Here is a 57251-nt window from a genome sequence, read left to right on the forward strand (position 1 = left end):
TGGACTACATGAACTCCCGCTACGGCAGCCCCGTGGGCGCCTGGAACTTCTGGCAGTCGCACCACTGGTACTAAGCCGCCAGTGGCAGCAGACGCAGGAACACGCTCGGCCGGACTCTCCGGCCGAGCGTCTTCGCGTTTGCGGCCGCCGAGCGGGCCCGGCTCCCGCGTTCCGCGGACCCGCACGCGGCCGGCTTCTGCATTGCAACGCTGCATTGCATTAACCTCCAGTGCCATTGCATCAATTTACCGCTCCTCACCTGCGCAAACGACTCTCATTTGATTGACGAGTCTATGAACGCAACGTAGCTTTCGACGTGAGTCAAACACGTGATGTCGCGAGATGAGGAATGGCCATGAGTGAATCCCTCCACACCGTCACGACGCTGCCGAGCGAGCGTCGGCCCGGCTGCCCCTTCGACCCGCCGGCAGAGCTGACCGACGCCCGCCGGCACGGCCCCATCAGCCGCTACACCCACCCCGGTGGAAAGCCCGGCTGGCTGATCACCGGGTACGACCTGGTCAGGTCGGTCCTGGCCGACCCGCGGTTCAGCTCGCGCAAAGAGCTCCTGAACGTGGTCGACTTCGAGATCCCTCCCGCGCCGCCCGGCGAGTTCCTCCTCATGGACGAACCCCAGCACGGGCGTTACCGGAAACCACTGGTGGGCAAGTTCACCGCACGCCGGATGAGACTGCTCACCGAGCGCATCGAGCAGATCACCGCCGACTGCCTCGACGCCATGGAGGCGGCCGGCCCGTCGGCGGACCTGGTGTCCGCGTTCGCCAAGCCGATCCCCACCATCGTCATCTGCGAGCTGCTGGGCGTGCCGTACGAGGACCGGGACTCCTTCCAGGAACAGATCGACAAGTTCATGAACGGGGAGACGAACGACGAGGACCTGATCGCCGCCTACACGGCGACCCAGGACTACCTCGCCCGGCTCGTCGCCGCCAAACGCGCGAACCCCACCGACGACGTGCTCAGTGAACTCACCGACAGCGATCTGACCGATGAGGAGTTGCAGGGGATCAGCCTGATCCTGTTGGCGGCCGGCTTCGACACCACCGCGAACATGCTGGCCCTCGGAACCTTCGCCCTGCTGCAGAACCCGGCGCAACTGGCCGCGCTGCGTGCCGATCCCGCCCTCATCGACCAGGCCGTGGAAGAGCTGCTGCGCTACCTGAGCGTCGCCAAGTCGTTCATGCGGACGGCGCTGGTGGATGTCGAGGTGGGCGGCGAGGTGATCGAAGCCGGCACGACGGTCGTCCTGTCGTACAACACCGCCAACCGCGACCCGGAGCGCTTCGCGGATCCCCACGTGCTCGACCTCCGCAGGGAGTCCGGTGGGCACCTGGCCTTCGGCCACGGCATCCACCTGTGCCTGGGGCAGCAGCTGGCCCGGGTCGAGATGCGGGTCGCGTTCTCCGCGCTGCTCGAGCGCTTCCCCACGCTGCGCCTGGCCGTACCGGCCGAAGAGGTTGCGCTGCGCCCGGAGGCCGCGGACATCCACGGAGTGAAGAACCTCCCGGTAACCTGGGACGTGTGACCGTACGGCAGGTCGCACGAGCCCTTGCGGGCTCGCTCGTACGACGGACTCGGCGGCCCCGCCGTGGCGTTGGCGGGGGCGGTCGGCAGAAGGCCTTTCATTGGGATTCGTCCGACCTCGTCTCCCCGGCGGTCTACCGTACGGTCATGCCGTGCCGCCCGCCGCGGTCTCATGAGGAGGATCCGTGTCGTCGTATGACCCCCAGTACGCTCCCGCCGGTGATGTGGGTGCGGCGCTCATGGTGATCGACTCCCGGCTCAAAGCCATTTACGACGGCAAGTCCGGTACCGACCCCCAACAGCAGCTGCTGATGGACCAGTTCATGACGTCGTTGACGCCCGTGGGTGCCCGCGACCTGCTGGACGGCGCCTGCACGCTCATCTACATGTTCATGACCTGGCTGCGGAAGGCGTACGAAGGCCACGACAAGGACGTCATCGAGTACGTGGTGCCCGACCTCGTGGCCACGATGCGTACGATGCGCAAGAGCGTCCGCCCCGAATTCATTCCCACCATGGCCGGCATGGTCATCGCGGCCGGCACCGGCTTGAGCCCCAGCCTGTGGCGCAAGCAGTACGGCGACTGGACCACGGACGAGATGAACCCGCTGGAAGCGACCGCCTTCCTGCTCGCGGAGCACATCAACCGGCTCACCGGCGACCGCGATTACGCCGCCCGCCTGATCGGCAACGCCCTGTCCGGCGCGGACCAGGACTGAAACGTGCGGCGGTCCGCGTGACACGTTCGGACCCGCGCCGGTTGCCCGGCGCGCGGGCCGCCGATGTCATGGAGGCGGGGTGCGCCGTCACACGGGCCATCCCCGTGCAGGCGGAAGGGGCCGACCGTGGGAAGCACCGGCACATCGACGTCGCTGCGAGGCCTCGCGGGTGTGGCGGCCGGCGTCCTCCTGACGCTGGTGCCGGCGGCCGCTCCCGCGTCGGCAGAGGGCCCGGCCGGTGGTGACGACGCCGTCGTGCTGCGCTGGCATCCGTGCCCGCAGGCGGCGCAGGCGGGCTTCGAGTGCGCGGTGGCGAAGGTACCGCTGGACCACGCACATCCCTCGGGCCGCACCATCGACCTCGCTGTGATCCGCCACCGGGCGGCCACCCCGGCCCGGCGCGCCGGCTCCTTCTTCTTCAACCCGGGCGGACCCGGCGGCCCGGGAACCGTCGGGCTGCCCGAGTTGTACGACCTGCGAGGCGTCGGCGAGAGCACGGCGGTGCGCTGCTTCGACACTGCCGGGCAGGCCGCGGCCTGGCACGAAGACGTCCCGCAGTTCCCGGTGGGGCCGCAGGAACGGCAGGCGTACGTCGCCGCGTACGCCGACCTGGCGAAGCGGTGCGAACGCCGCGATCCAGAGCTGCTGCGCCACATCTCGACCGCCGCCACCGCGCGCGACCTGGACCTGCTGCGCCGGGCGGCGGGGGAGGACCGGCTGCGCTACTGGGGCGTCTCGTACGGCACGTTGCTCGGCGCGACGTACGCGAGCCTGTTCCCCGACCGGGTCGGGCGGCTCGTGGTCGACGGGAACGTCGACCCGCGGGCGTGGGTGAACCGCGGCGCGGGCGGCCAGCCCGGGCTGAACACCTTCCTGCGCCTCGGCTCGCACCTCGGCTCCGCCGACACCCTGGGCCGGTTCCTCGACCAATGCGGTCGCGCGGCCGTGTCCCGATGTGCCTTCTCCGCAGGCAGCCCGGCGGCCACGCGGGCCAAGTACGGCACTCTGCTGGCACGCCTCGCCGCACGCCCGGTCGGCGGCTGGACGTACGCCCGTGCGGTCAGTGAGGTCCGCAGCGGCCTCTACACCGTGCACCCGGGCTGGACGGGGACGGCCGGAACACTGCAGTCGCTGTGGCAGGGACAGGTGCCGGCGGAGCCTGCCGCACCGGGCGGGCCCGCGCGCTATCCGGGGTTCGAGCAGCCGCTCGCCGTGCTGTGCGCCGAAAGCCCAACCCCGCCTCGGCCGGGGGTTACCCGGCGCTGGAGGAACGGGCCGTGCGGCAGGCCGGGCCGCTCGCGCGGTGGTGGGTGTGGGCCAACGAGCCCTGCTCCGCGTGGCCGGCCCGGGCGGCAGCCCCGTACACGGGCCCGTGGAACCGGGCCACCGGGCACCCGGCGCTGGTGCTCAACACGGTGTACGACCCGTCCACGCCGTACCGGGCGGGCCAGGCGATGGCGGCGGAGCTCGCCGGGGCCCGGCTGCTGACGCTCGACGGGTACGGGCACACCGCGCTGGACAATCCGAGCGCCTGTGTGCAGCGGCACGTGGTCCGGTACGTCCTGACCGGCGCACTCCCGCCGGTGGGCGCCCGGTGCGCCCAGGACACACCGCCGTTCGGGGCCGCGCCGGCGCGACCGTCGGGCGCCGCGCCGATCCGCCCGGCCGAGCCCGTCACGCTCCGGCAGCAGCGCCCGGTGCGGCTCCTTCCGACCCACCCCGGCTGGGCGGGGGCCTTCGGTACCGGCTGGGCGGCCGGGCAGGGGCTGCTGACCGGCGAGTACGGCTACAGCCAGCCGTTGCGGCGGAAGGCCCGGTAGAGGAGGCCGGAGGCCAGGGCCATGACGCCGAGGGCGAGCGGATAGCCGTAGCTCCAGCCCAGCTCGGGCATGTGCTCGAAGTTCATCCCGTAGACGCCCGCGACCATGGTGGGGACCGCGAAGATCGCCGCCCAGGCCGAGATGCGGCGCATGTCGTCGTTCTGCCAGGTCCCCACCCGAGCCTGCTGCGCGTCCAGGACCGAGGTCAGCAGCTCGTCCAGGGACCGGACCTCGGTGTCGGTCCGGCTCAGGTGGTCGGCCACATCGCGGAAGTAGGGCAGCACCTTCGGCGGATGACCCTGGCCGCCCTGACCCGGGCCGGCCAGGAGCCCCTGTAGGACGGGGACGAGGGGCGCTACCGCGTCCCGGAACTCCCGGACCTCCCGTTTGAGGGAGTAGATCGCCTCGGTGTGGTCGACGCGGGAGGTGGAGAAGACGCAGTCCTCCAGCGCCGTGAGCGCGGCCCGCACCTTGTCCGCGGCATTGCCGTACGCGTCCACGGCCACGTCGAGCACGGCGTGCAGAACGGACAGCGGGCCGAACCGCAGCATGCCGGGGTCGACTTCGAGCCGCCGGGCCGCTTCGGCGGCCGGATCGACCGGACCGTGCCGCACGGTGAGTACGTACCTGGGCCCGACGAAGAGCATCAGCTGCCCGGTCTCCACCGCGGCCTGCGCGTCCACGTACCAGAGCGTCTTCAACGCGACGGCCAGCACGTCACCGAAGCGCTCGCGCTTCGGGCGCTGCCGTGCCTGGACCGCGTCCTCGACCGCCAGCGGATGCAGCCCCAGCTCCCCGGCCAGCCGCAGCAGCTCGGACTCGGCCGGGTCGACCAGCCGCACCCAGCCGAACTCGCCCTCGCCCAACCCGCGCAGCCGCTTCAGCACCAGCTGGCAGGCCTCGTCCTCCAGGCCGCACTCCACCGTCTCCGACCGGCCGGAGCGTTCTTCGTACACGACGCATTCCATGCCACCCGCATGCTTCGACGCGCCGATTTCATGCGCCACCCGTCCCGGTACCGGGATTGGCGCCCGGGCATGCGGACACAAGCGGGGCGTGCTCAAGATACTTCTGGTGGTCCTCCTCGGCTCGACGGCGGCGCTGGCGTCGCTCGCCGCCCTCCTCGCCTCGCCCCTGTGGTGGGCCGCGGCCGTGCCCCTGCTGCTGCTCCTGCTGACCGCCGTCCACGACCTCCTGCAACGGCGGCATTCCGTCCTGCGGAACTACCCCGTCCTCGGGCACCTGCGGTTCGCCCTCGAGGCCCTGCGGCCCGAGATCCAGCAGTACTTCATCGAGCGCAACGTCGACGGCAGCCCCTTCGACCGCGATGTCCGCAGCATCGTCTACGAGCGGGCCAAGGGCACCGACGCCGAGGAACCGTTCGGCACCGAGCTCGACCTCTACCGGCCCGGCAGCGAATACCTCACCCCCTCCATGGCCCCGCTCCCGGTACGCACCGATCCGCCCCGGGTCCGGATCGGCGGACCCGACTGCACCCAGCCGTACGACATGGCCCTGCTCAACGTGTCGGCGATGAGCTTCGGTTCCCTGTCGGGCAACGCGGTCCTGGCCCTCAACACCGGGGCGCGACTCGGGGGCTTCGCCCACGACACCGGCGAGGGCGGTCTGTCCGAGTACCACCTGCGACCCGGCGGTGACCTGGTGTGGGAGGTCGGCACCGGATACTTCGGCTGCCGAACCGAGGAAGGGGACTTCGACGAGCGGCAGTTCGCGGAGAAGGCCGCGCACCCCCAGGTCAAGTGCGTGTCGTTGAAGATCAGCCAGGGTGCCAAGCCCGGGATCGGCGGCGTCCTGCCCGGGGCCAAGGTCAACGCGGAGATCGCGAAGGTGCGCGGGGTGCCGCAGGGGCAGACCGTGATCTCGCCGCCCTACCACCGCGTGTACTCCACCCCGCGGGAGCTGGTGCGCTTCCTGGCCCGGATGCGCCGGCTCGCCGACGGCAAGCCCGTCGGGTTCAAGCTGTGCGTCGGGTCGCGCCGCGAGTTCCTCGCCGTGTGCAAGGCCATGCTCGAAGAGGACACCACGCCCGACTTCATCGTCGTCGACGGGGCGGAGGGCGGAACCGGTGCGGCGCCCCTGGAGTTCGCCGACAACGTCGGCCTGCCGCTCGACGAAGGGCTGATGACCGTGCACAACGCGCTCGTGGGCGCCGGCCTGCGCGACCGCATCCGGATCGGGGCCTCGGGCAAGGTCGCCACCGGCAGCGACCTCGTCAAACGCCTTCTCCAGGGCGCTGACTACACCAACGCCGCCCGCGCCATGATGTTCGCGATCGGGTGCATCCAGGCGCAGCGCTGCCACACCAACACCTGCCCCGTCGGCGTCGCGACCCAGGACGAGCGGCGCGCCCGCGCCGTGGACGTGGGCGACAAGTCGCAGCGGGTACGGCGCTACCAGGAGGCGACCGTCAAGAGCGCCCTCCAGATCATGGCGTCGATGGGCGTCGAGGACCCGCGCGGGCTGCGGCCCCACATGTTGCTGCACCGGGTCGACCCGCACACCGTCCGTTCGTACGCCGAACTCCACGCCTGGCTCTCCCCCGGAGAGCTGCTCGCATCTCCGCCCGAAGGCTGGGCAGGCGACTGGAAGGCGGCCGATCCGGACCGCTTCACCAGCTGATTCCCCGGCACCGCACCGAGGGGTCGCGACCGGACCGAAGGGCACTTCCGTGGCACGTACCGTCGCCAGCGTGATCGTCAGCGCACTCGGGGAGCTGGGCGTCCAGCACGTCTTCGGCGTCGTCGGAGACGCCCTGAACCCGCTGACCGACGCCATCCGTACCACCGACGGCCTGGAGTGGGTCGGCTGCCGGCACGAAGAAGCCGCGGCCTTCGCCGCGGGGGCGCAGTCCCAGCTCTCCGGAACCCTCGGGGTCTGCATGGGCACGGTGGGACCCGGCTCCGTCCACCTGCTGAACGGTCTGTACGACGCCGCCAAGAGCCACGCCCCCGTCCTCGCGATCTGCGGCCAGGTCCCCCTGGCCGAGATCGGCAGCGACTACTTCCAGGAAGTCGACAACGACCTCCTCTTCCGTGACGTGGCCGTCTACCGGGCCACCGTCACCTCCCCGGACCAGATGCCGCGCCTGCTCGAATCCGCAGTACGCGCCGCGGTGACGCAGGGCGGTGTGGCCGTCCTGACCGTTCCCGGTGACCTCGGCGACCGGGAGCTGACCGACGACCGGCCCACCCGCTTCGCCCTCGACCGCGCCGTCACCCGCCCCGACGACCCGACGCTCGCCCGGGCCGCCGCACTGCTGAACGAGGCGTCCCGCGTCACGCTGCTCGTCGGCCAGGGCGCCCGCGAAGCCCGCGCCGAGGTCATGGAGGCCGCCGGGCTGCTGGCCGCGCCCATGGTGCTCACTCTGAAGGCGAAGGAGGGGTTCGAGGACGCCAATCCCTTCCAGGTGGGGCAGACCGGCCTCATCGGCAACCCCGCCGCGGCCCATGCGCTCGACAGCGGGGACGCGCTGCTCATGCTGGGGACCGACTTCCCCTACCGGGAGTGGTACCCGCAGGACGTCAAGGTGGTGCAGGTCGACGCACGCGAGGACCACTTGGGGCGCCGGACCCCCGTCGACGTGGGCCTGGCCGGCGATGTGGGCGCCACGCTGCGGGCCCTGCTGCCACTGCTGAAGGGAGCCCGCGAGCGCGCCCACCTGGACGATGCCAGGGAACGGTTCGTCAAGTGGCAGGAAGGGCAGCAGCGGCTGGCCGACCCCGCGCACGAGCACCGCTGGACCGGGAAGCTGCGGGCGGCGCTGGACAACCGAGATCACGAGATCCGCCCCGAGGCACTGGCCGCGGCGGTGGACGCGTACGCGGCCGAGGACGCCGTCTTCACCTCCGACACCGGTATGGCCACGGTCTGGCTCTCCCGCTTCGTCACCATGCGCGGCAGCCGGCGCCTGATCGGCTCGTACAACCTCGGCTCGATGGCCAATGCCATGCCCCAGGCGCTGGGAGCCCAGCTCTGGGCGCCCGACCGGCAGATCGTCGCCTTCTGCGGGGACGGCGGCCTGAGCATGCTGCTGGGCGACCTCATGACGATCAAGACGTACCGGCTGCCGGTGAAGCTGGTCGTCTTCGACAACCGCCGACTGGGCATGGTCAAGCTGGAGCAGGAGCAGACGGGCCTGCCCGAATTCGGTACGGAGCTCGACAACCCCGACTTCGCCGCCGTCGCCTCGGCCCTCGGCCTGACGGGTATGCGGGTCACCGACCCGGCGGGGCTGAAGGACGCGGTACGCCGGGCCTTCGATACCCCGGGCCCGGTCGTGCTGGACGTCCTCACCAACCCGGAGGAAGTGGCCGTGCCGGGCAAACCGACCGTGTCGCAAGGCTGGGGCTTTGCCATGGCCAAGGTCAAGGAGATCCTGCCGGGCCACGAGGGCTGACCGGCCCCGGACCGGATCACGACACACCGGATTACGAGCCCGCGCCCTTCGCGACCGGCCCGGGCAGCGCCCGTCGGCGCTACGGCAGCGGTGCTCCGCGGGCGGCGAGCCAGAGGGCGTACCACTCCTCGTGCGTGAGGTCGGGCTCGCGCACCGCCGCGTCGCGGCAGGCGCGGATGCGGTCCGGGCGCCCGCTGCCGACGACGGGGGCGATCCGGGCCGGATGCCGCTGCAGCCACCACAGCAGGACCGCCTCCGGTGTCGTGCCCTTGGCGTCGGCCAGCGTACGCAGGAGCAGGGCGGTCGCGCGCTGCTCCGGACTCTCCTGCCGCCCGGTATAACGGCCTTGGGCCAGGGCGCCCCAGGCCTGGAGGCCGACGCCGTTCGCGAGACAGTACTCGATCGTGCCGGAGGGGAAGCCGCCCGCCGCCGCAGCGGGAGTGTTGACGAGCACGCCGTCCTCGAGCCAGTCGCGGCGGTCCAGGCTCATCTCCAACTGGTTCGCGACCAGCGGGAAGTCGAGGTGCGCCTGGAGCCGGGCGATCTGGGCCGCATTCATGTTGGACACGCCGAACGCGCGTACCAGCCCCTGCCGTCGCAGTGAGGTGAGCGCCGCCGCGGTGTCCTCCGGGGCGGCCAGTGGGTCGGGCCGGTGCAGGAGCAGGACGTCGATGACGTCGGTCCTCAGGCGGCCGAGGCTCTCCTCGACCCGGCGGGTGATGCTGACGCCCCGCAGGTCGTAGCTGCCGGGCCGCTCCCCGTCGGCGAGCCGGATCCCGCACTTGGTCTGCAGCGTGATCCGCTCGCGCAGGTCCGGGGAGCGGGCGAGGACCTCACCGAAGACGGCTTCCGCCTTCCCGTGCCGATAGATGTCGGCGTGGTCGAACACGCGTATTCCGCTGTCGAGCGCTGCCTCGATCGCCGCCTCCGCAGCGTCGATGTCGGCGGCCCGGTACGGGCTGGTGTCCCAACTGCCGCCGAGTGCCATGCATCCGTAGAGCAGCCTGGGGCCGTTGCCTGTCGCTGGTGCCTCGATCGCCATGACCTCACCCTACGAGCGGTCGGAGGCAGTCCGCAGGGTGAGGTCGTGGACGGGCACGCGCGCTGCCGCCCCCGGAGGAGCGGCCCGGGTGCGCGGCTCCCACGGGCGGCTTGCGACGGAGCTCAAGCGCCCCCGCGTGCCACGGCCTTGACCCGGGCGGCGGAACGCGCCGCGGCCGCCCCGACGGGGCGCTGGACGGCCCGCACCGGATGCCGGTGGTCGAGTACGTGCCGGGACCGGTAGACGAGGGACGGCTTGCCGTGGGTGTCAGCGGCGGCGATGAGCAGCCCGCCCAGTGCGGAGAGGTCCGTCAGGAAGCGGGCGCGCCGGCGCGCCCGCTCCTCCGCGTCCTCGACCGTCCAGAAGGCGTGCTCGACGAAGGCGGTCGGCACCAGGGTGGCGGCGAGGGTGAGCGCGGCGAGGCGCGGGGCGCGCCCCGCGGCGAACAGCAGACCCGCTCCCGCCTGGAGCGCGCTGTTGACGCGCACCAGCCTCAGCGGGTCGCCGGCCGGCGCCGGGATGCGTTCCCCCACGGCCCGGACGACGGGTCGGGCGAGTTCCGCCGCGGCCTCCGGGTGGCGCAGGGTGCGCAGTCCGCCGACGACGAACGGGGCGGTGAGCAGGGGGCGGGCGAGCTTTCGAAGGACGGCCATGCCCCGCTGGTGCCCCGGCTCCGGCTGTCCATCCGCCGCCCGGCCCGTCAGGCCGTCGGCCGTGGCGAGTCCTGTACGGCGCGGGCGTGCACGCACATGGCGTCGGCCGATGCCGCGGGGATCCTCATGCGGCGCAGCAGGTCGCGGGTCGTACGCAGGGTCAGGGTGCTGCGCCAGGTGGTGCCCGGGTAGCGGGACCGCAGGTGCGACAGGGCGCGGGTGCCGATTCCGGTGGAGCGGAGGTGACCGTCCAGGTCCACGCCGGTGATCACGCCCTCGGCGCAGGCGGTGCAGATCCGGTGGTGGATCTGGCCGACGACCTTGCGGCCGTGCACCAGGAGGAGGCACTCCTCGCCGGGCCCGGCGCCCTCGCCGGGGATGTGGGTGGTGAGGAACGCGATGTCGCGGTACGCGAGGATCCTGCGGCGCAGCCGCCTGCCGAACCCGCTGCGGCGCCGGCGCCGTGCGCCATGTGCGGGCGCCTCGTGATCGGCGACGGAACGGAAAAGTGTGCGCGTGGGACGTGCATGCTCTCCGGACATGAACCGCGTCTGCCCAGCGGACCGGCCTTGACGCTCCCCCGCCCCACGAGGCCGGGTCGAGGCCGCTGGCCGGGTCAGGCGGCGGCTTCCGGTGCGAGGGCTTCGCTGAGAGTGGGGTAGGAGGACAGGACGCTGTCGAGGCCGACGACGCGCAGCAGATCAGCCAGTGCTCCCGGGGTGTGGGCCAGGCGCAGCCAACCGCCGCGGGTCCGGGCCGCGTTGTTGGCGGCGACCAGGACGTTGATGCCGCTGGAGTCCATGAACGTGACGTCGTGGAAGTCGATGACGGTGTGCCGGGCACCACTGCCGTCTGCGGTGAGGGCCCGGCGGAAGGCGTCTGCCGTCGTGTGGTCGATCTCCCCGGCCGGGGCGAGGACGCGCACGCCGGAGGCGGTCGTGTGCTGAGAGACGGTCATGCGGGCCTGAGTCATCCCGGCTCCTGCTCTCATAGTGTCGCTGCCGAGCAGCTCCTGCCCTCCACGCAAGCGCACGCGGCGGAGCGGTGTCAACCGCTTGCGTCGGGCTGAACCCCATTTGCGGGGCGAGCGGGGGCAACCGCCGGGCAGTCGTGGGATGCTTCGCGGGCGCAGCGTGACTTTCGTGTGACGATCATGTGAGACGGGGCGGGATGCATGGAGCGGGCCGCGGGAGGCGAAGGCCGAGAGGCGGAGCACGGGCAGACGCTGTCGACGTCGGCCGCCTATGACGGCGGCTCCGCCTGCATCGGCGACGCCCGGCACCTTGCCGTGCGCTTCCTCCTCGACGTGCGGACCGCGCACGGGCTGGCGGTGTCGGAGCGGGCCGTGGACATGACGGAGCTGGTGGTCAGCGAGCTGGTGACGAACGCGGTGAAGTACGCGCCCGGCCCGATCGTGCTCGATCTGCGGATCAGCGACGGCGCGGTGCGGGTATCGGTGTGGGACGGCGATTCGTCCCTGCCGGACGTCGCCGCCCATGACCCGCAGCGAGTCGGCCGGCACGGACTGGAGATCACCCACGCCGTGAGCCAGGCCTTCGAAGTGCGGCGCGAGCCGGTCGGCAAAAGCGTCACGGCACTGATCGCACTGACCGGCGACCCGAACGGGAACGCTGCCGACCGCGGCGCACGGTGACCCCCCGGCCCGTGGCGGCCGCAGGGGCTCAGCCTGTCGGCGGCGCGCTCGGTGAAGACGGCCGTCACACACCGATGTTGGCCAGCGCCACGCCGATGCCGCGCAGCGTCCCGGCGACCTTGGGATGGCCGGCCTCGAAGCGTTCCACCGCCAGGTTCACCCCGCCGGCCAGGCCGGAGCGGGAAGCGGCGTCGCCGCTCCGCAGCCGCTCTTCGATCGCGTCGATCAGCGCGTGTACGTCCGCCCGCTCCCGCGCGGAGAGCGCCGGCTGCTCATCGAGCTGGTCGCGGAGCGCCTGAAGCTGGTGCTGCACGCCGGGCATGGACATGGGGTTCTCCTCTACTGGGCACACGGGACATCAGGCGCTCGGCCCCGGGAACAAGGCCCCCGCGGGCCGAGGCCGACAGCCCTTCCTCTGCCCCGTCAAGCGCCCTTGATCCTTCCGCGGCGGGGCACTCGACGGGCGAAACGATCGGCGGACGAGGCGTTTGAAACCGCCTTCACGGCGCAGACGATCGTTGACAACGGCTTTATCCATCGAGGTAGGAGGCGCATCATGGGCATTCTGGCCTGGATTCTCATAGGGCTGCTCGCGGGTCTCATCGCCAAGGCACTGATGCCGGGCAAGGACCCGGGCGGCATCATCGTCACCACGCTCATCGGTATCGCGGGCGGCCTGCTCGGCGGCTGGCTCGGCAAGGTCATCTTCGGCGTCGACTCCATCGACGGCTTCTTCGATCTCTCCACCTGGATCGCGGCCATCGTCGGCTCCGTCATCCTGCTCGCCGTCTACCGCCTGGTCACCGGCAACAGGCGCCACCACAGCCACGCCTGAACGACGCACCCCGCCTCATGCCGGAAAGGCTCCGCCCCTGCCTCGGGGTGCGGAGCCTTTTCGCCGCCCGGGCAAGACCGCGCAGGATCGGAGAAGCCGCGGGCACCGGGCGGCGCCTAGCGTGATGGACATGGCAACCACCACATCCACCACGTCCCTCGCGTCCGTCATCCTCGAAGTGGCCGACCCCGAGGCAGCCCACCGCTTCCACACCGCCTTCGGCGTGGATGCCCACGTCGGCCTGCGGGCGTCCCAGGCGCACTCGGCCGGGTTCCGCGGCTTCGCCCTGGCGCTGACGGTGTCCCGGCCCGCCACCGTCGACGGCTTCCTCGACGACGCCGTGAACGCCGGCGCCACCGTACTCAAGCCCGCCGCGAAGTCGCTGTGGGGGTACGGCGGCGTCGTCCAGGCGCCGGACGGGACGATCTGGAAGGTCGCGACCTCGGCGAAGAAGGACACCGGCCCGGCCACCCGCGAGATCGACGAGATGGTTCTGCTGCTCGGCGTCGAGGACGTGAAGGCCAGCAAGCAGTTCTACGTCGCCCAGGGCCTGACCGTGGGCAAGAGCTTCGGCGGCAAGTACACCGAGTTCACCGCCGCCGAGGCCGACCCCGTCAAGCTGGCCCTGTACAAGCGCGGCGCCTTGGCCAAGGATCTCGGCGTCCCGGCCGACGGCGCCGGATCGCACCGCATCGCCCTCGGCAGCAATGCCGGCTCCTTCGCCGACCCGGACGGATTCACCTGGGAGGCCGCGTAACGGCGGCCGCGCCGTCCACCGGGACCGGCGGGGCCGGCCCCGGAGCGGGGCTCCCCGGAAAAGGCTGATGAGCCCTGGCCCGCCCCCGGTTATCCTGCCTCGTCCCGACCGTGCCGGAGAGGTGCCCCCCATGATCAGTACAACGTCGTCCTTTCCCGAGCGGATCGAGCTCTCGGGGGAGGGCCTCGTCCTGCGCGACTGGACGGAGGCGGACCTGCCCGCGCTGCCGAAGCTGTTCGACCACCCCGACATCGCGTACTGGACACCGATCGTGTCGCCCTTCGACGAAGCGGCCGCCCGCGCCCGGCTGGACCGGGACCGGCAGCTGCGGGCGGAGGGCGCGGCCATCCTGCTCGCCATCACCGTCGACGGCGGCGAGCCGCTCGGCGAGGTGATGCTGCGGCGGGCCCCCGAGGGCACGGAACTCGGCTACGCGGTCGGCCCGGCCCACCGCGGCCAAGGGCTGGCGGCGCGGGCGGTACGGGTACTGGCGGCGTACGCCTTCGAACAACTGGGCGCGGGGCAGGTGATCCTGGAACTGGAGGCCGAGAACGCCGCAAGCGTCACGGTGGCCACAAGGGCCGGTTTCGCACTCCTGGACGTGCCGCTCATCACCGGCGAGGAGAAGGGGCGGCCGTACGCCCTGCAGACGTGGGGTCTGAACGCGCCCGGTGCATGAGTCCGACTCGGCGGTCCTGAGGGGGCTTCAGCACGTCGCAACGGGCTGGACCAGGGGTCGAGCCGGCGGACAACCGGCTTGATCCCGTCAGGAGGGGGTAAAAGCACCGCGATCCTCAACAGCTACGGTGTGCCAGGAGAGACCCACGATGACGGATGACGCCTACCTGTTCCTCGCGGACACCGGTTCCGGTTGGCAGGGAACGCCGCTGGCCCTCGCCGGAGAGCTGGAGTGCCTGGACACCCCCGCCGTGCAGGCATGGTTCGCCGCACAGGGGGTCAGCCCCGCATCCCCGAACGTCCGGGTGGTTCCCCCGGAGCAGAGCGGCCTGATCCCCGAGGCCGCCGAGCGGCTCCCGGTCCCGCTGGGGGCGGCGGAACTGGAGCGCGTCCGCCGCGCCGCAGCCACGGACCCCGTGGCGAACTCGGAGGAGGAGCTGCTCGCGTTCCGGGAGAGCAAGGAGAACCGCGACACCATACTGCGCCGGGCCCTTGCCGCCGGTGTGCCGGCGCATCGGATCGTCGAACTCTCCGGCGTCGACCCCGCCACCCTGTCCTCCGCCTCCCAGGCCTGAGCCCCTGTGAATCGGCGGCGTGCCGCTCCAGGCCTTCGAACGGCCCTGGGAGACCGCTGTGCACGTCGTGCCGGGACAGGCGCGCGCGGATGGTCTTCCCGCCGCCGCCGTCAGGGGCGACCGTGACCGCGGTGGAGAGCGATGGACCATCGGGCGGCCGAAGCCTCCCGCGCCTCCGTTCACCTCGTCCGTGTGTGGTCACTCCTCCTCCGAACCGGGTGCCCTGAGTCACAGGCGCGTAACGACAGTGTGGACCGCGCCGGCCGCTGGGCGGATGATTCGCATCCGCGGGTGGAAAGGTCCTGTCAGGATGGTGCGAAGCCGTCGGCACCCTGCTGCGAGGAGGACCAGTTGACCAGTCCGGAGGCCAAGAGGCCCGAGTCGCAGCCGACTTGCCCGCCGAAGACGGAGGCCGCCGTACGACGGCCCCGCATGACCGTGCGAAACCGGCGCACGGCCGCGCTCACGTTCCGAGCCGACGAGTGGGCGGCGAAGAAGGCCGCCCGGCACGCCGTGGGGACCGTACGCGGCTGGGGGTACCCGGCCTTGGACGAGCGGGACCTAGAGGCGGCCGTGGAGCAGCTCGTCACGGCCGCCGTGGCAGACGGCGGGAAGCGGGTCAGCGTGCACCTCGGTGATCAGGACCGGAAGGTCCTCGTGGCCGTCCTGAGCCATGTGTGCGGGGCGCCGGACGATTCCGTGCTCGGCGGGGTGGCGGCGCTGGCCACGGTGGAGTCCGCCGGTACGGACAGCGCGGACGACGGCCGGCGGATGTGGGTCGTCCTGGACGCCGCCCCCCGGCGTCAGCGCGCCAGGCACACGGCGGCGTGACCCCGGCCGCGCCCAGTCCTACGGTTCGCCGGCCTTCGACGGGCGATCCGCGCTCTGCCGGGGCCGGCTGACGCGCCACAGGCGGCGGGGGCAGCTCACTGCACCGATCTCGGCCGACGTTCTGGACGCGGGCGGCCTCCTCGGGCCGCCGCAGGCCGGCGGCGGAGAAGTCGGTGGCCTGGACGGTGAGCCCTTCGCGGGCGAAGTACAGCGTGCCGCGGCCGGGTCCGGCGCCGAGTCCCAGTACGCGTGGCGCCCCGGCGGCACGGAAGACCGCCGCCGCTTCGACGGCCGGCGCGGAGTGCTGCTCGCCGTACATGCCCGGGTGCTGGTCAGCCGGACCCGGCCGGCCGCCCGGGACGGGGCACGTCACGGCTCCGGTTCCGGCGTCCCTGCCGGCCCGCCGCAGGGGCTCGTGGCCGATACGATGCCGGGGGTTCGACCGGGCAGGACAGCGGGGGTGCATGGCATGAGCGGTCATGGCGGGAGCGGGTACGGGTACCCGGTCGACGGCGCGGGCAGCCGGCCGCCCACGGGACGGGCCGGCCACGGCTACCCGGTCCCGCCGCAGGGGTCTCCGTACGCGGGGCCGGTCCCGCCGCAGGGGTCTCCGTACGCGGGGCCGGTCCCGCCGCCGGGGTACCCGTACCCGCCATATCCGCCGGTTCCGCCGCCTGTCGAGCCGTCGCGGGGCCGGAAGATCGTGCGCGGCATCTTCAACCCGTTGTACGCCGCCCAGCGGGCGTTCCGTCCTTCGCGGCCCGGAATCGTGGAGGATCCGGACGTCCGCAAGCTCCAGCTGTGGCGGACCGTGCTGGGGCTCGCCGCCTGGGTGGGCTTGATGGTCGCTTACAAAGCCGTCGTCAGCGCCGACGACGTCAAGGCCGTGGCGGACGAACGCCTCGACCAGAGCTGGTCGAGCGTCCTGGCGCTGGTCTGCACCTTCCCCGTGGTCGTCGGCGCCTTCGTAGCCGCCGCGCGGGCCCGCCTGCGGCGCGTCTACCTGCGCCGGGCCGCGCGCTCACTCGGCGCGGTGGTGGCCATCATGGCGTCGATGGGAACCTCGGCCCTCGCGATGGCACCGGAGTTGGCGGGGTTCCGGGACGCCGTCGGGCTGCCGGGAAGGGTCGCCATCTGGGTGGTGTGCCTGTGGGCGATCGGGTTCGCCCTGTACGGCATCGGCCTGTCGCTCGTGCACGTCTTCCGCACCGCCGACATCCACGAGGTGGTGCCGCCGGTCCTCGCCGGTGTGCTGGTGTGGGAAATGGCACTGCTGGACGTGATCACGGGGGCCTATCCCCAGGTTCCGGCGGGTGCCAGGGCGGTCTTCATCCTGGGCGCCCCCGTCACGGTCACGGCGCTGTCCTGGTGGGAGTTGCGCCGGCTGCGCCGTCACCACGGCCTGACGATCCGCAGCGCGTTGGGGCGCTGACCGCGCCGTGGCCCGGCGGGGGGCTCGGGTTCCCTGACGGCGGCACCGGCGCCCCGCAGGACGGATCGTCGAGCCGGTAGCGGGGCTGCGGCGCTCAGGATCCCGGCAGGTCGTAGGGCATCCTCGTCCGCCCCCCACCGGGCGGACACCGCCCGGTTGCCGCCGGGTCCGTGGCCGTCGGGGGTGAACCGCTGCAACAAGACCGTCACGCAAGGACGTTGACAGTCGGCCGGAGTCCCCGGGATCATCCGGGAGAGCGCTCTCCCGCCCGCTTCCGTGAGAGACCGGCAGTCGAGGTGCCGCCTGTGTGCCGTACTTGTCCGTGCTCGCCGCGCTCCGGCGCCCTGCGACGAAGGGTCCCCCGTATGGACGACGGCGCCGAGGACCGGCTCGCGGACGGCCTCGGCCTGCGGCAGGGCGTCCACGTACTGACCGGCGCCGATTCCTGGCGGACCCGCTCCGAACCGGCCGCCGGTCTCGGCGAGATGGTGTTCTCCGACGGCCCGGCCGGGGTGCGCGGTCCCGGCTGGGACGAGCGCTCGACCGCGGCGCTGCTGCCCTGCCCCAGCGCGCTGGGGGCGCTCTGGGACGAGGACCGGGTACGGCGCCTCGGTGCGCTGCTCGGTGAGGAGGCCCGCGCCAAGGGGGTCCACGTCCTCCTCGCCCCCACCCTCAACCTGCACCGCAGCCCCCTCGCCGGCCGGCACTTCGAGTGCTTCGCCGAGGACCCCCTGCTCGCCGCCCGGGCCGGGGCGGCCCTCATCCGCGGCATCCAGTCCCGCGGAGTGGCCGCGACGGCGAAGCACTACGTCGCCAACGACTCCGAGACCCAACGGCTGACCCTCGACGTCCGGATCGGCGAACGGGTCCTGCGCGAGCTGTACCTCGCGCCCTTCGAGGCCGCCGTCCGTGCGGGCGTCTGGGTGGTGATGTCGGCGTACAACAAGGTCAACGGGACCGCCATGAGCGAGAATCCGCTCCTCGCGGATCCATTGAAGGGGGAGTGGGGCTTCGACGGGGTGGTCGTCACCGACTGGGGCGCCGGCCGGTCCACCGTCGCCGCCGCCCTCGCCGCACAGGACCTGCTGATGCCGGGCCCCGACGGGCCCTGGGGCCGGGCGTTGACCGACGCCGTCGAACGCGGACTGGTCCCGGCCGATGCGGTGCGGGCCAAGGTCCGCCGCGTGCTGAGGCTGGCGTCCCGCGTCGGTGCCCTCGTAACCCCACTGCCGGCCGAAGCCCCGCCGCTCGAAGGCCCCGGCCCCGGCCCCGGCCCCGGCGCTGCGCCATCCGCACCGGCGACGGGAGCGGACCCCGCTGCCCGGAGGCTGTTGCGCGAGACGGCCGCGGCGAGCTTCGTACTGCTGGAGAACCGGGGAGCGCTGCCCCTGGACGCCGGGGCGCTGGCCGCGGTCGCCGTCATCGGGACGCTCGCCGCCGAACCCCGCGTCCAAGGCGGCGGCAGCTCCGAGGTGTTCCCGCCCGGTGTCGTCACCCCGCTGGCCGGGCTGCGGGCCGCCCTGCCCGCGCACGTACGGGTGCGCCACGAGCCGGGCCCGCCACCGGACGGCGCCGGCGGCGGTCCGGCGCCGCTGGGTGGCCGATACGCCCGCGACCCGGAGACCGGCGCCCCCGGCGTACGGCTGCGCGTCCTCGACGCCGCCGGGGCCGTGTTGTACTCCGCGCACCGGCCCTCGGGCCGGGTCCTGGAGCCCGAGCTGCCCCCGGGTGCCCGGACCGTCGAGCTGGCCGCCGTGCTCCACCCCGATACGACCGGCCCCTGGACCCTCGGCCTCGGCGGCTTCGGCGCGCTCGGCCTCGCCGTGGCCGGTACGCCGCTGCTGGAAGGCGAGTTCCCGCCCGAGACGGACGATCCGGCCGTCATCCACGTACGGCCTCCCCAGCGGACCGTGCGCGTCCGCCTCACCGCCGGCCGCCCCGTCGAGGTCCGGGGCCGCCGGGAACTGGTCCCCGGAACCGGCCGGGCCACCGTCCTCGGCGCCGCGCCGCCCGCGCCCGATCCCGTGGACGCCCTCGCGGCCGCGGTGGCGGCCGCCCGCGAAGCCGACGTGGCCGTCGTCTGCGTGGGTACCACCGACGAGGGCGAGTCCGAGGGCCACGACCGCACCACCCTCCAACTGCCCGGACCGCAAGACCGTTTGGTGGCGGAGATCACCCGCGCCAACCCCCGCACGCTGGTCGTCGTCAACAGCGGCGGCCCCGTCGAGCTCCCCTGGCGCGCGGCGGCCGGCGCCGTCCTCCTCACCTGGTTCCCCGGCCAGGAAGCCGGGCACGCGCTCGCCGACGTGCTCCTCGGCCGCGCCGAACCCGGCGGCCGGCTCCCCACCACCTGGCCCGGGACCCTCACCGACGCCCCCGTCCACGCCACCCTCCCCGCGGACGGGGTCCTCCCGTACGAGGAGGGCCTGCACATCGGGCACCGCGGCTGGCTGCGCGCGGGCCGGACCCCGGCGTACTGGTTCGGCCACGGACTCGGCTACACCACCTGGCGTTACGAGCGCATCGGTCCGCCCGAACCGGCCCCGGGCGGCGACTACGAAGTCCCGGTGGCGCTGCGCAATACGGGCCCCCGCGCGGGCCGCGAGGTCGTGCAGCTGTACCTGGCCCGGCCCGGCTCGGCGGTCGACCGGCCCGTGCGCTGGCTCGCGGGCTGGGCGGCCGTCGAGGCCGGGCCGGGGGACCGGGTGGCGGCGCGCGTACGGATCCCCGCGCAGGCGCTGCGGCACTGGTGCCCGGCGGCCGGCGCCTGGGTGGGGGAGCCGGGCCGGTTCACCGTCCTCGCGGGCCCCAGCGCCGGCCGACTGCCCCTGCGTACGCACCTCGACGTCCCGTAGCGGGGCCCGGCGGCTACAGTGCGGCCATGAATACGGGGCGGCGCACGGGAACGGGCTCGGCGGACGCGGGAGCGCGGTCGACGCCGACGCTGGAGGACGTGGCCCGCGCCGCCGGGGTGTCCAGGGCGACGGTGTCCCGTGTGGTCAACGGCGTGCGGAACGTGGACCCGGCCATCGTGCTCGCGGTGCGGCGGGCCGTCGCCGCCACCGGCTACGTACCCAACCGGGCGGCCCGTTCCCTGGTCACCCGCCGCTCCGGGACCGTCGCCCTGGTCGTGTCCGGCGCGGCACCGGGCGCCACGGGCGCGCGGGACGAGTTCGCGGCCGGAGTCCTCCAAGACCCCTTCTTCGGGCGCGCGGTCGGCGGGGTGGTGCGTGCGCTGCGGCCGAGGGGGGTGCATCCGGTGCTCATGTTCGCCGACACCGACCAGGACCGGGCCGAGGTACTCGCGTACTTGACGCAGGGCAGTGCGGACGGGGCGCTGCTCGTCACCACCCACCCCCGTGATCCGCTGCCGGGGGTGCTCGCGGCGGCAGGGCTGCCCGCGGCGTCGTTCGCGCGGCCGCCGGCCGGGGTGCCGCTCGACCACGTGGACCTGCGGCACCACGAAGGCGGGGCGCTGGCGGCCCGGCACCTGCTGGAGCTGGGGCGCGGCCGGCTGGCGGTGATCGGGGGCCCGGCGGACGTGCCGGCGAGCCGGGAGCGGGTGGCGGGCTTCCGGGAGGCGGCGCAGGGCCGGCGGGTGCGGGTGGCCGAGGGGGACTTCACCCTGGAGGGGGGCGAGCGGGCGATGCGGTGCCTGCTGGGCGAACAGCCGGGGCTCGACGGGGTGTTCGCGGCCAACGACCTGATGGCACAGGGGGCGTGCCTGGTGCTGCGCGAGCACGGCCGCCGGGTCCCGCAGGACGTGGCGGTGGTCGGCTTCGACGACTCGGGCGCGGCGGCGGCCTGCCGGCCGAGGCTGACGACCGTGCGGCAGCCGGTGGAGGAGATGGCGGCCGAGATGGTCCGGCTGCTGCTGGACCGCGTCGCGGGCGGACCCGGGGCAGGCCCGGCATCGGTGCTGTTCACGCCCGAACTGGTGATCCGCGATTCGGCGTGAACCCGCACCGCCGCCCGGAACCCGGGCAGGCCGCGCAGCCCCACCTGTGACGGCGCCGCCCACCGCCCGTCCGTGCCGCGTCGGGACCCGCCCGCGCGGCCGCACCGCCGGCGCCCGCCATCCGGCCGGGTCGGGTCGGGGCCCGCCCCACGGCGCCCCCACCGCCCGGCCGGGCCTCCACCCCGGTCGCTGCCCCACGCGCCGGCGGCCTGGGCAGCCGGGTTTCCGCTCCGCACGCGCCCCGGGGCCGGGAGGCACTGCTCGGCGGTGGCGCGCCTGGCCGATCGGGGACTCAAAGCCGTTGCCCGGGGCCAGGCGGGACCGTCCGGCCCGCTCCGGGACAGCAGTCGCCCCGCCGCACGGCCTCCGGTCGCCCGGGCGCAGCTCCGGGTTCCAGGCGCTGCCCCCCACATCCGACCCGGCCGCAGCAGCACCCCGTCCCGTGGGCGCGCGGGTCAGGGACCGGGGCCCGAGGGGGCCGCACCCCACACGGGGCGCGCGCCGGTCGCCGGCCCGTGTGCCGAGGGCCGGAGCCGGGGCCGGAGCCGGGGCCCCGCGCAGGCACGGCCGACGCGGCGGGCGCCGGCGGCTGCCGCCGCGTCGGGCTACGCGTGGCCGGGCGTCGTTCCGCCGCGCACGCCCAGGGCCGTGCGCCAGGCCGGTGGTTCGGCGTCGGGCCGGGGCGTCGCGCGGCGGCCGCCCGTGGCGAAGAAGGCGGACAGCGGCAGTGTCGCCGCGCCGACCGTTACGGCGTCCGGCCCCAGCGAGCCCATGCCCACCGTGACCCGGCCGGCGGGATGGCGCAGCGAGTACCGGGCCGCGTGCTCGCGCACCGCCGGAAGGATGCGGGGACCCAGCATCAGGCCCGCCCAGCCGCCGATCAGGATCCGCTCCGGCCGGAAGAGGTTGATGAGGTCTGACAGACCCGCCCCCAGGTACTCCGCGGTCTCCTCCAGGACCTCCAGCGCGACCGGGTCCTCCTGGCCGGCCGCCGCCAGCAGGGCCGAAAGGGCCTGCTCCTCGTCCACGGAGTCCCCGGGCCCGCCGCCCCGCTCCGCCCACCTCGCCAGCAGGGACTCCGCCCCCGTGTACGCCTCCAGGCAGCCCAGCGCCCCGCACCGGCAGCGCCGGCCGCGCACCGAGACCGTGAGGTGCCCCCACTCCAGCGGGGTGCCCTCCGTGGTCCCGCCGTCCGGCGAGCCGTCGGTGATCAGACTCGCGCCGACGCCGGAGCCGAACAGCACGACCAACGCCTCCCGGGCCCCGCGCCCCGCCCCGAACCACATCTCCGCCTGGCCGAGGGTCCGCGCACCGTTGTCGATGATGTACGGGACCTCCTGCGGCAGGGCCCCGGTGCCGCGCAGCAGCCGCTCCAGCGGTACCGCGTCCCACCCGATGGTCTGGCCGTGCACCACGGTCCCGCCCGGCGCGTCCCGGTCCACTATGCCGGGCACCCCGACGCCCACGCCCAGCAGCCGCTCCGTGCCGATCCCCGCCTCGGCGAGCACGGCGGCGATGCCGTCCTTGATGTGGTCGACGATGGGGCCGACGTCGTAACAGCCGCGTGGCAGCAACGGCATCTCGGCGCGGGCGAGTTCGGTCAGCGTCAGGTCGAACAGTTCCACCCGGACGCGGGTTTCGCCGACGTCGACGCCGATCATGTGGGCACTGCCGGGCGCCACGCGCAGCAGGGTGCGGGGCCGGCCCCCGTCGGAGTCGACGACGCCGGCCTCCTCCAGGAGTCCGTCCGCGACGAGTTCCCCGACGACGTTGCTGACGGATCCGGAGCTCAGCCCCGTGGCGGGCCCCAACTCCTGGCGGCTCATCGGCCCGCCGAAGTAGAGCCGTTGGAGGACGGCGCTCCGATTGCCCCGCCGCAGGTCCCGCACCGTTCGCCCGCTACGCACCGTGGTCATCCGGCCCCTTCCGCAGTGACATCGACCGCAACATACCCTTGCGCGACCCCTTGACGCGACCCTTTCACGAGGCTTAACTCACGTCCTAAATTAAGGCCTGGGCGGAGCACGCCACGCCGGCCTTCTCCCCAGCCCCGCCGAAAGGGACCGAGCCGCCATGCGCAGAACCCGAGCCGCTGCCGCCGCCGTCACAGTCTCCCTCCTCGCCACCGCCGCCACCGCTTGCGGCGGGGGATCGGCGGACAGCGGGGGCGGTTCCAACGCCGCCCCCAAGGAGCTCACTTACTGGGCGTCCAACCAGGGCCCCGACATCCCGGCGGACCAGGCCGCGCTCGCTCCGGAACTGAAGAAGTTCGAGCAGCAGACCGGCATCAGGGTCAAACTCGAAGTCGTCCCCTGGTCGGACCTGCTCAACCGCATCCTCGCCGCCACCGCCTCCGGTCAGGGCCCGGACGTGCTCAACATCGGCAACACCTGGTCCTCCTCCCTCCAGGCCACCGGTGCGCTGCTCCCCTGGGACAGCAAGAACTTCCAGGCGATCGGCGGCCGGGACCGCTTCGTGGAATCCGCCCTCGGCTCGGCCGGCGCGAACGGCAAGGACCCGGCCGCCGTACCGCTCTACTCGATGTCCTACGCGCTCTACTACAACAAGCAGATGTTCCGGGAGGCGGGCATCGAGAAGCCGCCAGCCACCTGGGACGAGATGGTCACCATCGGCCGGCGGCTGTCCACGGACGGCAAGTGGGCCCTGGGCGCCGAGGGTTCGAACCTCTCCAACAACATCCACCAGGCCTTCGTGCTCTCCAGGCAGCACGGCGCCGAGTTCTTTGACGCCGCCGGCAAGCCCACGTTCGACACCCCGGCCAACGTCGAGGCCGTCAAGCAGTACGTCGACCTGATGGCCAAGGACAAGATCATCGCACCGGGCAACGCCGAGTACGACAAGAACCAGTCCCTCCAGGACTTCGCCAACGGCAAGACCGCCATGGTCCTGTGGCAGAGCGCGGCCAGCAGCTTCAAGGCGCACGGCATGAAGGAGGGCGACTGGGGCGTGGTCCCCGTCCCGGTCCCGGCCGGCGGCGTCCCCGGCACCGGGAAGAACACCAACTCCATGGTCGCCGGCATCAACATGGCCGTCTTCAAGAACACCGACAACATCGACGGGGCCCTGAAGTTCGTGAAGTTCATGACCAGTGACGAGGAGCAGACGCTCCTCAACAAGACCTACGGCTCCATCCCGCCGGTCAAGGCCGCCCAGGCCGACCCGGCCTTCGCCACCGAGGACCTCACCGTGCTCCGCAACACCCTCGCCACCAGCGCCGCACCGCTGCCGCAGGTCCCCGGGGAGTCGCAGTTCGAGACCGCCGTAGGAACCGCCGTCAAGGAGCTCTTCGCCGACGCCGCGGCCGGCCGCCCGGTGACCACCGACTCGGTCAAGGCGAAGCTCACCAAGGCCCAGCAGCAGATGTCGAACTGACCCGCACCCGATGACCGCCGCGCCCACCACCCTCGCCCCCGACGCCAAGGCGCGCGGGGAACGCCGTACCCCGCCCCGCGGGCGCCGTGCGGGACGCACGCCGCGCCCCGGACGGCTGCGCCGCACCGCCCTGCCCTACCTGCTGCTCCTGCCCGCGCTCCTGCTCGAACTGCTCATCCACCTGGTACCGATGGTGATGGGCATCATGGCGAGCTTCCGGGAACTCACCCAGTTCCACATCCGGGACTGGACCAGCGCCCCCTGGACGGGCTTCGACAACTACGACCTCGCCGTCGACGTCAACCGGCCGGTCGGCGAGGCCCTGCTCGGGTCCTTCCTCACCACCTGCCTGTTCACCCTGCTCTCCGTCGCCCTGTGCTGGCTGATCGGCACCGCCGCCGCCGTGTTCATGCAGGAGACCTTCCGCGGCCGGGCCGTCCTGCGGGCCCTCTTCCTCGTCCCCTACGCCCTGCCCGTCTACGCGGCAGTCATCACCTGGTCGTTCATGTTCCAGCGGGACAACGGCCTGGTGAACCACGTCATCCACGACCAGCTGGGCATCGGCGGCGCCGAGCACACCTTCTGGCTGCTGGGCGACAACAGCTTCTGGGCCCTCCTCACCGTCTCGGTGTGGAAGGGCTGGCCGTTCGCCTTCCTGATCGTGATGGCCGCCCTGCAGAACGTCCCCAAGGAGCTGTACGAAGCCGCCGCGCTCGACGGCGCCGGCGTCTGGCAGCAGATCCGCCGCATCACCCTGCCGTCGGTCGGCCCCGTCAACCAGGTACTGGTCCTCGTGCTGTTCCTGTGGACCTTCAACGACTTCAACACGCCGTTCGTGCTCTTCGGCAGATCGGCGCCGCAAGCGGCCGACCTCATCTCCGTCCACATCTACCAGTCCAGCTTCGTCACCTGGAACTTCGGCACCGGATCGGCCATGTCCGTCCTGCTGCTGCTGTTCCTGCTGCTGGTCACCGCCGGGTACCTGCTCGTCACCGGTCGCGGACGGAGGAACGACGATGCCCGCTAGACCCGGTCCCAGAGCCCGCAGCCCGCTCGACCCGCCGGCCTCGTTCCGGGCGGTCCGGGCCGTGTTCCTGACCGCGCTCGCCGCCTTCGTCCTGCTGCCCGTCTACGTGATGGTCACCAGCTCGCTCAAGCCGCTGGAGGACGTCGCCGGCCGGTTCCGCTGGATCCCCACCGGGCTCTCCATCCGCCCCTACATCGACATCTGGCACACCATCCCGCTCGCCGACTACTTCCTCAACTCGCTGATCGTGGCGGGTTCGGCCACCGTCTGCTCCGTGGTCATCGCCGTCTTCGCGGCCTACGCCGTCAGCCGCTACCGCTTCCGCGGCAGACGCCTGTTCACCCTGACCGTGCTCTCCACCCAGATGTTCCCGGGGATCCTCTTCCTCCTCCCGCTGTTCCTCATCTTCGTCAACATCGGCAACACGACCGGCGTCGCCCTCTACGGCTCCCGCGGCGGGCTCATCCTCACCTACCTGACCTTCTCCCTGCCCTTCTCCATCTGGATGCTCATCGGCTACTTCGACTCCGTGCCCCGCGAGCTCGACGAGGCGGCCACCGTCGACGGCTGCGGCCCCCTCGGGGCACTGCTGCGGGTCGTGATCCCGGCGGCCGTACCCGGCATCGTCGCCGTCACCGTCTACGCCTTCATGACCGCCTGGGGCGAGGTCCTCTTCGCCTCCGTCATGACGAACGACACCACGCGCACCCTCGCCGTCGGACTGCAGGGCTACTCCACGCAGAACGACGTCTACTGGAACCAGATCATGGCCGCCTCGCTCGTCGTCAGCATCCCCGTCGTCGCCGGATTCCTGCTGTTGCAGAAGTACCTGGTGGCCGGACTCACGGCAGGAGCCGTCAAATGACCCTTTCCGAAAGCCTCCCCCTGACCGGCGCGCACCCCATCGACCTCGCCGCGCTCCCCGCCGACTTCGCCTGGGGCACCGCCACCTCCGCCTACCAGATCGAGGGCGCCGTCAGCGAGGACGGCCGCGCCCCCTCCATCTGGGACACCTTCACCCGGGTCCCCGGCGCCATCGACAACGGCCACACCGGGGACACCGCCTGCGACCACTACCACCGCTGGCGCGAGGACATCGCCCTCATGCGGGAGCTCGGCACCAACGCCTACCGGCTCTCCGTCGCCTGGCCGCGGATCCTGCCCGGCGGCGACGGCCCCGTCAACGCCAAGGGCCTGGACCACTACGACCGGCTGATCGACGCCCTGCTCGCCGCCGGCATCGAACCCAACGTCACCCTCTACCACTGGGACCTTCCGCAAGCCCTCCAGGACCGCGGCGGCTGGCCCGAGCGCACCACCGCCGAGCACTTCGCCGTTTACGCCGGCCTCGTGGCCGACCGCCTCGGCGACCGCGTCACCGAGTGGGCCACCCTCAACGAGCCGCTGTGCTCGGCCTGGATCGGCCATCTCGAAGGCAGGATGGCCCCGGGGTGGACGGACCTGACCGCCGCCGTCCGCGCCTCCTACCACCTGCTGCTCGGTCACGGCCTCGCCGCCCAGGCCGTCCGCGCCGCGGCCCCCGGCGCCCGGATCGGCGTCGTCAACAACCTCTCCACCGTCGTACCCGCCACCGCCGCCGAGACCGACCGGGCCGCCGCCCGGCGCATGGACGGCCACGTCAACCGCTGGTGGCTCGACCCGGTGCACGGCCGCGGCTTCCCCGCCGACATGCGCGAGGTCTACGGCGTCGACCTGCCCGAACGCCCCGGCGACCTCACCGCCATCGCCGCCCCCCTCGACTGGCTCGGCCTCAACTACTACTTCCCGCAGCTCGTCACCGCAGACCCGGACGGCCCCGCGCCGTTCGCCCGCCAGATCGACCGGCCCGGCGCGCCGCGTACCGCGATGGGCTGGGAGGTCGACGCCGACGGCCTGGAGACCCTCATCATGCGCCTGTACGAGGAGTACGGGGCCCGGCGCATCCAGATCACCGAGAACGGCTCCGCCTACCCCGATGCCGTCTCCCCCGACGGCAGCGTCCACGACCCCGAGCGCACCGCCTACCTGACCTCCCACCTGGCCGCCTGCGCCCGCGCGGCCGGCCGCGGCGCGCCGGTGGCCGGCTACTACGCCTGGTCGCTGCTGGACAACTTCGAATGGGCCTACGGCTACGACAAGCGCTTCGGCCTGGTCCACGTTGACTACGCGACCCAGGTCCGCACGGTCAAGTCCAGCGGCCGCGCCTACGCCGGGATCATCGCCGCCCACCGCTCGCGCTGAGCCCGGACATGCCCGGCTGCGCGCCGCCCCGTTCGAGACGCTTGGGGCGGCGCGCGGGATCCGGCAGGGCCTCAGCGGGCCGGACGGTCAGGCATAGACCCCGAAGCGGAACAGGGAGTAGCCGTAGCCGGTGCCGCGCTGCGTCAGCTCCAGCCGGACGTAGCGGCCCGACGCGCTGATGTCGAAGTCGTCGATCCCCCCGTCCCCGGACGCGGTGGCGTACGCCGTCCGCCAGTTCTGGCCGTCGTCCGACACCTTGATCGCGTACGACTTTCCGTAGGCGCCCTCCCACACCAGCTGGGTGTGCCTCAGCTGCCTCACCGACCCCAGGTCCACCTGGAGCCACTGCGGGTCGGCCCAGGCGCTGGCCCAGCGGGTGTCGTCGCGGCCGTCCGTGGCCAGGGCCGGCGTGCACGGGCAGCCGCCGTAACCGTCGCTCTGGTGGCTGGAGGCGGTCGTCGGCCGGCCCTGCGCCACGTCGGTGCCCGCCACCGGAGGCGGTACCACCTTGACGGAGCGCTGTTCGACACCGACGTTGCCCCGCCCGTCCTTGACCTTGACGTAGAGCTTCCACGTGCCGGTCTTCGCCGGAGCCGTGACCTTCAGGGTGCCGTTGCCCAGGTTCGTGGACGGCACGGAGGCCAGAGCGCCCCCGCCGTCCACGTACTTGCTCCCCCACAGGACCTCGTAGGAGAGCTGGTCGCCCTCGGGGTCCGTCGCCGGGGCCTGGACGGTGATCTCCTTGCCCGCCGGGACGGCGCCCGGGTCGGCCACGGCGGGCACCGACACCGTCGGCGGCAGGTCGTCCCCGGCGGTACTGCCGCCGAACGCCCGCTTGACGGCGTAGTACGACGTGCGGCGCTCACCGGCGGGGGTCAGGTTGAACCAGTGGCCGCCGAAGTCGTACTCGGTGCCGTAGTGGAAGACCGTCGCCCCCAGGGCGACGCCCCGGTGGCCGGTGACGCAGGCCCAGGCGTTGGTGTAACCGTCCGCCTTCGCCTGGTCGCCGGGCTCCGACGGCACCCCGTTGGCGTCGTTCGGCACCTCCCACTCGCCGGCCGGACCGGTCTCGGTGATGATGTACGGCTTGGTGTAACCGCCCTGTTCCCAGGCCTGGCGGACGCCGCAGACCTCCTTGTAGGAGTTGACCGCGTACAGGTCCAGGTCGGGGGAGTTGCGCTTGTAGTACGTCCATGCGCCGACCCACGCGTCGGTGGAAGTGACGGGGTGGTTGGCGTCGATGCGGTGGACGGCCTTCGCCACATCGTTCACGAAGGCCGTGTAGGCGTTGCGCTGCTTCTCCAGTTCGGCTCCCGCGTAGCAGTTCTGCAGGCCGAGCACCGACTCGTTGCCGATGTTCCACATGAGCACCGCCGGGTGGGCGCGGTAGGTCTCCACCCACTTGGTGAACTCGGCCAGCATGTTGTTCTTGTAGGCGGTGTCCGAGACGTAGTCGGTGCAGCCGCCGCTGCCCGGTCCGCCGCCCGGCTGGAGCCAGAACCCGGCGACCACCTTGACGCCGTTCGCGGCGGCCGCGTCGAACAGCTGGCGGCTGCTCGCGTCGGTGCCCCACGTACGGATGGTGTTGGCGCCCAGCGACTTCACGTCGGGCAGCAGCCGTCCGGCGTCCGCCGGCGACGGACCCCAGGTGACGCCCTTGACGACGTAAGGCGAACCGTCGACCGTCAGCTGCCAGTCGCCCTGCGAGCCGGTCACCTTCACCACGCTGCCGGCGGCCTGCGCCGGGCCCGCGGGAAGTACAGCCACGGCTCCCGCGAGGAGCGCGGCCGTGACGAGGGAACACGTGCGGGAGTACATGCCTGGACCTCCTGGGAGGGGGTGGGGGAGGGGGTCACGGGAGCCGGTAGTCCGGGCCCAGGACGGATCCCGCCTCGGGGTGGGTCTCGTCGTAGCCGCGGGCGTTGCACTGGAAGCCGCCGTTGACGCACTTGTCGACGAGGGCCCCCAGCGTCCGGTCGTCCCAGGCGTTGAAGAAGTCGTAGTGGAAGGAGTGGCCGCTGCCGCTGGAGAGCCTGACCTGCGACATGTCACCGCTGACCGGGAAGGCCATCTTGAACTCGACCATCGGGAGCGCGACGGGGTGGTCGGCCGGGCACACGTTGTCGTTGGTGCCGGGCTTCACGACCGGGTAGGCCATGTGGGCCTTGTGGTCGGGTGTGTCCAGATACCTGCCGTCCCAGCAACTGGGGGACTGCATACGGATGTTCAGTTGGGACCCGGCCGGGCAGTTCGCCGGGAACTCGACGTTCTTGAAGCTGTCGCCGCACTCCCAGCCCTCGACCCAGCCTCGGTGGCCGCGGAACTGGGCCGCCGTCTGCGTCGGACTGCCGACCACGAAGCGCAGACCCTTGGGGAAGGGGCGCACGCTCTTGTAGTCGGTCACGCCGCTCTTGTAGTAGATCACCTGCGGTCCGGTCGGCAGGACGGGCCGGTCACCGTCGTAGAGCGTCGGCATCCAGTAGCCGGACAGGTCTCCGGGGGCGTTGCAGCGGGTGCCGCCCGCGCTGAGGGAGGCCGTGGTGGAGTAGGCGTCGGTCGTGGTGTTGCCCATGAAGGTGTGGTCGTGCGAGGCGCCGGGCCGGCCCGCGAAGACGATCGGGTCGTCGGGGGCGGTCCTGCTGACGGCGCAGTTGGCCTGGAACTCGTGGAAGTAGCGGTCGGGCGGGTTCGCCCACGACGGCGTGACGCCGGTGACGGGCGGCACGGCCGGGATGTAGCCGTCCCCGTCCGGGTCGTCACCGGTGGCGAGCGGCGCGACCGCAGAGTGGTTCACGTGGACGGCCGCGCCGTTGTCGACGGAGGCCTGGGCGGTCAGGACGAGACCGCCCAGTCCGGCGGTCGCGGTCAGGGCGAAGGCGGCGGTAACCACCAAGGCGGACGGTTTCCTGGATCGGAGATTCACTTGTGCTCCTCCGGTTGGCGCGGACGCTCCCCGGGTGGGAGAGCGCTCTCTCGGGCGGCCCGCAAAACGCGGGGCGGCGACTGCCGCCCCGCGCCCCGCGGGGGTTCAGGTCTGGATCAGGGGAAGGAGACGACGGTCGACGGCGTGGTCGAGGTGCCCGAGGTCGCGGCTCCCGTGCCGTTGACGACGTGCTCGTACTGGCCGTTGCCGCCGAGCGAGACGACGAGCAGGTCGTGGAACTTGACGCCGGGCTTCACCGGCACCTCGAACCCGTGGTCCTGGCGGATGGTCGGGTCCACGTTGTAGTAGCAGTAGCTGCCCAGGCCCCATCCCTCGTGGGCGTTCACGGAGTCGGCCACCTTGTAGGCCGCGAAGCCCTTGGTGGAGCCGTTCTGGACGGCCGCCTGGTTGGGTGCGTCGTACGCCTTCTCGTTCTGGAAGAAGATCGTGCGGCCCCGCTCGCCGTTCCACTGCACGTCGTACTTGTTGAAGTGCTCGACGAACAGCCCGGTGGCCAGGACGTCGTCGCCGTTGACCCGGAACCCGTAGTCGGAGCGGTTGGTCTCCCAGCCGACCCCGTCACCGTGGTCGGCGCGCCAGATCCACGTGTGGTCGACGATCGTGTCGTGGTTGTTGATCACCATGCCGACCGAGGCCTTGCCCGCACCGGCCCCACCGACCCGGACGAACACGTCCTGCACGGTGGTGGGGTTCGCCGCGTGGTCCGTGGCGGCGCCGGCCGGACCGACCTCCAGCAGGCTGGGCGAGTTGACCGGGCCCGCGTCGATCAGCAGCCCGGCGAGCTTGACGCCGTCGACGTCGGCGACCTTCATCGCGGTCACCCCGTTGTCCGGGACGATCGTGGCCAGGCCGAGGCCCAGTACGACCGTGTCCGGGCGGTTGACCTGGATGGTCTGGCTGACGTGGTAGACGCCGGGGGTGAACAGCAGGTGCAGGCCCTGGGCCAGCGCCGCGTTGATCGTCACCGCGCTCGCGCCGGGCTTGACCACGTAGAACTGGCTCAGCGGGATCGAGGACCCCTGCGGTGCGCCGTTGCCCCAGGAGGTGCCGCGGGCACCGGTGCGCTTGGCCGGTACGAAGACCTTGTACTCGGCGCCGTCGAGGTAGAGGAAGGGCTTCTCCCGGGAGACGGGGGTGCTGTCGAGCGTGGTGTACGGCGCGTTCGGGAAGCTCTGCGCCGGTGCCCCCTGCACACCGGAGAACACCTGGTTCCAGACGGCGTTGGACCATCCGCCGATCGAGCTGTCACGGGTGTACCACTGCTGCTGCGAGTAGTTGCCGACCTGTCCGTCGATCTTCGAGTCGGCGATGTAGCCGCCCGAGGCCCAGCCGTAGCCGTTGGGCGCGAGGTTCAGGCCGCCCTTGACGTGCATCCGGCGGAACGGCGCGGCCTGGGAGACGGCCCAGCGGTCCGTGCCGTTGACGGGGTTGAGGGCCAGGTTCTCGGCCGAGCGCCAGAAGTTCTGGGTCGCGTTGCCGCCGAACCAGCCGGCGTCGACGGTCACGTCCCCGTTGATGGTGGTGTCGTCGGGGCTCAGACCGAGGCCGGAGATGGAGGTGTAGAAGCCGATCTGGGCGTTGAGGCCGTTGTAGGTGCCGGGCTTGAAGAGGAACTGGTAGCGGCCGGAACCGAACTGGGCCGACTCCTGCTGGGCGAAGACCTGGTCCAGCTTGGCCTGGATGTCCGGCATCGACGGGTCGAAGACGATCACGTTCGGTCCGAGGTCACCACCGCCCGGGACCACCGGGCCGCTGCCCGGGGTGCCGTAGACCTGGAACTCCCAGAGCGAGTAGCCGTAGCCGGTGGCCCGCTGGGTGCCGTAGACGCGGACGTAGCGTGCGGTGCCGGTGATGTCGTGGGTCTGGACGCCGCCGGTGCCCGCGGCGGTCGAGTAGGCGGTGGACCAGTTGGTGCCGTCGGTGGACAGCTCGACCCGGTAGGACTTCGCGTACGCCGCCTCCCAGCGCAGGACCACCTGGTTCAGCTGGGCGGGGGCGCCGAGGTCGACCTGTATCCACTGCGGGTCGGAGAACTGGCTGGACCAGCGGGTCCCGTTGTCGCCGTCGACGGCCGCGGCGGCCGGGGTCCCGGCGCCCTCCACGCTGGAGGCCGTGGCGGGCTTGCCCTGGGAGAGCAGGACGGGAGCCGCCTGCGCCGCGGTAGCGGGCAGCAGCACGAGGAGGGCCGCGACCAGGGCGGCGGCGAGCGCCGCGACGGTGAGCCGCGGCGGCCGTTCTGAGAGGAGTGGCATGCGGGGTGCTCCTGACGTCATGGATCCGGGGGGATCGAAGCGTGAGTGAACTGCCCCTCAGGTGGGCCGTCAAGGGTTTCGGCGTTCATGAACTGAAGGCCGGCCTGCGTCTCAACTGTGCGTCAGGCCTGTGAACTTGGGGTTTCTTCAATCCTTGTGAAAAGTATTGACGAAAAAACTCCCCGGGACTCTACTGATGTTCCCGGCCACCGTGTCCGCCGTACCCGCGCGGCGGAACGGGGCTCCGGCAGCCTTCGGGAAGTGGCGGCACTGCCGGGCGAGTTGGTGCGGTGTGTTCGTTACTCGTCGCCTGCCACACCGCCCGAACCCAACCAGCGTCACGCGCCCGGTCCCCGGAACGGCGCGGTCACGGGCGGCCCGGGTCCTACCGCCGTCTCCGGAGCGCGGGCAGGCGATGGCCGTGCTCGAAGCCGGGCGGTGGACCGCCGAGACAGCGGGTCAGGACACCAGGGGAGCGGCGTCCACTTCGGTCAGCCTGACCGTGCACAGCCCGCCGCGCTCGCTCTTCACGTCCGTCACCTTGAGCTGCGTGCCCGGCGTGAGGATGTACTCCTCCTCCCCGGTGAAGGCGGAGAAGCTCCTGATCCCGACAGCCTGGGCGGACGTCACCTCGAAGAGCGTCCGCCTGCCGCGGCTGCCCAGGAACGACCGGGCCACGTTCAGCTCGGAGGTGCACGAGGAGACGCCCCACCAGGTCACCGTCCGACCCACCGGGTACTGCGCCCGCAGGTCCAGCGACACACCGCGCCACAGCGGCTTCGTATATCCGGGCAGCCCCGAGACCGCCGAGAACAGCAACCGCAGGTAGGGCAGATACGGAGTGACCCGGCTTCGGTCGGGGGAGCGGAGGACGGCGTTGATCTCGCGGTAGAAGGCGGACTCGCAGGTGTAGAGGTAGAGCGCGGCGATCGCGTCTGCCGACAGGCTGCCGGGCGCCTCGTCCGCCCGCCGCTTGCCGAAGTCGCGTGACCGGTCGATGTGCCCGGCGAGCCCGGACAGTGTCTCGGCCACCGGTGCGACGGCGTCCTGGAAGTCCATCAGCGGGGTATCGAACACGCCGGTGATGGCGGGGAGGACCAGCCCCTCGTCCTTGACGCTGGTGAGCCGCTCCAGGTACAGCTGGTGCAGGTTCATGGTCGACTCGATGAAGGCGCCCATGCGTGCCGCGACGCCCCCGTTCGCACCGCCCGCCCCCTCGTTCCACCCCTTGCTCGGCAGCCAGTCGATCCCGTCGGCACCCAGCGACGCGAGAGCCTCGTTCACCATGGCGAAGTGGTCGCCCTCGCAGAAGATGTCGCCCTGCGCCGCCGGGTTCGCGTGATCGATGTGCCGGACCTCGACGTCCGGGTACTTCTCCTGCAGCCGCAGGACGACCCGCTTCAGGTTGCGGGCGTGTGCTCCCCACCAGGCGAACACGACGCCGCGGTCCTCCGCGTCGGCGTCCTGCTTGGCCTTGAGGATCTCTTCGACGATCCGTTCGGCGACGGGGCGCCAGAACGCCGTGTGCTGGTCGGCTCCCATCGCTCCGTCGCCGCTGGCGGTGAGCGAGGCGTTCAGCAACAGCACGCCCTGCGTGAGCATCGCCTGGAACCACTCCGGCGGCTGGACCGTCTCCCGCTCCCGCAACAGCGCGCGGACGTCGGCGATGGGAGTCTTCTTGGCGATGCCGTACTTCCACATCGCCGCCGCCTTGATGATGCAGCGGATACTGACGACCCTGCCGAACTGGCTGTCCGTCCAGTCGTTGAAGGTGTTGTCGAACATGGCTATGCCGGTCGCGCTCTCCGGCCGCGGGTACGGGTTCTGGCCGAAGGCCACGACCTTCCACTTGTGCGGCGGGTTGGGCTTGAGCGCCTGGAAGGTCAGCTCACGGACGGGGACCACCTCGGGGCTGCGGCCTTTCCCGATGAATCGGGCGGCGTCCGGCAGCGCCTCGATGACGGGCTTCAGGAGCGGCAGCCATGGCTCACCGCCGCCGTTGAAGAGTTCGGTGAGAGCCAGGGGGTCGTCCGCGTCGGACGGGGAAGGCGCCGGGCCGTTGATCGGGTCAGTCATGGGGGAGGCGCTTTCGGTCGTCGTGGTCGGGGATTGGGGGTGGTGGTCCGGATGGCAGGAAGGGAACGGCGCAACGGCCTGCGGCGGCACGATGCGCACCCGCTCCTCGACCGGGGCGTTCTCGATGTCGTGGAGCTGCGTGGTGATCGTGGCGCGCAGCTCGTCGTCGTTCTCGTACCAGTGGTCCTGGAAGAGGGTGTAGCCGGTCCACATCAAATTGGCGCACACCCTGGCCGGGACCCGACCGGTCTGCGCGCCCATGCCGACCAGTGCCACCGAGCGGATGCTGCCGGGCACCCGGCGGTTCTGCCGGTGGACGGCCTGGAACGCGGCGGCGCACGCCAGCGCCACGTTCAGCGTGGCACTCACGTTCTGCGAGGACTGCACCATGGTCGGCGTCGATATCAGGTACCGGGGGACGGCCGCGCCCGACGGGACGCAGACCGCGCTGCCCACCGGGAGGGCTCCGGCGAACCGATGGCGGATCGCCCGCTGCACCCGTAGCTGGATGCCGGATCCGAGGTGCCGCTTGATGACGGCGTCCACCCCGCCGTCCATCCGGCCCAGGGAGTTCGTCGGGCTGACCCAGGCATCGACGTCCTCATCGAGGATCGAGCCCCTGCGGATCTCGATGCCGGGGGTGTCCGCGAACGCCGCCCGCCACGCCTCCACCACACGCTCGTTCACGTCTGTCAGCACCACTCTGAGCGCGGGCTGAACACCGCTCTCGGTCATCGTCCACTCCTGTCGGGAAACGGTCCTTGCAACATCCCGAACCTAACGTCCGCCACTGACAACGCCGCTCCGGCGAACGGACGATGACCTGCCGTTACGACGGCGGTCAACCGGCGCCTGCGCGTCGCTTCGTCCCGCCGGCTGCCGATCTCGGTCAGGAACAGCCGCTGCCCGTCCAGGGGTGCTTTCCAAGCCGCGGCCGACTGCGTACCGGGAGGCGCAGCGTCCGACGCCGGCCGAGGAGGTCGAGTGCGGCCGTCACGAGCCGACCGGAAGCCGAGCCGCGTACGGGTTCACCGGGGAGCTGCCGCGACCTTCGTCCCGCGTGTCGGGTCCGGTCCCGACCTGCTGCGGGCGACCGCCGCTGGAACCGCCCCGGCCACGGGTCCTTGGCCGTCGAGCTATGCGGTCCGCTCCCGAGCCCCGCCGACGCGAAAGCCGCACCGACTGCCGTACCGCCGGTCCCGTGACCGGCGGCGTGCCCCCCGGCGCCTGCTCAGCGCGGGACCCGCTCGGTGCGAACGGCGGCCCGGGCACATGACTGCCGGTCAGGAAACCCGAGCCCCGGGACTCACTCAGCCCGGCCGGTCGTCTTGGGAAGCGCGGGGAGGTTCGGCGGCGGGTACGTGCGGTTGCGGCATCTGCCGGGGCGGGGTGCGGGAGTGGGACGCGTTCAGTGTCCGAGGGCTGATTTCGCGGCCACGATGACCAGCCCCAGGACGAGGTTGACGATCCCCTCGACCACCGCCTGGCGACGGGACGCGCCGGCATGCAGAGCGCCGATGCAGGCCCAGGCGACCTGCTGCGCCACAGCGACCGCCAGCGCGAACCACACCGTACCGTTGAGCCCGAGCCCCAGGACCGGGCCCAGCGCCACAGCCACGGACGGCAGTACGGCGGCCTCTACGATCGGCCACTCGCGCCGTCCGACCCGTCGCGCCTCGGCCCAGCCCAGGTTCTGGCCGGACAGCCGCTCGCCGGCGAGTTGGGCATAGACGTGCGCGGCCCAGAAGACGAGGCCGGTCACGAGGAGCAGCACCACGAGCTGGAGCCGGGGGAAGTCACCCGCGACGCTCGAGGCGGCGATGACGGAGGCGGCGAGCAGGGACCCGTAAAGAGCACCCGCGTAGTCCGTCCGCAGTGGCGGCCGGCCGGTCGGGTCCCTTCGCGGCCACGGCAGGAGGCGGTTCACCAGCTCACCGTAGAGAAGGGACCCCGTCTCTCGCCGCACCACACGCGGACGGCACCCAGGCCGGCGACAACATCCGTGACCGGCGCACACGGAAGCAACCGCCTCGGTGCCGCACCGCCGGACTTGTGGCACCGTGGCCGGCGCCTGCGCCATGCCGGGTGTGGAAGCACCCAGTTACACGCGAGGCGGCCTCATGGCGGGCGATCTGCCCCGCCTGCCGGACGCCCACCGGCTGTACCTCCTGCCACACGAACGGCGCCGCCCCGCTTTTGCCTACGCCTGGTGTGCCGCCGTCCGCCGCCTTCTGCGCGCCGAGCCGGGTACCGACCCCGACGGCGTGCGGCAGCCGGCCGAGACCGCGGCCGCCGTGTCGGCGTACCGCCCGCCGGAGGAACGGGCCGCGCCGCTCGGGCCCGGCCCGCGCACCCCCGCCGAGGCGGTTCGGCCGGCCGGCACGAGGCGACCACCGCTGGGTCCCGGACGATCGGCACCCTGCTCCGCCTGGCCGACGCCGAGACCGTAGACACCGTCCCCGCCCCGCCTCGGCCCCGACGGGCCCTGGCTGCTCGCCGCCTGCCTGTCCGCGCGCCTCGCACATCCTCGCCGTCCGGTCCCGCCGACTGAGGGACGGTTGCGAGGAGCGGCTGGCGACCTCGACGGCCCGCAGGTCGACGTCGCCCTGCTGCGGCACGGCGCGACGCCGCGCACGGCCCACCGCATCGTCGCCGGTTCCCGGCCCCGCCCGGGCGCGGAGGCTTCGAGGGCCGGAGCGCTCGCACGGGCCGACGTACGCAAGAATCCGTCCATCCTCTCGCGGCAGGTCGTCGGCTGCCCGCACCTGCTCACTGCGGCGCCGACCGGCTCGCCGCCCTCGTCCGGCGCGGCACGCGCGGCCCGGCCGCGGCCCGGCTCGGCGTGCAGGCGCCGGCGGCCGAGGATCCGGTCGCCGTACCCCGGGCACGGGTCGCCAGGGAGCCGGACCCGGCGAAGCTGCTGCACGCCGCAGCCCGGCGGCACTGATCCTCGCCTGCCTGGACGGCGCCGCCCGCCGCAGCGACGCTCCGCCGGGCGCGCACACCGTCCCGGCGGGCTTCGCCGCACTCGCCGCCGGGTGGCTGAGCGTGGATCCGGGCCCGCACCCCGGGGCCGCGGCCCCCTGCCCGCCCACCGCGTCGTCGGCGTTGCTCCCGAGGCAGAGCCACCAGGCGCCTGGGCGCACCACACGGATGAGTCCGGACCCGGCGCGGGCCGGGTCGGGTACGAAGTCCGGTGCGAGCCCGCTCAGGGCCACCGCCCTCCGGGCTGTCCGCGCTGGCGGCCGGGGCTCAGCCGACGGAGGCGTGTGCCGGGCAAGGCGCGCTGCTGGGACAGGGCTCCTGGGGAGCCGGCTCCGGTCGGGCTTCCGTGGTGTCCAGACGGAGCATGGCCGTCTCGTCCAGGGTGCCGGGGGCCGCCTGGTAGACCACCATTCGCTGGCCGCCCGACCGGGCCAGTTGCATGACCTCATAGGTCAGGGTCATCGGCCCGACCTTGGGATGCCGGAATGACTTCTGCCCACCCCCGCGTTCGCAGACGTCGTACCGCTCCCAGAGGCGGGCGAAGTCCGCTGATTTCACCACCAGTTCACCCACCAGCGCGGTCAGCTCGGGATCGTCCGGATCGGCCCCGGCCACCGCCCGCAGATGCGCCACCGAGAGCGCGACCGTCTCCTCCCACGGCTGGTAGAGCGTCCGGCCCACCGGGTGGAGAAAGAGATAGCGGGTCAGGTTGCGCTGTTCCTGCGGCCAGTCCCAGAGTCCGGGCAGCAGTCGTCGGCCGGGCGGATTCGCAGCCAGTACCCGGTTGTAGCGGCTCACCACGTAGGCGGGGAGCGGACGCATCGACTCCAGCATCCGCAGCACCGAGTCGCGGACGGTGTGATCGGAGGAGGCGGGGAGTTCGCCGATCCGACCGGAGGCCAACTCCACCAGCTCGTGGAGGCGTTCGTAAGCGTCCCCGCGCAGTCGCAGGGCGCGGCCGAGGGCGTCGACGACGGCGGGGGAGGGGTTGGTCTCCCGGCCGCGCTCCAGGCGGATGTAGTAGTCGACGCTCACGCCGGCCAGCGCGGCCAGCTCTTCCCTGCGCAGGCCGGGAGTACGGCGCAGTCCTGTGCCGACCGGAAGCCCGACGTCCTCCGGGCGGATCTGCGCCCTGCGGGCCTTCAAGTACCGGCCCAGTTCGGTGCCCCGCGCGTCTGCTGCTGCCATTCGACCCATTGTGGCAGGCGGACCGGCAACGTGGGGGGCCCTGTCAGGACCTGGAACGCGGCACCCCGGGGACAGCCCGGTCTGCCGGCCGACAGTGCGAGGGCGGAGAGTTGTTACCGCAGCGGGCGGCCCGGCCGGCGGGACCCAGGGAGTGCAAGGCACAGGACCGCGGCCCGGCGGGCCGGGGCCGCCCGCTCGTTCTGCCCTTCCCCATCGAATCCCTCGGCCACAGGAGAGTTCGTCATGCCGTCCCAGCCTGTCATTGCCCCGTCCGCCACCACCGCGCCCGCCCACCGGCACGGTCAGCAGCCACCGTCACCCGTGTCCACGCTCCGGCGACGAACGCCGCACCGGCCCCGGCCGATTACCGTCGGCGCGCCCACCGCGCAGCGGCGCGGCGGCGTCGCGTTGGTCGCTTCGCTGCTCGGATTCACGGTGATCACCATCGACGTCTCTGCCGTGAACATCGCGCTGCCCGCGATAGGAAAGTCCCTCAGCGGCGGGATGACCGGATTGCAGTGGGTGGTGGACGCGTACACCCTCATGTTCGCGGCCCTGATGCTGTCCGCCGGCGCCCTCGCCGACCGGGCGGGCGCCCGCCGTGCCTACGCCTGGGGCGTAGCCCTGTTCACCCTCGCCTCCCTCGGCTGCGCACTGGCGCCCGGCATCGGCGTGCTGGTGGGCGCGCGGGTGGCGCAGGGCGCTGCCGCGGCGGTCGTGATGCCGGCCTCGCTGGCTCTGATCCGGCAGGCGTACGAGGACGCCCGGACACGTGCCCGCGCCATCGCGCTGTGGACCGTAGGTGGGTCGCTGGCGATGGCCGCGGGTCCGGTACTGGGCGGGCTGCTCACCGAGTCGGCCGGCTGGCGGGCGGTCTTCCTGCTCAACCTCCCGGTGGGTGCGCTGATCCTGGGCCTGCTGGTCCGGATGCCGCGCTCCGCGCGCCGGCCTGCCGCGGTGGACGTCGGCGGTCAGCTCACCGCCGTACTGGCCCTGGCCGGGCTGGCCTTCGCGGTGATCGAGGGCGGTCACCTGGGCTGGACCAGCGGCCCCGTGCTGGTCGCGGCCGCGATCGCCGTCACCGCCGGGTGCGTCTTCCGCGTGGTGGAGTCCCGGCACCGCCAGCCCATGGTTCCGCTGAGCATGCTGACGGACCGCAGGGTGGGCGTCCCGCTCGCGGTCGGTTTCGCCGTCAACGCGGCCTTCTACGGTGGGATCTTCCTCCTCGGGCTGTACTACCAGCAGCTGCGCGGGATGTCGGGGATCGCAGCCGGGCTGATGTTCGTCCCCATGTCGGCGGTGGTGACGGCGACCAACCTGGTGTCGCCGCGACTGGCGGAGCGGATCGGTCGCCGGCCGGTGATCGTCGCCGGTCAACTGATCTTCACCGGCGCGATGCTGGCCATGCTGCCGCTGGCCGCGCACACCCCGGTGTGGCTGGTGCTGGTCCTGCTGCTGCCGCTGAGCATCGGCGGGGCGCTCGTGGTGCCCGCGTTGACCGCACTGTTGATGGACGCCGTCCCGGCGGAGCGCGCGGGGACCGCGTCGGGTCTGCTCAACTCGTTCCGCCAGACCGGCGGCGCGCTCGCGGTCGCCCTCTTCGGCGGTCTGCTCGCCGGCCCGGCCGGAGGCTTTTCCCTCCCGGGCATGCGCATCGGCCTCCTCGCCGTCGCCGCCCTCCTCGTCGCCACCGCCGCCCTGTCCCGTCTCCTCCTGCCCCGCCGCTGAGCCCGCTCCGGGCCCCCGAACTCGATCTCGTTGCGTCACCCCTTGCGGCCATCACCAGTCCCGAGGGCAGTGGGAACACCGCCGCCCGGCGCCCTTGTCAGGACGGACCCGCTGCTCCTCGTCACCGAGCCTGCCGCTCACGCGCGGGGACGGCCCAGCCGGGGCCCGGCCGTGCCCAGCAGCGGCGGCTCTGGCCCGGCACCGGGGCGGGCGCCGGTACGGGCGGCGCCGGACAGCGCCTCAAAGCGACGAGGAACGTCAGCGCGATGCCGTCGGGCACGACGAAGAACGTGGTGCTGATCCCGTCGGAGGCGATGCCCGAGGCGGTGCCCTGTTGCCGGCCGGGGACCCCGGTGGCGGCGGCAACGGACATCGTGGTGAAGACGACTCCGTCGCCGATGCTTCGGGCGACCGGGCCGGGCAGGGCTCCGCGTACGTGCCGTCCGGCGAGACCGCGAGGCCCAGCGCACCCATGAGGAGACGAGCGCCCGCCTCGCCGCCAACGGCGACCCGCGGTAGCGCCGCACGTAAGACACCTGTGTCTGCTGCGGCCCCGGTGACGACGCTCCAGCACGCCGGCCCGGTAGAAGCGACGGACCGTCGTGAGACGGCCCGAGAGCGCCGTAGCCGCCGACACCCGCCAGACGGGGGCATCGCACCCGGGCCGGAGCCGGAACCACCCGCGGTCCCCGGCCCCATGAGAGCGAAACGGAACCGCAGGCCAACCCCAACGGTACGTAAACCGGCAGCCCGGCACCGCACTTGACCGGGGGGCCGTTCTCACGGCCTGGCGCATTGGGTTAGGTTCCCGGGCGTGACTGACGATCGCGGACGACTGTTTTTTGGCAGGCCGGTACCGGCTGGCCGAACTGCTCGGCCAAGGCGGCATGGGGACCGTCTGGCGGGCCCACGACGAGCAACTCGACCGGGAGGTGGCACTCAAGGAGCTCCGGCTCCCTGAGGACCTCGACGCCTCCCGGCGCAGGGCCTGGATCGGCCGCCTCGACCGCGAGGCACGCGCGGCCGCCAGACTGAAACACCCGGGGGTCATCACCGTCCACGACCGGATAGCCGGCGACGACGGCCGCCCGTGGATCGTGATGGAACTCGTCCACGGCCGCTCCCTGGACGACCTGATCAAAGAGGACGGCCCGCTTCCGCCGGCCCGGGTGGCCAGGATCGGCCGGCAGGTCCTGGACGCGCTGCGCGCCGTCCACGCCACGGGCGTCACCCACCGGGACATCAAGCCCGCCAACGTGCTGCTCGAAGGCGACCGGGTGGTGCTGACCGACTTCGGGATCGCCGCCGTGGAGGGCGAGCCCGGTCTGACCCGGTCGGGGGCCCTCATGGGGACCCCGGCCTACATGTCCCCCGAGCAGGTGCGCGGTCTCCCGGCGACCGCCGAATCCGACCTGTGGTCCCTGGGTGCGACGCTGTTCACCGCCGTGGAGGGACACCCTCCGTTCAGCGGCTCCGGCTCCTGGGCCGTCTTCGTCGCCGTCGCCACCGAGGAACCCGCCACTGCAGTCCGCGCCGGGGAACTCGCGCCGGCGCTGACCGGCCTGCTCCGCAAGGACCCGGCGCAGCGCCTCACCGCCGATGAGGCGTACGACCTGCTCGCCGGGTCGGCGGGCGAAGCGGAGCCCTCCCGGCCGGACCCCGCGCCGACATCAGCGTCCACGCTGAGGCTGGCTGCGGCGCCGGGCGCCGGCCCCGGAGCGGGAGGCCTGACCCCACCGGCGCGTGGCCCCGGCCGCCCTGGTCGGCGGTGGGGGTACTTGTCGGGCGGCCTGACGGTGGTCGTCGTGGCCGTCCTGCTCGCGATGCCCTGGTGGTTACCGGGGTCCGGGTCCACTGACGACGACGCGGGCCGCACCCGCGCGGCCGACTCCACGGCGCCCACCCACTACTCCCCGTCTCCTTCCCCAGCCGCACCCACCACGGCCACCCCGTCCACTCCCACGCCCAGACCCAGCCCCACCCCCAAGGCCACACGCACCCCCCTCGACCGCCAAGCCGTCGAACGCGTCTTCGCGCTCTACATGAACGGCCTGGCGGACCACGACATGACCTCCCTGCGCCGAGGTACCTGCCCCCGGCTGCGCGCAGGCCTGCTCGGCTTCGCCCTGAACGGCTACTTCGTGGACCGCTGGGAACTCCAGCCCTACGAGGTCCCCCGGAACATGGACGAGCTCAGCGTGGAAGCGAAGATCACCCGGCGCGACCCCGAGACCGGGAAACTCGCAGGCGACGTCCTCAACCAATGGATCATCGAGCGGGACGCTGACCAGCAGTACTACGTATGCGGCTGGCTGAACGAGGAGTGATGTGACCCGCCCACCACAGGGGTGCGCGGGGAGCCGGAGAAGAAGTCGACGGCACGCAGCACTACACACGCAACGCCCGAGGCGTCGAACCGGTTTGGCCACGCTCCCGTCCTGGAGGCACTGGCCCGCTACGTGGACAGAGCGGTGAGCCCAGGGCATCCGTCGGCGGCGCCGCGCCGGGAGCCGCTTTCAGCCGATCACGGGAACGTCCCGGCCCTGACGCCCCGACAGCGCGCAGCGACCGCACCTGCCCCGGCTTCGTCGGTGCTTCGTGCCGCCCTGACGTCTTCGGCCGAGGTGGCCGCCGGGCGCAGAGGTCAGAGGTGCAGATCAGGAGGTGCTGATGACGACCTTGCCGAAGGGATTGCCGGTGGCGTAGTGGCGGTAGGCGTCGAGGGCGTCGTCGAACGGGAAGACCCGGTCGATGACGGGCCGGAGGCCGTGGGTCTCGATGAAAGCGTTCATCGCGGTGAACTGGGCGCGGCTGCCCACGGCCACGGTGCGAATGGTGGCACCGGAGGCGAAGAGGGCGTAGGGGTCGAGCGCCGGGGCGGTCTGGCCGGTGAAGCCGACGCACGCGATGGTGCCGGCCAGGGCGACGGCGCGCACGGACTCGTGGAGGAGTCCGGCGACGTCGACGATACGGTCGGCGCCCCGGCCGCCGGTGAGCGCGCGGACCTCGCCGGCCCAGTCGGGTGTGGCCGCGTAGTCCACGACGTCGTCGGCGCCGAGGTCGCGCAGCCGGGCGGCCTTGCCGGCACTGCTGGTGGTGGCGATGACTCGCGCGCCGAGCGCCTTGGCGAACTGGAGCGCGAAGAGCGAGACGCCACCGGAGCCTTGGACGACGACGGTGTCGCCGTTGCGCATTCCGGCACCGTCGCCGGTGAGCGCGTTCCATGCCGTGACCGCCACACACGGCAGGGTCGCGGCCTCCTCGTACGTCAGGTGAGCGGGGACGGCCACGAGCGCGTCCGCGTCGATCACGGCCAACTCGGTGAGCATGCCGTCGAGCGAGCCGCCGCGCTGGGGCAGGTGTTCCGCGGCGAACGGTCCGTCCTGCCAGGAAGGGAAGAGGGTGGCGGCGACGCGGTCGCCGACCCGTACCGTGTCGACGCCCCGGCCGACCGCGACGACCTCACCGGCGCCGTCCGAGACGGGGACGACGTCGGGCTCGACCGGCAGGACGTAGGTGCCGTCGAGCACCATGAGTTCGCGGAAGCTCAGGGACGTCGCGCGCACCGCGACCACGGCCTGGCCGGGACCGGCCGTAGGGGTCTGGTGCTCGCGGACGGTGAGTCCGGACAGCCCGGCGCCGCTGTGCGACAGGTGGTAGCTCCGCATCGGGGGCCCTTCGTGTGACATGGGTGGGTGGATGCCCTGGGGGTGGCTATGGCGCGGGGAGGTGCGGTGGGCGGCCCCGCCGGGCGGCGGTCCGGCGCAGGACTTACGCCCCGCCGGGCCCGTTGACCACTTCGGCGGCCAGCGGCACCTCGCCCGCGGTCTTGCTGAAGCCGATCGCCTCGACGATCCGGCCGTCGGTCACCCGCATGACGTTGACGCCGCGCACCCACGCGTCGGGGCCGGTCCCGAAACGGTAGGACCACACGATCGTCGCGCGCTCGCCCGCGACGATCACCTCCTGCGGCGCGAACTGTGTGCCGCGGTCGTCTATGACCGCTGTCCACCAGGCCGTGCACGCCTCGCGGCCGCGGACCAGTTCCCCGCTCGGCGGGGGCTGGACGCTCTCCATGACGCAGTCCTCGGCGATCAGGTCGGCCAGGAGGCCGGCCTCGTGCTCGATGAACGCGCGGTTGAAGCGGTCGATGACCTCCGCGGTGCTGAGTACGGACACGGTCATGTTGTCTCCCGAGCGTTGAAGAGATAGACCGTTCGGTCTACCGAGTGCCATGGGGATATAGATAGACCAGTTGATCTACCGAGTCAAGGGCTGGCAGAATCACGCCATGACCAGCACCGCCAGGCCCGGCCCCCGCGAACGGCTCCTGCTCGCCGCCCAGGAACTGACCTACAGCCAGGGCGTCGGCGTCGGCGTGGACGCCCTCCTCAAGGCGGCCGGGGTCGCCCGGCGTTCGCTGTACGAGCACTTCGGCGGCAAGGACGGCCTCGTCGCCGAGGTGCTGCGCCGCAGCACCGCCGAGGACGCGGAGCAGTACCGCGCCACGATGGATGCCGCCGGAGACGACCCCCGGGCCCGGCTCCTCGCCGTCTTCGACCGCCTCGGCCACGTCGCCGCAGCCCCGGACTTCCACGGCTGCCGCTACCTCGCCGCCGACCTCGCGCTCATCGACCAGGAGCACCCCGGTCACGAGGTCACCCGGGCCTACCGGCGCACCCTCCACGGCCTGTTCGCGGCCGAGCTGACCGCCCTCGGACACCCGCGTCCCGGCTTCGCCGCCGACCAGCTGCTCATCCTCGTCGACGGCCTCCTCGCCACCGGCGCGTCCCGCCCCGGCGACCGCCCGCCAGCCGCCGCGGTCCGCGAACTCGCCGAGCGCGTCCTCGACTTCCGCCGGTGACGGTGTCGGTGACGGTTTCGGCGCCCTCTCCGCTGTGAACGGTGCCGGCAATCGCCGCACCACCCGCTCCGGGGTACGCAGCGTACCGTTAACGGTGGTCTGAGCTTCGTCTTCACGGTCTGAGCCGGCGCGTACGCGTCTGCTACGCCCACGAGGCGTCGGCGGGGCCCGGCCGGCAGTCCCGGCAGCAGCCGGAGCGGGGGCGCGGAAGGTTGGCAGCCGTCGCCGTTCAGGGGCGGGGCGGGCGCCGAATGCTGCCGTGCCGGTCGAGGCGGCCCAGGAGGGCGGCCTGGTGTTTCGGTGCGGAGTGGGACCTGCGCGTCAGCGGTTCGAGGTGATGGCGGTTGCGTTCAGGGCTCAGAGCGTCTCGCTCAGCGAGTCCGCGAGCCGCCGACGCGCCGTGCGCGTGGCCGGCAGGGTCGCCGCCGCCACCGCGCCCAGCACCGCCCCAACGATCACCGTCAGCAGCACGGGCAGCGAGGGCAGCCGGGCGATTCCGGCCCCGATCCCGCTCGATGCGCCTTGCGCGTCCACGAGCCAGCGGCCGGACACCGCGCCCACCACCGCTGCGGCCACCGCGGAAACCAGCGCGGTCAGCCCGGCGGCCACCACGATCATCGAACCGATCTGCCGGGGCGTCAGCCCCATCGCCTTGAGTGCGAGCAGGTCCCGGCCCCGGTCGCGCACCCCCGCACTGATCAGCGTCAGCAATTCGATCAGGCCGATCAGCGCCAGTACCGCGATCAGGGCGGCGATCACTGCGCGTGCCGGTTCCAGCCGGTCGGCGGGATTCGGCGTCTCCCGGATCTCCAGCGTTCCCCCGGCCGCCACGGCGAGCGTGCTCCGCACGGCCCGGGGGTCCGCGCCCTTGCGCAGCACCAGGGCCTGGAAGTGCGGCCGTAGCTGCGGATCACGCTCGCGCAGCGCGTCGATGGTCGTGGTGATGACGCGGCCGCCGGAATCGGGCTCGATGGTGCGGCCGACGAGGTGCAGTACCTGCGGCCGCCCCTCGACGGTCATGCGTACCCAGTCGCCGACGCGGACGCCGAGGAGATCCAGCAGTCCCTGGCCGGCCACCGCCTCGTCCGGGCCACCGCCCGCCCGCCCCTCCACCACCGCGGAGGGGTACGGGTGTGTGGTCGTCCCCAGCCCGCGGAGCGTGATGGTGCCGGTCTGGCCCGGCACCAGGGCCGCCATCTCCGCACCGGGGTGGACCGCGGCGATGCCCGGGACCGCCGCCAGGGTCTTCTCCAGCTCCGCGTCCGACAGCCCGGTGGGCCGTTCGGCCCGGACAGTCAGGGCCGCGGGCAGCCCCATCAGCGCCGGCCGGCTGCGGAACTGGTCGAGTGTCGACCACGCGACGAGCGCGACCGTGATCATTAGGAGCGGCAGGGCCAGCCGGCCCACCGATGCCAGCGTCCGGACGCGTCGCGGGAACGCGGCGCGCCATCCGAGCACCAGGGCGGCGGGCACCCGCATCCCCAGCGCCCGCCTGCCCAGGGCGGTCATCGGCGCGGCGGTCGGCAACGCCGCGCGGGCCGCGGGTACCGGTGGCACCCGCCCGGACCGCCAGGCCGAGATGCCGGTGGCGGCCGCGATCAGCAGTACCGCGCCGCAGGGGACGCCGATCATCAGCCCCGCGTGGCCGGGCAGGTCCTGCCAGACCGCCGCCGCTTCCCCGATCCGCCCCGGTATCCGGGCGCCGAGCAGGGCGATCGCCGTCGTGCCGAGGGCCACCCCGAGCAGCGCGAAGGCCAGGTGCTGTACGAGGAACCCGCGGGCCACCTGGCCGGGAGTGAAGCCGATGGCCTTGAGGATGGCTATGTCCCGCAGCTGGCCCCGAACGCGGGCACCGATCGCGCCGGAAGCGGCGAGTGCCGCGGCGAGCAGCGCACCGAGACCGAACACGGCGAACATCTGCCCGAGGAGCCGGTCGTCACCGCCCGCCTCCGCCCGGGCCTGCTGCCACTTCGTCACTTGGGCGACCCGGTCGGCGCCCAGGACGGTGACGGCGCGCTGGACCATGAAGTCGGTGTCCGCCGGATCCCTCAGGCGCAGCCCCACGCTCTGCCCGGTGTCCGTGGGCGCGATCGTGTCGAGGGTGGGGGAGAGCACCCAGCCGATGCCCGGTGCGCCGCCCGGCTGGTAGCGGGGTTCGGCCGCCTCGGCGATGCCGGCCACCCGCAGTTCGTGCGGGGCGCCGTCCGGTCCGGTGACGCGCACCGTCTCGCCCGGCTCCGCCCACAGCGCCCGCGCGACGGAACTCTCCAGCACGACGGCCCCGAGCCCTGCCCCGCTGTCCGTCGCGGTGAGCCAGCTGCCGGCGGTGAGGAGCGGTCGCCCGGTTTCGGGCGGCTGCACCGAGCTCGCCCGCAGTGCCACTCTGGCCCGCGCGCCGCGCGATTCGACCGTTGTCGCCGCTGTGCGATAAGGGCCGGAGAGCGCCGCGACTCCGTCCAGGCGGCCCAGGGCGTCCAGGTCGGCGGCCCCGGCACGGGTGTGCAGCCAGATGTGCGCGCCCTGGGACTGGTTGAAGATCCGCTGCCACGGGTTCGCGGCGTAACTGAACATGGCGCCGGCGAGCAGGAGCGAGGCGATGATTCCGGCGCTGGCCAGGACGACGAAGAGGGCTTCCCCGCGGTGCGCGCGGAAGTCGGCGTGCGCCCAGCGCAGAGTGGCCCGCACCTTCACTCCTTCAGTTCGAGTACGCGGGACACGCCGTCGGCCGGCCCGCGGCGTCTGTCACCGAGCTGGGCGTCGTCGGCGATGCGGCCGTCGAAGAAGCTGATGACGCGGTCGGCGGCGCTGGCCATCCGGGCGTCATGGGTGACCATCATGATCGTCTGGCCGCGCTGGTGGAAGCGGGTGAGCAGCCGCAGCACCTCGCGGGTGCCCTTGCTGTCGAGGCTGCCGGCCGGCTCATCGGCGAGCAGCAGCGCGGGATGGTTGACCAGGGCCCGGGCGAGCGCGACCCGCTGCTGTTCGCCGCCCGAGAGTTCGCCGGGCATCGAGCGTTCGCGACCTTCGAGCCCCAGCTCGGCGAGCAGTTCGGCCCGCGACTCGCGCGCGGACTTCGGGGAGGCGCCGGCGAGGAGGGCGGGCAGTTCGACGTTGTCGGCCACGGTGAGGTTGGAGACCAGGTTGAAGAACTGGAAGACGACTCCGATGCTGCGCCGGCGGAGCACCGCCCAGCGGGCCTCCCGGTACTCGTCGACGCGTTCTCCGCCGATCCACAGCTTTCCGCCGTCGGGCCGCTGGAGGCCGCCGATCAGGTGCAGCAGTGTGGACTTCCCGGCTCCCGACGGCCCGGTCACCGCGACGAACTCGCCGGGCCGGACGGTCAGGTCCACCCCGCGCACGGCGGGCACCGGCGCGCCCTCGCCGTGGTGCGTCTTGGTCAGGCCCTCGGCCCGCACGATGGGCACCGCAGGAGCGGTGGCGGCGTCCTCGCTCATTCCAGCTCCTCCTGACAGCGTTCCAGCCAGTCGAGGTCGGCCTGCAGATGCAGCATGGCGCCCTCGATCAGCAGTTGGGGGATCTTGTTGTCGCGGTCTTCGGCCGCGGCCAGCTTCGACAGGTCCCGCATGGTGTTGAGGTACTGCCGCCGCTGCTTGTTGATCAACGCGACGGGGTCGGCCAGCCCCGACCGGGGCGCGAGGGCGAGTTTCATGAAGAACTCGTCCCGTACCCGCGGCTCTTCGGCGGTGTCCTCGAACCAGGCCAGTACGGCCTCTCGTCCGGCGTCGGTCAGCCTGTACGTGCGCTTGTTGGGCCGGCCCGCCTGCTCGACGTCCTCGCCCTCGATCAGACCGCTCTTCTCCAGTCTGCCGAGGGTGACGTAGATCTGGCCGACGTTGGGCTGAGGGTACGCGGCGCCCAGGAGCTTCTCAAGGTCCTGCTTCAGCTCGTAACCATGGGCGGGGCCACGGGTGAGGAGCGCCAGGAGCGGCAGCCGCACTCGCTCCTCCTCCCTCCCGCTCGGTAGTCACCTGTTCACCCGGCAGCGGGCCGGGTGGCGCCGCCTCCTGCCCGTCTGCCTGGACGTCTAGTATCGCCCATGCCTAACGGGTATATATAGGCCCCGATGGTCGGCGGCGCAGCCGGATCGTGCATTGGGAGGAACCTATGCGGTGGATGCGTGCCGCGGGTAGGGCTCTCCTGGTCGTGGCGGTGGTGCTTGCGGGGTACGCCGGCTTCGGCGTCCGCGCCCGCGACGGCGTGGCCTCCGCCAGCCGCGGGCCCATGACGCTGGTCACGGCGGGAGACCTGACCGGCTACCTCTCCCCGCTGCTCGACGACTGGAACGCCGGGCATCCCGGTGAACGCGTCACGCTCGTCGAGCTCCCCGACTCGGCCGACGAGACCCGTGCCCAGATGATCAGCGAACTGCGATCGGGCGGCAACCGCTTCGACGTGCTGAACATCGACGTCGCCTGGACGTCCGAGTTCGCCGCGGCCGGATGGATCGCGCCGCTCGACCGCGGTCGCTTCCCCCTGGACGCCTTCCTGCGGCCGGTGGTCGAAACCGCCACTTTCGACGGCAGGCTGTATGCGGTCCCGTACGTCACCAACGCGGGACTGCTCTACTACCGCAAGGACGTGCTGGACGCGGAAGGCGAACAACCACCGCGTACCTGGGCCGACCTGGTCCGCCAGGCGGCCACGATCGCCCCGAAGCACGGACTGGACGGGTACGCCGGCCAGTTCCTGCCGTACGAGGGGCTCACCGTCAACGTCACCGAAGCCGTCCACTCGGCGGGTGGTTCGATCCTGCGCGACGACGGCGCCCGCGTAACGGTCGACTCCGACGCGGCACGCGCCGGGCTGCGGTTCCTCGCGGACGGCGTTCGGGACGGCTGGATCTCCCGGGAGGCGCTCGGCTACAAGGAGGAGGAGTCCCGGCAGGCGTTCCAGGACGGCCGTCTGCTCTTCCTGCGGAACTGGCCCTACGTCTACGCCGACGCGAGCGGGACGGGGTCGAAGGTCGCGGGGAAGTTCGGCGTCGTGCCGCTGCCCGGACCCGGCGGGCCCGGCAGCAGCGTGCTGGGCGGCTCCAATCTGGCCGTCAGCAGCCGTTCCCGGCATCCGGCCTCGGCGGCCGATCTGATCTCCTACCTCACGAGCGAACGGGTCCAGCGGAAGGTGCTGACCGAGGGCTCGCTACCGCCTGTGCGCGCCGCGCTCTACGACGACCCCGAACTGATCCGCGCCTATCCGTACCTGTCCACGCTCCGCCAGAGCGTGCTGTCGGCGGTGCCGCGCCCCAAGAGCGCCCGTTACGACCAGGTGAGCCTGGCCGTACAGGCCGTGGCACAGGACCTGATGGCGCAGCGCGAGACACCTGACCAGGCGGTGGCGCGGCTTGCCCGCGAGCTCGGCGGCGTTTCCCGCGCCGGCTGATCCCGCGCCATCCTCCTCCAGGGCGTCTACCTACATGTTAGGTAGACGCCCTTCGTCGTACACCTGCCCCTTTAGGTACAAACCACCTCAGTTTCCTGCTGTTTCTGGACACATCGTTGACACCTTCCGGTCGCACCTACCTAACATGCATGCATAACAGCGCACCTGATCCAGGGCGCTCTCGCATTCAGCAGAAACAGGTCGACGCGAGATGCTCAGCACCCTTCCGGCCGGCACCGGCCACCCCTCCCGCAGCGCCAGCGCACCCGGCTCCTGGTGGCGCGACGCGGTGATCTACCAGGTTTACGTCCGCAGCTTCCTCGACAGCACCGGGGACGGCATCGGCGACCTGGCCGGCGTACGGGCCGGACTTCCCTACCTCAGGAAGCTCGGCGTCGACGGCATCTGGCTCAGCCCCTTCTACCCGTCGCCGCAGCACGACCACGGCTACGACGTGGCCGACTACTGCGGCGTCGACCCCGTCTACGGCGACCTCGCCGAGTTCGACCGGCTGGTGGCCGACGCCCGCCGCCTCGGCCTCAAGCTGCTGCTCGACATCGTCCCCAACCACTGCTCCAGTGAGCACCCCTGGTTCCGCGAGGCCCTCGCCGCAGGACCCGGCAACCCCCTGCGCTCCCGTTTCCACTTCGCGCCCGGCCGCGGCCCGGACGGGACGCAGCCGCCCAACAACTGGCACGCCATGTTCGGAGGCCCCGCCTGGAGCCGGACCACCGGGCCCGACGGCACCCCCGGGGAGTGGTACCTGCACCTGTTCACGCCCGAGCAGCCGGACTGGAACTGGCGCGACCCGGCCGTGGGCGACGAGTTCGAGCGCGTGCTGCGCTTCTGGCTGGACCGCGGTGTCGACGGCTTCCGCATCGACGTCGCCGCCGGGCTGTTCAAGCACCCGGACCTGCCCGACTCGGACGACCCGGAGGCCGACGAGCGGGCCCGCGACTCCGTCAACCAGCTCGCCTGGAACCGGCCCGAGGTGCACGGCGTATGGCGCCGCTGGCGCGCCGTGTGCGAGGAGTACGCCGCCCGGGACGGCCGCGAGCGGCTGCTGGTCGGCGAGGTGTCCGTACCCACGGCGCGCGAACACGCCGAATACGTCCGTCCCGACGAACTGCACCAGGCGTTCTTCTTCGACCTGCTCAGCGCCCCGTGGGACGCCGGTGCCTTCCGCTCGACGATCACCGAGGCGATGCGCGACATCGCCGGCACCGGCTCCACCGTCACCTGGGTGCTCAACAACCACGATCAGGTCCGCACCGTCACCCGTTACGCGGGCGAGCCCGGGGTGGAGGGCAGCGGGCTGGGAGCCGCCCGCGCCCGCGCCGCCGCCCTGCTGATGCTCGCCCTGCCCGGCGCGGCCTACGTCTACCAGGGGGAGGAGCTCGGCCTGCCCGAGGTCCTCGACCTGCCCGACGAGGTGCTGACCGACCCGATCTGGCACCGCACCGGCAGCCGCAAGCGGGTCCGGGACGGCTGCCGGGTACCGCTGCCCTGGTCGGGCCACGCCTCCCCGTTCGGCTTCAGCCAGGGCGCGGCCGGCGCCAAGCCGTGGCTGCCGCAGCCGGAGTGGTTCGCCGAGCACGCCACGGACCGCGCCCTGGCCGACACCCGTTCCTTCTGGCACCTCTACCGCGACGGCCTCCAACTGCGGCGCAGCCTGCCCCAGCTCGGCGACGGCACCCTGCGCTGGCTGGAGACGCCCCCGCAGGTGCTGGCCATCGCCCGCGGCGACGGCCTGGTCTGCGCGGTCAACTTCGGCACGGAGGCGGTGCCCGCCCCCGTCGCGGGGACCCCGCTGCTCGCCAGCGGACCCTGCCCGGACGGAGTGCTCCCGGCGGCGACGGCCGCCTGGTGGACGTCGGAGTGCCCCGCTCCGTAACCCGCGCGGCGGCCCGTGCGCTGACGCAACACCCCTCGCGGTGACGCCGGAGGCGACTCCGCAGTCCCGAACCGACCCCCTCGAAAAGGATCCCATCATGCGACGACCCGGCAAGACGCCCCGACGGACCGCTGCCACCGCGTCGGCGGCACTCGCCCTGGCCCTCGGAGCCACCGCCTGCGGCGGCACCACCACACCCGCGAGCGGCGGCGAACTCAGCGGCCAGACCGTGACCGTGGCGGGCGTCTGGACGGGCAGCGAACAGAAGAACTTCAAGAAGGTCCTGGACGCCTTCACCGAGAAGACCGGCGCCAAGACGGTCTTCGTCCCCTCCGGCGACAACGTCTCCACCTTCGTCGGAAGCAAGATCGAGGGCGGCAACGCACCCGACGTGGTGATGGTCCCCCAGGTGGGCGTCATCCAGCAGTTCGCGAAGGCGGGCTGGCTCCAGCCCCTGTCCGACGAGGCGGCCCGGACGGCCGGCTCAACCCTCCCGCCGGTCTGGAAGGGCTACGGAACCGTCGACGGCACGTACTACGGCCTCTACTTCAAGGCCGCCCACAAGTCCACCGTCTGGTACGCCCCCGACGCCTTCACCCAGGCCGGTGTCGGCGAGCCCAAGAGCTACGCCGACCTGCTCAAGGCCGGCCGTACCCTCGCCGACTCCGGCCGCCCGGCCTTCGCCGTTGCGGGTGAGGACGGCTGGACCCTCACCGACTGGTTCGAGAACATCTACCTCTCTCAGGCAGGGACGGAAAAATACGACCAACTCGCCCAGCACAAGCTCAAGTGGACCGACGACAGCGTCGTCAAAGCCCTCACCACCCTCGGGGAACTGTTCAAGGACAAGCAACTCGTCGCCGGCGGTGCCGAGACGGCGCTGCGCACCGACTTCCCCTCCTCGGTCGAGCAGGTGTTCGGGCCGGAGCCCAAGGCCGGCATGGTCTACGAGGGCGACTTCGTCGGCGGTGTCGCCAAGGACCAGTTCGGCAAGAAGCCGGGGCAGGACGCCAAGTTCTTCCCGTTCCCCGCGGTCGACGGAGGCAAGGCACCCGTCGTCAGCGGCGGTGACGCGGCTGTCGTCCTCAAGGCGGGGAAGAACGGCAAGGCGGGCATGAAGCTGCTCGAGTTCCTGGCCGGGCCCGAAGCCGCCGAGGTCTGGGCCGGCGCGGGCGGCTTCCTGTCCCCCAACACCAAGGTCGATTTCGGCGCGTACGGCGACGACACCACCCGCAGCACCGCCCAGTCGCTCGTCGCCGCGGGCAACTCGGTCCGCTTCGACATGTCGGACCAGGCCCCGGCGGCGTTCGGCGGCACCAAGGGCGCCGGCGAGTGGAAACTCCTCCAGGACTTCCTGCGCGACCCGTCGGACCCGCAGGGGGCGGCCTCGAAGCTCGAGGCCGAAGCCGCCAAGGCGTACGGGAACTGAGGCCCCCCATGGCTGACACCCTGACCGCCCGCGCCGCGGCCGATTCCCGGCGCCGCGCCCACAACAGGAAACGCCGCCTCGCGGTCGTCTTCGTGCTGCCGGCCCTGCTCCTGCTCGGCGCACTGGTCGTCTACCCGGTCGTCTTCTCCTTCTGCCGCAGTCTCTTCGACGCCAGCGGCAGCCGTTTCGTCGGAGCCGGGAACTACGTGGCGATCGTCCACGATCCGGCCACCCTCAAGGCGGTCCGCAACAGCGCCATATGGGTCGTCGTGGCCCCGACCCTGCTGACCGGACTCGGACTGATGCTCGCCGTGCTCACCGAGAAGGTGCGCTGGGCGACCGCCTTCAAGCTGACGCTCTTCCTGCCGATGGCCGTCTCCTTCCTCGCCGCGGGCATCGTCTTCCGGCTCGCCTACGAGCAGGACCCGGGCCGGGGCGTGCTCAACGCGGTCGTCGTCGGTGTCCACGACACCTTCGAGGACGCCGCCGCCTATCCGACGGCCCGGGTCCGCGAGGGCCAGGCCCTGACGGGGAGTGCGGGCGGCCCCTACAGCACCGCGAAGGCGGTGCGTCCCGGCGGATCGGTCGACCTCGGCCTCGTCGGCGTGGCACCCGACGCGGTGCCCGCCGCGGCGAAGCCGGCTGCCGCAGCGACGCCGGGCCCCGACGGGATCGGGGGCGTCGTCTACCTCGACTTCGCCCCCGGCGGCTCCGGAACGCCGGGCGAGGTGGACCCGGGCGAGAAGGGCCTGCCCGGCATGACGGTCGAGGCCGTACGGGACGGCCGGACGGCCGCGACCGCCACCTCCGCCGCCGACGGCTCGTTCCGCTTCACCGGGCTGGCCGACGGCGAGTACGTCCTCCGGCTGCCCGCGGCCAATTTCGCAGCCCCCTACCAAGGGGTGAACTGGCTCGGCCCGGCTCTGGTGACGCCCGCCATCATCGGTGCCTACCTGTGGGTGTGGACCGGCTTCGCCATGGTCCTGATCGGGGCCGGGCTCGCTGCGATCCCGCGCGACGCCCTGGAGGCCGCACGAATGGACGGTGCCACCGAGGGTCAGATCTTCCGCAAGATCACCGTGCCGCTGCTCGCGCCGGTGCTCACCGTCGTGTTCGTCACCCTGGTGATCAACGTGATGAAGGTCTTCGACCTCGTCTACATCATCGCGCCCGGACCCGTACAGGAAGAAGCGAACGTACTGGCCACCCGCATGTGGCTGGTCTCCTTCGGCGGCGGCAACAACCAGGGCCTCGGAAGCGCGCTCAGCGTGGTGCTCCTCCTGCTGGTCGTCCCGGCGATGGTCTTCAACATCCGGCGCTTCCGAAGGAGTGCGGCATGAGCAGTCACGGCACCATCGAGCGCCGGGCACCCCGTCGTACGACCGCGGTCCGGCCCGCCCCCGCCACGTCGGGGCCCAAGCCGCCCCGCAAGGGCCGGCTGTCGAGCCTGCTGAGCGGGTCGGCAGTCCAGGCACTGCTGCTCCTGGTCGCCCTGATCTGGGTCACCCCGCTGGCCGGCCTGTTCCTGTCCTCGATGCGCTCCGAACGGGACAACGCCTCCGGGGGCTGGTGGAACGTGTTCACCGACCCGTCCCAGCTGTCCCTGGGCAACTACACCGCCCTGCTCAAGGATTCCGGCATCGCGGCGGCGTTCGGGAACACCGTCCTGATCTCGGTACCCACCACCCTGCTGGTGGTCGCCATCGCGGCCCTCGCCGGATACGCCTTCGCATGGCTGGACTTCCCCGGCCGGGACGGCATCTTCCTCGTGGTCGTCGGGCTGCTGGTCGTACCCGTGCAGATCGGACTGCTGCCCGTGGCGAAACTCTTCGGTGCGGTGGGCCTGTTCGGCACCATCCCCGGAGTCGTCCTCTTCCACGTGGCCTACGGGCTGCCATTCGCGATCTTCCTGCTGCGCAACTACTTCGCCGAGATCCCGCGCGAAATGCTGGAAGCCGCCCGGATGGACGGCGGCACCGAATGGCGGATCTTCTCCCGGCTGGTGCTGCCGCTCGGCCGCCCGGCCATCGCGAGCCTGGCCATCTTCCAGTTCCTGTGGGTCTGGAACGACATGCTCGTGGCGCTGCTCTTCGCGGACAGCGAGTCCCAGCCCCTCACGGTCGCCCTCCAGTCGCAGATGCGGCAGTTCGGAAGCAACATCGGCGTCCTCGCACCGGGTGCGTTCCTGTCCCTGGTGGTCCCGCTGATCGTCTTCTTCGCCTTCCAGCGGCACTTCGTCCAGGGCGTGATGGCGGGCTCGGTGAAGTGACGCCCGGCGGGGCGGGCGGTCCGGGCCGGTCAGGGCGGTGCGTGGTCCCGTCCCGGTGCCCGTCGCGGTTCACTTCTCGGTGAAGACGATCTCTCTGGCCGGGTGCGTCATCCTCACGGTGTTGCCGGCGGTGACCTCCACGATGTGGTGCAGGCCGGTGAAGAGCTCCTTGGTGTCGGGCAGGAGACGGAATTCGTCCGCGCCGCCAGCCAGGTACGCCCGGAAACGGTCCAGCGACGGATCGTCCGGGGTGAAGTCCAGGTAGTCCTTCAGTCGGCGGAACAACTTCGGCAGGAGCACCTGCCCGGTGTGGTCGTCCGTGATCGAGGCCATCGCAGTGACCGTCACCCCGTCGGTGGTCTTGTCGATGCCGGCGGCCCACAGGCCCACCCCGGCCGCCCGCGCCTGCTCCGAGGCGTCGGTGAGCACCTCGCGCAAGTACGCGGGCAGGCCGGAGTAATAGGTCGGGTAGGCCAAGCCCAGCCGGAGCAGCTGGTAGTTGGCGGTCTTCTTCACGAGCTCGTCGTCGACGGTCGTCTCGTAGCCGCTGTACACGGGTGGGGCGGTCTTGCCGACGAACGCCACGCACCGGCCGTGGACGTCGCTGCCGCGGGTGAGGATCCAGCCGGGCACGCTTTTGGGCAC

Annotated in this window: 46 protein-coding genes and 1 pseudogene (1 of these 47 running past the window's edge); 27 read left to right on the forward strand and 20 right to left on the reverse strand. The window is 72.4% G+C overall.

Annotated elements, in window-relative coordinates; genetic code table 11:
- Positions 1-355: 355 nt before the first annotated feature.
- From ACWGH1_RS11625 to ACWGH1_RS11640, 4 genes and pseudogenes are all read left to right on the forward strand, one after another.
- Positions 356-1546: a cytochrome P450 gene (locus ACWGH1_RS11625; protein WP_453354044.1), complete on the forward strand. Its 1191-nt coding sequence runs from the start codon at positions 356-358 to the stop codon at positions 1544-1546.
- 238 nt (positions 1547-1784) lie between these two features.
- The gene (locus ACWGH1_RS11630; protein ID WP_453354050.1) at positions 1785-2264 is read left to right on the forward strand and encodes a hypothetical protein; all 480 of its coding nucleotides are present in this window, start codon (positions 1785-1787) and stop codon (positions 2262-2264) included.
- Between the two features lie 63 nt (positions 2265-2327).
- Positions 2328-3065, forward strand: a pseudogene (locus ACWGH1_RS11635) (alpha/beta fold hydrolase); the annotation flags it as partial.
- A gap of 509 nt (positions 3066-3574) precedes the next feature.
- Positions 3575-4084, forward strand: coding sequence for an alpha/beta hydrolase (locus ACWGH1_RS11640; RefSeq protein WP_453354045.1), 510 nt, complete (start codon positions 3575-3577; stop codon positions 4082-4084).
- Here the strand turns inward: ACWGH1_RS11640 and ACWGH1_RS11645 are convergent.
- Positions 4051-5040: a magnesium and cobalt transport protein CorA gene (locus tag ACWGH1_RS11645; RefSeq protein WP_453354046.1), complete on the reverse strand. Its 990-nt coding sequence runs from the start codon at positions 5038-5040 to the stop codon at positions 4051-4053. The two genes, ACWGH1_RS11640 and ACWGH1_RS11645, sit on opposite strands and share 34 nt — an antisense overlap.
- A gap of 100 nt (positions 5041-5140) precedes the next feature.
- Between ACWGH1_RS11645 and ACWGH1_RS11650 the strand changes: the two genes are divergently transcribed.
- Together ACWGH1_RS11650 and ACWGH1_RS11655 are read left to right on the forward strand one after the other, a co-directional pair.
- Positions 5141-6724 carry an FMN-binding glutamate synthase family protein gene (locus ACWGH1_RS11650; RefSeq protein ID WP_453354047.1) on the forward strand — a complete coding sequence of 528 codons (1584 nt, stop codon included), beginning with the start codon at positions 5141-5143 and terminating at the stop codon, positions 6722-6724.
- A gap of 49 nt (positions 6725-6773) precedes the next feature.
- On the forward strand, positions 6774-8501 hold the full coding sequence (locus ACWGH1_RS11655) for a thiamine pyrophosphate-dependent enzyme (RefSeq protein WP_453408642.1): 1728 nt from the start codon (positions 6774-6776) through the stop codon (positions 8499-8501).
- Between the two features lie 79 nt (positions 8502-8580).
- Here ACWGH1_RS11655 and ACWGH1_RS11660 read toward each other — a convergent pair whose 3' ends face one another.
- The 4 genes from ACWGH1_RS11660 to ACWGH1_RS11675 form a co-directional block, all read right to left on the reverse strand.
- The gene (locus tag ACWGH1_RS11660; RefSeq protein ID WP_453354049.1) at positions 8581-9543 is read right to left on the reverse strand and encodes an aldo/keto reductase; all 963 of its coding nucleotides are present in this window, start codon (positions 9541-9543) and stop codon (positions 8581-8583) included.
- 122 nt (positions 9544-9665) lie between these two features.
- Positions 9666-10196 carry a DoxX family membrane protein gene (locus tag ACWGH1_RS11665; protein ID WP_453408643.1) on the reverse strand — a complete coding sequence of 177 codons (531 nt, stop codon included), beginning with the start codon at positions 10194-10196 and terminating at the stop codon, positions 9666-9668.
- Positions 10197-10243: 47 nt separating this feature from the next.
- Complete coding sequence (locus ACWGH1_RS11670; protein WP_453355381.1) at positions 10244-10738, reverse strand: hypothetical protein; 495 nt, start codon at positions 10736-10738, stop codon at positions 10244-10246.
- Between the two features lie 74 nt (positions 10739-10812).
- A complete protein-coding gene (locus ACWGH1_RS11675) occupies positions 10813-11169 on the reverse strand; it encodes an STAS domain-containing protein (protein ID WP_453355380.1) in 357 nt (118 codons plus the stop codon).
- A gap of 201 nt (positions 11170-11370) precedes the next feature.
- Here ACWGH1_RS11675 and ACWGH1_RS11680 point away from each other — a divergent pair, with 201 nt between their 5' ends.
- A complete protein-coding gene (locus tag ACWGH1_RS11680; RefSeq protein WP_453355379.1) occupies positions 11371-11850 on the forward strand; it encodes an ATP-binding protein in 480 nt (159 codons plus the stop codon).
- Positions 11851-11914: 64 nt separating this feature from the next.
- Here the strand turns inward: ACWGH1_RS11680 and ACWGH1_RS11685 are convergent, their stop codons facing one another.
- A complete protein-coding gene (locus ACWGH1_RS11685; RefSeq protein ID WP_453355378.1) occupies positions 11915-12178 on the reverse strand; it encodes a DUF4404 family protein in 264 nt (87 codons plus the stop codon).
- Positions 12179-12406: 228 nt separating this feature from the next.
- Between ACWGH1_RS11685 and ACWGH1_RS11690 the strand changes: the two genes are divergently transcribed.
- The 8 genes from ACWGH1_RS11690 (at position 12407) to ACWGH1_RS11725 (ending at position 20916) form a co-directional block, all read left to right on the forward strand.
- Complete coding sequence (locus tag ACWGH1_RS11690) at positions 12407-12685, forward strand: GlsB/YeaQ/YmgE family stress response membrane protein (protein ID WP_453355377.1); 279 nt, start codon at positions 12407-12409, stop codon at positions 12683-12685.
- 124 nt (positions 12686-12809) lie between these two features.
- Complete coding sequence (locus ACWGH1_RS11695) at positions 12810-13442, forward strand: glyoxalase (protein WP_453355376.1); 633 nt, start codon at positions 12810-12812, stop codon at positions 13440-13442.
- 130 nt (positions 13443-13572) lie between these two features.
- Positions 13573-14121, forward strand: a complete 549-nt coding sequence (locus ACWGH1_RS11700) for a GNAT family N-acetyltransferase (protein WP_453355375.1) — start codon at positions 13573-13575, stop codon at positions 14119-14121.
- Positions 14122-14269: 148 nt separating this feature from the next.
- Positions 14270-14695 (forward strand): DUF6003 family protein, encoded by a 426-nt coding sequence (locus ACWGH1_RS11705; RefSeq protein WP_453355374.1) that lies wholly within the window; start codon positions 14270-14272, stop codon positions 14693-14695.
- A 432-nt stretch (positions 14696-15127) separates the two neighbouring features.
- Positions 15128-15526: a hypothetical protein gene (locus tag ACWGH1_RS11710; protein ID WP_453355373.1), complete on the forward strand. Its 399-nt coding sequence runs from the start codon at positions 15128-15130 to the stop codon at positions 15524-15526.
- A 703-nt stretch (positions 15527-16229) separates the two neighbouring features.
- Positions 16230-16958 (forward strand): hypothetical protein, encoded by a 729-nt coding sequence (locus tag ACWGH1_RS11715; RefSeq protein WP_453408644.1) that lies wholly within the window; start codon positions 16230-16232, stop codon positions 16956-16958.
- Between the two features lie 365 nt (positions 16959-17323).
- Positions 17324-19813: a glycoside hydrolase family 3 C-terminal domain-containing protein gene (locus tag ACWGH1_RS11720; RefSeq protein WP_453408645.1), complete on the forward strand. Its 2490-nt coding sequence runs from the start codon at positions 17324-17326 to the stop codon at positions 19811-19813.
- A gap of 26 nt (positions 19814-19839) precedes the next feature.
- The gene (locus ACWGH1_RS11725; protein WP_453357592.1) at positions 19840-20916 is read left to right on the forward strand and encodes a LacI family DNA-binding transcriptional regulator; all 1077 of its coding nucleotides are present in this window, start codon (positions 19840-19842) and stop codon (positions 20914-20916) included.
- Positions 20917-21521: 605 nt separating this feature from the next.
- Here ACWGH1_RS11725 and ACWGH1_RS11730 read toward each other — a convergent pair.
- On the reverse strand, positions 21522-22832 hold the full coding sequence (locus ACWGH1_RS11730; protein ID WP_453408646.1) for an ROK family transcriptional regulator: 1311 nt from the start codon (positions 22830-22832) through the stop codon (positions 21522-21524).
- A 157-nt stretch (positions 22833-22989) separates the two neighbouring features.
- On the opposite strand from ACWGH1_RS11730, the gene ACWGH1_RS11735 reads away from it, so the two are divergent.
- From ACWGH1_RS11735 to ACWGH1_RS11750, 4 genes are read left to right on the forward strand one after another with little or no spacing between them, the layout of a single operon-like run.
- The gene (locus ACWGH1_RS11735; protein ID WP_453408647.1) at positions 22990-24309 is read left to right on the forward strand and encodes an ABC transporter substrate-binding protein; all 1320 of its coding nucleotides are present in this window, start codon (positions 22990-22992) and stop codon (positions 24307-24309) included.
- Positions 24310-24319: 10 nt separating this feature from the next.
- Positions 24320-25336 carry a carbohydrate ABC transporter permease gene (locus ACWGH1_RS11740; RefSeq protein WP_453356425.1) on the forward strand — a complete coding sequence of 339 codons (1017 nt, stop codon included), beginning with the start codon at positions 24320-24322 and terminating at the stop codon, positions 25334-25336.
- Positions 25326-26201: a carbohydrate ABC transporter permease gene (locus tag ACWGH1_RS11745; RefSeq protein WP_453356424.1), complete on the forward strand. Its 876-nt coding sequence runs from the start codon at positions 25326-25328 to the stop codon at positions 26199-26201. Before ACWGH1_RS11740 ends, ACWGH1_RS11745 begins: the two co-directional genes overlap by 11 nt.
- Complete coding sequence (locus tag ACWGH1_RS11750) at positions 26198-27577, forward strand: GH1 family beta-glucosidase (protein ID WP_453408648.1); 1380 nt, start codon at positions 26198-26200, stop codon at positions 27575-27577. Before ACWGH1_RS11745 ends, ACWGH1_RS11750 begins: the two co-directional genes overlap by 4 nt.
- A gap of 87 nt (positions 27578-27664) precedes the next feature.
- Here ACWGH1_RS11750 and ACWGH1_RS11755 read toward each other — a convergent pair whose 3' ends face one another.
- The 6 genes from ACWGH1_RS11755 to ACWGH1_RS11780 form a co-directional block, all read right to left on the reverse strand.
- Positions 27665-29395 carry a discoidin domain-containing protein gene (locus ACWGH1_RS11755; protein WP_453354116.1) on the reverse strand — a complete coding sequence of 577 codons (1731 nt, stop codon included), beginning with the start codon at positions 29393-29395 and terminating at the stop codon, positions 27665-27667.
- Positions 29396-29429: 34 nt separating this feature from the next.
- Positions 29430-30500 carry a DUF1996 domain-containing protein gene (locus ACWGH1_RS11760; RefSeq protein ID WP_453354115.1) on the reverse strand — a complete coding sequence of 357 codons (1071 nt, stop codon included), beginning with the start codon at positions 30498-30500 and terminating at the stop codon, positions 29430-29432.
- Between the two features lie 116 nt (positions 30501-30616).
- Entirely contained in the window at positions 30617-32773 is a 2157-nt protein-coding gene (locus ACWGH1_RS11765) for a discoidin domain-containing protein (protein ID WP_453354114.1), read from the reverse strand.
- Positions 32774-33232: 459 nt separating this feature from the next.
- Entirely contained in the window at positions 33233-35584 is a 2352-nt protein-coding gene (locus ACWGH1_RS11770; RefSeq protein ID WP_453354113.1) for an ADP-ribosyltransferase domain-containing protein, read from the reverse strand.
- A gap of 673 nt (positions 35585-36257) precedes the next feature.
- Positions 36258-36776: a hypothetical protein gene (locus ACWGH1_RS11775; RefSeq protein ID WP_453354112.1), complete on the reverse strand. Its 519-nt coding sequence runs from the start codon at positions 36774-36776 to the stop codon at positions 36258-36260.
- Positions 36777-38101: 1325 nt separating this feature from the next.
- Positions 38102-39022, reverse strand: coding sequence for a helix-turn-helix domain-containing protein (locus tag ACWGH1_RS11780; RefSeq protein ID WP_453354512.1), 921 nt, complete (start codon positions 39020-39022; stop codon positions 38102-38104).
- A 243-nt stretch (positions 39023-39265) separates the two neighbouring features.
- Between ACWGH1_RS11780 and ACWGH1_RS11785 the strand changes: the two genes are divergently transcribed.
- A complete protein-coding gene (locus tag ACWGH1_RS11785; protein ID WP_453354513.1) occupies positions 39266-40750 on the forward strand; it encodes an MFS transporter in 1485 nt (494 codons plus the stop codon).
- Positions 40751-40871: 121 nt separating this feature from the next.
- On the opposite strand, the gene ACWGH1_RS11790 is transcribed toward ACWGH1_RS11785, so the two are convergent.
- Positions 40872-41123, reverse strand: a complete 252-nt coding sequence (locus tag ACWGH1_RS11790; protein WP_453354514.1) for a hypothetical protein — start codon at positions 41121-41123, stop codon at positions 40872-40874.
- Positions 41124-41592: 469 nt separating this feature from the next.
- Between ACWGH1_RS11790 and ACWGH1_RS11795 the strand changes: the two genes are divergently transcribed.
- Positions 41593-43077, forward strand: a complete 1485-nt coding sequence (locus tag ACWGH1_RS11795; RefSeq protein ID WP_453354515.1) for a serine/threonine-protein kinase — start codon at positions 41593-41595, stop codon at positions 43075-43077.
- 330 nt (positions 43078-43407) lie between these two features.
- Here the strand turns inward: ACWGH1_RS11795 and ACWGH1_RS11800 are convergent, their stop codons facing one another.
- Both ACWGH1_RS11800 and ACWGH1_RS11805 read right to left on the reverse strand, forming a co-directional pair.
- A complete protein-coding gene (locus tag ACWGH1_RS11800) occupies positions 43408-44418 on the reverse strand; it encodes a zinc-dependent alcohol dehydrogenase family protein (protein WP_453354516.1) in 1011 nt (336 codons plus the stop codon).
- Between the two features lie 103 nt (positions 44419-44521).
- The gene (locus tag ACWGH1_RS11805) at positions 44522-44935 is read right to left on the reverse strand and encodes a nuclear transport factor 2 family protein (protein ID WP_453354517.1); all 414 of its coding nucleotides are present in this window, start codon (positions 44933-44935) and stop codon (positions 44522-44524) included.
- 106 nt (positions 44936-45041) lie between these two features.
- Between ACWGH1_RS11805 and ACWGH1_RS11810 the strand changes: the two genes are divergently transcribed.
- Positions 45042-45614 (forward strand): TetR/AcrR family transcriptional regulator, encoded by a 573-nt coding sequence (locus ACWGH1_RS11810; protein ID WP_453408649.1) that lies wholly within the window; start codon positions 45042-45044, stop codon positions 45612-45614.
- A 357-nt stretch (positions 45615-45971) separates the two neighbouring features.
- Here the strand turns inward: ACWGH1_RS11810 and ACWGH1_RS11815 are convergent, their stop codons facing one another.
- Genes ACWGH1_RS11815 through ACWGH1_RS11825 form a run of 3 tightly spaced genes read right to left on the reverse strand, consistent with a single transcriptional unit; the run spans position 45972 to position 49572 of the window.
- The gene (locus ACWGH1_RS11815) at positions 45972-48299 is read right to left on the reverse strand and encodes an FtsX-like permease family protein (RefSeq protein WP_453351960.1); all 2328 of its coding nucleotides are present in this window, start codon (positions 48297-48299) and stop codon (positions 45972-45974) included.
- A gap of 2 nt (positions 48300-48301) precedes the next feature.
- Positions 48302-49069, reverse strand: coding sequence for an ABC transporter ATP-binding protein (locus ACWGH1_RS11820; RefSeq protein ID WP_453351959.1), 768 nt, complete (start codon positions 49067-49069; stop codon positions 48302-48304).
- On the reverse strand, positions 49066-49572 hold the full coding sequence (locus ACWGH1_RS11825) for a PadR family transcriptional regulator (protein ID WP_453351958.1): 507 nt from the start codon (positions 49570-49572) through the stop codon (positions 49066-49068). The genes ACWGH1_RS11820 and ACWGH1_RS11825 overlap by 4 nt, the downstream gene beginning before the upstream one ends.
- 167 nt (positions 49573-49739) lie before the next feature.
- On the opposite strand from ACWGH1_RS11825, the gene ACWGH1_RS11830 reads away from it, so the two are divergent.
- The 5 genes from ACWGH1_RS11830 to ACWGH1_RS11850 all read left to right on the forward strand — a co-directional run bounded on the left by ACWGH1_RS11830 (position 49740) and on the right by ACWGH1_RS11850 (position 56606).
- Entirely contained in the window at positions 49740-51014 is a 1275-nt protein-coding gene (locus ACWGH1_RS11830; protein WP_453351957.1) for an ABC transporter substrate-binding protein, read from the forward strand.
- Positions 51015-51225: 211 nt separating this feature from the next.
- Positions 51226-52908 (forward strand): glycoside hydrolase family 13 protein, encoded by a 1683-nt coding sequence (locus ACWGH1_RS11835; protein WP_453351956.1) that lies wholly within the window; start codon positions 51226-51228, stop codon positions 52906-52908.
- A 97-nt stretch (positions 52909-53005) separates the two neighbouring features.
- Complete coding sequence (locus ACWGH1_RS11840) at positions 53006-54337, forward strand: ABC transporter substrate-binding protein (protein WP_453351955.1); 1332 nt, start codon at positions 53006-53008, stop codon at positions 54335-54337.
- A gap of 8 nt (positions 54338-54345) precedes the next feature.
- On the forward strand, positions 54346-55677 hold the full coding sequence (locus tag ACWGH1_RS11845) for a carbohydrate ABC transporter permease (RefSeq protein WP_453351954.1): 1332 nt from the start codon (positions 54346-54348) through the stop codon (positions 55675-55677).
- Entirely contained in the window at positions 55674-56606 is a 933-nt protein-coding gene (locus tag ACWGH1_RS11850) for a carbohydrate ABC transporter permease (RefSeq protein WP_453351953.1), read from the forward strand. The genes ACWGH1_RS11845 and ACWGH1_RS11850 overlap by 4 nt, the downstream gene beginning before the upstream one ends.
- A gap of 69 nt (positions 56607-56675) precedes the next feature.
- Here the strand turns inward: ACWGH1_RS11850 and ACWGH1_RS11855 are convergent, their stop codons facing one another.
- Positions 56676-57251, reverse strand: the 3' portion of a protein-coding gene (locus ACWGH1_RS11855; protein ID WP_453351952.1) for a thermonuclease family protein. 309 nt of this gene lie beyond the right edge of the window; only the last 576 of its 885 coding nucleotides appear in the window; its start codon lies off the right edge, out of view; it ends in the stop codon at positions 56676-56678.

The organism is Streptomyces sp. NPDC054883, from assembly GCF_053610645.1.

Excerpts from the sequence above, each read along its gene's own strand:
- ACWGH1_RS11845 (WP_453351954.1), top strand. The coding sequence starts at position 54,346 with ATGGCTGACACCCTGACCGCCCGCGCCGCGGCCGATTCCCGGCGCCGC.
- ACWGH1_RS11725 (WP_453357592.1), top strand. The coding sequence starts at position 19,840 with ATGAATACGGGGCGGCGCACGGGAACGGGCTCGGCGGACGCGGGAGCG.
- ACWGH1_RS11700 (WP_453355375.1), top strand. The coding sequence starts at position 13,573 with ATGATCAGTACAACGTCGTCCTTTCCCGAGCGGATCGAGCTCTCGGGG.
- ACWGH1_RS11850 (WP_453351953.1), top strand. The coding sequence starts at position 55,674 with ATGAGCAGTCACGGCACCATCGAGCGCCGGGCACCCCGTCGTACGACC.
- ACWGH1_RS11695 (WP_453355376.1), top strand. The coding sequence starts at position 12,810 with ATGGACATGGCAACCACCACATCCACCACGTCCCTCGCGTCCGTCATC.
- ACWGH1_RS11835 (WP_453351956.1), top strand. The coding sequence starts at position 51,226 with ATGCTCAGCACCCTTCCGGCCGGCACCGGCCACCCCTCCCGCAGCGCC.
- ACWGH1_RS11685 (WP_453355378.1), bottom strand. The coding sequence starts at position 12,178 with ATGTCCATGCCCGGCGTGCAGCACCAGCTTCAGGCGCTCCGCGACCAG.
- ACWGH1_RS11730 (WP_453408646.1), bottom strand. The coding sequence starts at position 22,832 with ATGACCACGGTGCGTAGCGGGCGAACGGTGCGGGACCTGCGGCGGGGC.
- ACWGH1_RS11755 (WP_453354116.1), bottom strand. The coding sequence starts at position 29,395 with ATGTACTCCCGCACGTGTTCCCTCGTCACGGCCGCGCTCCTCGCGGGA.
- ACWGH1_RS11665 (WP_453408643.1), bottom strand. The coding sequence starts at position 10,196 with ATGGCCGTCCTTCGAAAGCTCGCCCGCCCCCTGCTCACCGCCCCGTTC.
- ACWGH1_RS11750 (WP_453408648.1), top strand. The coding sequence starts at position 26,198 with ATGACCCTTTCCGAAAGCCTCCCCCTGACCGGCGCGCACCCCATCGAC.
- ACWGH1_RS11780 (WP_453354512.1), bottom strand. The coding sequence starts at position 39,022 with ATGGCAGCAGCAGACGCGCGGGGCACCGAACTGGGCCGGTACTTGAAG.
- ACWGH1_RS11660 (WP_453354049.1), bottom strand. The coding sequence starts at position 9,543 with ATGGCGATCGAGGCACCAGCGACAGGCAACGGCCCCAGGCTGCTCTAC.
- ACWGH1_RS11625 (WP_453354044.1), top strand. The coding sequence starts at position 356 with ATGAGTGAATCCCTCCACACCGTCACGACGCTGCCGAGCGAGCGTCGG.
- ACWGH1_RS11805 (WP_453354517.1), bottom strand. The coding sequence starts at position 44,935 with ATGACCGTGTCCGTACTCAGCACCGCGGAGGTCATCGACCGCTTCAAC.
- ACWGH1_RS11765 (WP_453354114.1), bottom strand. The coding sequence starts at position 32,773 with ATGCCACTCCTCTCAGAACGGCCGCCGCGGCTCACCGTCGCGGCGCTC.
- ACWGH1_RS11820 (WP_453351959.1), bottom strand. The coding sequence starts at position 49,069 with ATGAGCGAGGACGCCGCCACCGCTCCTGCGGTGCCCATCGTGCGGGCC.
- ACWGH1_RS11680 (WP_453355379.1), top strand. The coding sequence starts at position 11,371 with ATGGAGCGGGCCGCGGGAGGCGAAGGCCGAGAGGCGGAGCACGGGCAG.
- ACWGH1_RS11675 (WP_453355380.1), bottom strand. The coding sequence starts at position 11,169 with ATGACTCAGGCCCGCATGACCGTCTCTCAGCACACGACCGCCTCCGGC.
- ACWGH1_RS11710 (WP_453355373.1), top strand. The coding sequence starts at position 15,128 with ATGACCGTGCGAAACCGGCGCACGGCCGCGCTCACGTTCCGAGCCGAC.
- ACWGH1_RS11770 (WP_453354113.1), bottom strand. The coding sequence starts at position 35,584 with ATGACCGAGAGCGGTGTTCAGCCCGCGCTCAGAGTGGTGCTGACAGAC.
- ACWGH1_RS11740 (WP_453356425.1), top strand. The coding sequence starts at position 24,320 with ATGACCGCCGCGCCCACCACCCTCGCCCCCGACGCCAAGGCGCGCGGG.
- ACWGH1_RS11720 (WP_453408645.1), top strand. The coding sequence starts at position 17,324 with ATGGACGACGGCGCCGAGGACCGGCTCGCGGACGGCCTCGGCCTGCGG.
- ACWGH1_RS11745 (WP_453356424.1), top strand. The coding sequence starts at position 25,326 with ATGCCCGCTAGACCCGGTCCCAGAGCCCGCAGCCCGCTCGACCCGCCG.
- ACWGH1_RS11830 (WP_453351957.1), top strand. The coding sequence starts at position 49,740 with ATGCGGTGGATGCGTGCCGCGGGTAGGGCTCTCCTGGTCGTGGCGGTG.
- ACWGH1_RS11705 (WP_453355374.1), top strand. The coding sequence starts at position 14,270 with ATGACGGATGACGCCTACCTGTTCCTCGCGGACACCGGTTCCGGTTGG.
- ACWGH1_RS11785 (WP_453354513.1), top strand. The coding sequence starts at position 39,266 with ATGCCGTCCCAGCCTGTCATTGCCCCGTCCGCCACCACCGCGCCCGCC.
- ACWGH1_RS11630 (WP_453354050.1), top strand. The coding sequence starts at position 1,785 with ATGGTGATCGACTCCCGGCTCAAAGCCATTTACGACGGCAAGTCCGGT.
- ACWGH1_RS11735 (WP_453408647.1), top strand. The coding sequence starts at position 22,990 with ATGCGCAGAACCCGAGCCGCTGCCGCCGCCGTCACAGTCTCCCTCCTC.
- ACWGH1_RS11790 (WP_453354514.1), bottom strand. The coding sequence starts at position 41,123 with ATGTCCGTTGCCGCCGCCACCGGGGTCCCCGGCCGGCAACAGGGCACC.
- ACWGH1_RS11690 (WP_453355377.1), top strand. The coding sequence starts at position 12,407 with ATGGGCATTCTGGCCTGGATTCTCATAGGGCTGCTCGCGGGTCTCATC.
- ACWGH1_RS11810 (WP_453408649.1), top strand. The coding sequence starts at position 45,042 with ATGACCAGCACCGCCAGGCCCGGCCCCCGCGAACGGCTCCTGCTCGCC.
- ACWGH1_RS11800 (WP_453354516.1), bottom strand. The coding sequence starts at position 44,418 with ATGCGGAGCTACCACCTGTCGCACAGCGGCGCCGGGCTGTCCGGACTC.
- ACWGH1_RS11840 (WP_453351955.1), top strand. The coding sequence starts at position 53,006 with ATGCGACGACCCGGCAAGACGCCCCGACGGACCGCTGCCACCGCGTCG.
- ACWGH1_RS11670 (WP_453355381.1), bottom strand. The coding sequence starts at position 10,738 with ATGTCCGGAGAGCATGCACGTCCCACGCGCACACTTTTCCGTTCCGTC.